Here is a 57,090-nt window from a genome sequence, read left to right on the forward strand (position 1 = left end):
ATGGATGCTTGGCCCCGTTGCCTGGAACGTCTGGAAGCTGAATTTCCAGCCGAGGACGTTCACACCTGGTTGAAACCGCTGCAAGCCGAACAGCGCCATGACAACAGCATGGTCCTGTACGCCCCGAACGCCTTCATCGTCGAACAGGTACGCGAGCGCTACCTGGCGCGGATCCGCGAGCTGCTGACCTATTTCGCCGGCAGCGGCGAGGTGGTCCTGCAGGTCGGCTCGCGTCCGCGCGCACCGGAGCCGGTGGCGCCGGTGGCCAGCGACGCGGCCGCCGCGCGCACGCCGCCAGCGCCGTTGCTGGAACCGTTCGCCGGCAACCTCGACTCGCACTACACCTTCGCCAACTTCGTCGAAGGCCGCAGCAACCAGCTCGGCCTGGCCGCGGCCACGCAGGCGGCGCAGAAGCCCGGCGACCGCGCGCACAACCCGTTGCTGCTGTACGGCAGCACCGGCCTGGGCAAGACCCACCTGATGTTCGCCGCCGGCAACGCGATGCGCGAGCAGAATCCCAACGCGCGGGTCATGTACCTGCGCTCGGAACAGTTCTTCAGCGCGATGATCCGCGCGCTGCAGGACAAGACCATGGACCAGTTCAAGCGCCAGTTCCAGCAGGTGGACGCGCTGCTGATCGACGACATCCAGTTCTTCGCCGGCAAGGACCGCACCCAGGAAGAGTTCTTCCATACCTTCAACGCGCTGTTCGACGGCCGCCAGCAGATCATCCTGACCTGCGACCGCTACCCGCGCGAGGTCGAAGGCCTGGAGCCGCGGCTGAAGTCGCGCCTGGCCTGGGGCCTGTCGGTGGCGATCGACCCGCCCGATTTCGAGACCCGCGCGGCGATCGTGCTGGCCAAGGCGCGCGAGCGCGGAGCGGAGATCCCCGACGACGTGGCGTTCCTGATCGCCAAGAAGATGCGCTCCAACGTGCGCGACCTGGAAGGCGCGCTCAACACGCTGGCCGCCCGCGCCAACTTCACCGGCCGCGCGATCACCACCGAGTTCGCCCAGGAGACGCTGCGCGACCTGCTGCGCGCGCAGCAGCAGGCGATCGGCATCCCCAACATCCAGAAGACCGTGGCCGACTACTACGGCCTGCAGATCAAGGACCTGCTATCCAAGCGCCGCACCCGCTCGCTGGCGCGGCCGCGGCAGGTGGCGATGGCGCTGACCAAGGAACTGACCGAACACAGCCTGCCGGAGATCGGCGATGCGTTCGCCGGGCGCGACCACACCACCGTGCTGCACGCCTGCCGCCAGATCAAGCACCTGATGGAAACCGACGGCAAGCTGCGCGAGGACTGGGACAAGCTGATTCGCAAGCTCAGCGAGTAGCGGCCGGCGCTGCGCCGGAAGGGCGCGAACCGGCGCCTCGCCGGCGCTGCGGCGCGGGATGCCGGAAGCGCCGTATAAATCGGTGCATGACTTCGCGACAAATCCGGTAGAAACTGTGGATAAAGTGCAGCGCGGCGGCGCCGGCAAAACTATCCACAGGTTTCCCCACCCTTACAGGGGCAGTAATACCCGGGATTCAGGGAGCGAAAAACCCTTGTATTCCAGATAGTTAAGCTACCTTTGCACCGAAAATCGCTCTACCATCACCACCAAGCTTTGATTTATTCCATATCTTTTTAAAGCATAGGGGCACGGAACCACATGCGTTTCACACTGCAGCGCGAAGCCTTCCTCAAGCCATTGGCGCAAGTCGTCAATGTGGTCGAACGCCGCCAGACCTTGCCGGTTCTGGCCAACTTCCTGGTGCAGGTGCACGACGGACAACTGTCGCTGACCGGTACCGACCTGGAAGTGGAAATGGTGTCGCGTATCGCGGTCGACGACGCGCAGGACGGCGAAACCACGATTCCGGCACGCAAGCTGTTCGAGATCATTCGGGCGCTGCCCGACGGCAGCAAGATCACCGTCTCGCAGACCGGCGACAAGATCACCGTTCAGGCCGGGCGTAGTCGCTTCACCCTGGCCACGCTGCCGGCCAACGATTTCCCGTCGGTCGACGAAGTGGAAGCCACCGAGCGGGTGCTGGTGCCGGAAGCGGCGCTGAAGGAACTGATCGAGCGCACCGCGTTCGCGATGGCGCAGCAGGACGTGCGCTATTACCTCAACGGCCTGCTGTTCGACCTGCGCGATCAGACCCTGCGCTGCGTGGCCACCGATGGTCACCGCCTGGCGCTGTGCGAGACCGAGCTGGAGAACGCTGGCGGCGCCAAGCGCCAGATCATCGTGCCGCGCAAGGGCGTCACCGAGCTGCAGCGCCTGCTGGAAGGCGGCGATCGCGAGGTCGAGCTGGAAGTGGGCCGTAGCCACGTGCGGGTCAAGCGCGACGATGTCACCTTCACCTCGAAGCTGATCGACGGCCGTTTCCCCGATTACGAAGCGGTGATCCCGATCGGTGCCGACCGCGAGGTCAAGCTGGATCGCGAAGCCCTGCGCGCCGCGCTGCAGCGTGCGGCGATCCTGTCCAACGAGAAGTACCGCGGCGTGCGCGTGGAAGTTTCGCCGGGCCAGCTGAAGATCAGCGCGCACAACCCCGAGCAGGAAGAGGCGCAGGAAGAGATCGAGGCAGACACCAAGGTCAGCGACCTGGCGATCGGCTTCAACGTGAACTACCTGCTCGATGCGCTGTCGGCGCTGCGCGAGGAGTTCATCGTGATCCAGCTGCGCGATGCCAACTCCTCAGCCCTGGTGCGCGAGGCCAGCAGCGCCCGCTCCCGCCACGTGGTGATGCCGCTGCGTCTGTAACCGGCACACCACCTCGTGTTCCACGTGGAACACGCCGAGAAACCCGGCCTCGTGCCGGGTTTTCTTTTGCCTGTGGTTTATCAGGCCGCTTTCATCCCAAACACGCCCATGTGGGAGCGACTTCAGTCGCGACGGGCCTTACCACCAATGCATCAGCGCAACGCACAGGAACCCCTGGCTCTCCTCGTAGCGACCCGCTGCGGCCAACGCATCGAAACCGACCGGCCGGCAAGCCGCACCCGCAACAGGACGTTCGCACCCGCTTTGGGTATGCTGCCGCCCTACCCTGATGAGCCGACCCGCGTGCGCCCGGTGCGAGCGCCTCGCCCCGATTCCGCATGCACGTCTCCCGCCTCGATCTTCACCACCTGCGCCGCTTCGCCGCGTTGGAGCTGGCGCCCGCGCCCGGCTTGAACCTGATCACCGGCGACAACGGGGCCGGCAAGACCACCATCCTCGAGGCCATGCACCTGATGGCTTACGGCCGCAGCTTTCGCGGGCGGGTGCGCGATGGCCTGGTCAGCCAGGGCCAGGACGCGTTGGACGTGTTCGTCGAATGGCAGGAACGCGGCACGGAGCCGCAACAACCGCGCCGCCGCCGCGCCGGGCTGCGCCACAGCGGCCAGGATTGGCGTGGCCGGCTCGACGGCGAGGACGTGGCCTACCTCGGCACGCTCTGCGCTGCGCTGGCGGTGGTCACCTTCGAACCGGGCAGCCATGTGCTGGTCAGCGGCGGCGGCGAACCGCGCCGGCGTTTCGTCGATTGGGGCTTGTTCCACGTGGAACCTGATTTCCTGGCGCTATGGCGCCGCTACGCGCGGGCGCTCAAACAGCGCAACGCCCTGCTGAAGAGCGGTGGCGGCGGCGCGGCGCTGGACGCCTGGGACCACGAACTGGCCGAGGCTGGCGAACCGCTCACCTTCCGCCGCGAGCAGTACCTGGAACGCCTGCTGCAGCGCCTGTTGGCGCTGGGTCCCGAGTTGGCGCCGGCGCTGGGCATCCAGCACCTGCAGTTCGCCCCAGGCTGGCGGCGCCACGAGGTGCCGCTGGCCGACGCGTTGTTGCTCAACCGCGAGCGCGACCGCCAGTACGGCTACACCTCGGTCGGGCCGCACCGCGCCGACTGGAGCCTGGAGTTCGCGTCCATTCCCGGCCGCGACGCGCTGTCGCGCGGTCAGGCCAAGCTCACCGCGCTGGCCTGCCTGCTTGCCCAGGCCGAAGACTATGCCGAGCAACGTGGCGAGTGGCCGGTGATCGCGCTGGACGACTTGGCCTCGGAACTGGATCAGCAGCACCAGCACCGTGTGCTGCAACGGCTGCAGGCCGGCCCGGCGCAGGTCTTCGTCACTGCCACCGAAACTCCGCGCGCGCTGGCCGATACCGACTTGCCGATCGTGCGGTTCCACGTGGAACATGGGAGTGTTCTGGTCCAGCCCTAGGCCCACACGGGCCATGTGCCCGTGGCTGCTATAATTCCTGTCATTCCCTTATCAAGCGGCGCGAACCGGCCCCGGCCTGTCTTCGCCGCCTTGTGGAGCCCACGGCACGCGCATGACCGACGAACAGAACACCCCTCCTCCGAGCACCGGCAACTACGACGCGAACAGCATCACCGCCCTTGAAGGCCTCGAGGCGGTTCGCAAGCGGCCTGGCATGTACATCGGCGACGTCCATGACGGCACCGGTCTGCATCACATGGTGTTCGAGGTCGTCGACAACTCGATCGACGAGGCGCTGGCCGGCCACGCCGACCACGTCGCGGTGACGATCCACGCCGACGGCTCGGTGTCGGTGTCGGACAACGGGCGCGGCATCCCGGTCGGCAAGCACGAGCAGATGAGCAAGAAGCTCGGCCGCGAGGTGTCGGCAGCCGAGGTGGTGATGACCGTGCTGCACGCCGGCGGCAAGTTCGACGACAACAGCTACAAGGTCTCCGGCGGCCTGCACGGCGTCGGCGTCAGCGTGGTCAATGCGCTGTCGGAGAAGCTGCTGCTGGACGTGTTCCAGGGCGGCGCCCATTACCAGCAGGAATTCAGCAACGGCGCCGCTGTCGCCCCGCTCAAGAAACTGGGCGACACCAGCAAGCGCGGTACCACCGTGCGCTTCTGGCCCTCGGTCGTGGCCTTCCACAACAACGTGGAATACCACTACGACATCCTGGCCCGGCGCCTGCGCGAGCTGTCCTTCCTCAACTCCGGGGTCAAGATCGTGCTCGTCGACGAGCGCGGCGAAGGCCGCCGCGACGACTTCCACTACGAAGGCGGCATCCGCAGCTTCGTCGAGCACCTGGCGCAGCTGAAGACCCCGCTGCACCCGCACGTGATCGCGGTCAGCGGCGAGCACAACGGCATCACCGTGGAAGTGGCGCTGCAGTGGACCGACTCCTACCAGGAGACGATGTACTGCTTCACCAACAACATCCCGCAGAAGGACGGCGGCACGCACTTGGCCGGCTTCCGCGGCGCGCTGACCCGCGTGCTTAATACGTACATCGAGCAGAACGGCATCGCCAAGCAGGCCAAGATCAACCTGACCGGCGACGACATGCGCGAAGGCATGATCGCGGTGCTGTCGGTGAAGGTGCCCGATCCCAGCTTCTCCAGCCAGACCAAGGAAAAGCTGGTCAGTTCCGACGTGCGTCCGGCGGTGGAGACCGCATTCGGCGCGCGCCTGGAAGAATTCCTGCAGGAAAACCCCAACGAGGCCAAGGCCATCGCCGGCAAGATCGTCGATGCCGCACGCGCGCGCGAGGCCGCGCGCAAGGCACGCGACCTGACCCGCCGCAAGGGCGCGCTGGACATCGCCGGCCTGCCGGGCAAGCTGGCCGACTGCCAGGAGAAGGATCCGGCGCTGTCGGAACTGTTCATCGTCGAGGGCGACTCGGCCGGCGGCTCGGCCAAGCAGGGCCGCAACCGCAAGAACCAGGCGGTGCTGCCGCTGCGCGGCAAGATCCTCAACGTGGAACGCGCGCGCTTCGACCGCATGCTGGCCTCCGACCAGGTCGGTACGCTGATCACCGCGCTGGGGACCGGCATCGGCCGCGACGAGTACAACCCGGACAAGCTGCGCTACCACCGCATCATCATCATGACCGACGCCGACGTCGACGGCGCGCACATCCGCACCCTGCTGCTGACCTTCTTCTACCGGCAGATGCCGGAGCTGATCGAGCGCGGTTACATCTACATCGGCCTGCCGCCGCTTTACCGGCTCAAGCAGGGCAAGCAGGAGCTGTACCTGAAGGACGACAACGCGCTCAACGCCTACCTGGCCAACAGCGCGGTCGAAGGTGCGGCACTGATTCCGGCGAGCAACGAGCCGCCGATCACCGGTGCCGCGCTGGAGAAACTGCTGCTGCTGTTCGCCAGCGCCAACGACGCCGTGGCGCGCAACGCGCACCGCTACGATCCGGCGCTGCTGACCGCGCTGATCGATCTGCCGCCGCTGGATGTGGCGCAGCTGGAGGCCGAGGGCGACCATCACCCGAGCCTGGAGGCCCTGCAGGCCGTGCTCAACCGCGGCAGCTTGGGCACCGCGCGCTACGAGCTGCGCTTCGAGCCGGGAAATGAGCACAAATCGGCGACGTTGACCGTCGTTCGCCGCCATATGGGCGAAGAACTGACCAATTGGCTGCCCATGGCGGCGTTCGAAAGCGGCGAACTGCGCCCGCTGCGCGACGTCGCGCTGGCGTTGAGCGGGCTGGTCCGCGAAGGCGCGCAGATCGTGCGCGGCAACAAGACCCAAGCGGTCGCCAGCTTCGCCCAGGCGCATGCCTGGTTGTTCGAGGAGGCCAAGAAGGGCCGGCAGATCCAGCGCTTCAAGGGCCTGGGCGAAATGAACGCCGAGCAGCTGTGGGAAACCACGGTGAACCCGGATACGCGCCGCCTGTTGCAGGTGCGCATCGAGGACGCGGTGGCCGCCGACCAGATCTTCAGCACCCTGATGGGCGACGTGGTCGAACCGCGCCGCGATTTCATCGAGGAAAACGCGCTGAAGGTCGCCAACCTCGACATCTGACGCGGCGTCGCCGCCCCCGGCTCGCGCCGGGGGCTGGCCTCGCTCCGCTCCCATCGCCTGCTTTCGCCCAGGATCGCGATGACCTCGCTGCCGTCGCCCATGCCCGCCCCGCCCCCGCTGACCAATGCCGCGCCACCGCCGTCCGGCTGGGGCAAGCCGGTGCTCGGTTTCGTTCTCGACGTGCTGCTTGCCGCGGTCGTGCTGTTGGCCGTCAGCGTGCTGTCCGGCCTGGTCTGGGGCGTGGTGCGCGGCGTCCAGGTCACCATGGAGCTGCGGGCGCAGGGCGTTCCCGCCGATCGGCTGACCGCCGCCGTCGCCTCCCTGCTCGGCCAGCCCGGGGCGCTGGCGCAGTTGTTGATCGCCCTGGTGAGCACCCTGTCCGCGGCCTTGCTGCTGTACTTCCTGCGGCGCCCGGCCACCGCGGCCGAGCGCCGCGCCTCCTGGCAGGCCGCGCGCGTGCCTGCGACCTGGGGCTGGGTGGTGCTGGTGGCGGTGGCGGTATTCGTGGGCAGCAGCGTGCTGTCCAACCTCGGCGCGCAGCTGGGGGTCAAGCCGGTGCCGACCAACCTGCCGCTGATGCGCGAAGCGATGACGCAGATGCCGCTGTTCCTGGTCGTGTTCGCGGTGCTGATCGCCCCGGCCTACGAGGAACTGCTGTTTCGCCGCGTGCTGTTCGGGCGCCTGTGGGATGCCGGCTGGCCGCGGCTGGGCATGGCGCTCAGCGGCGCCGCGTTCGCGCTGGTGCACGAACTGCCCGGCACCACCGGCAATGGCGTGGCCGAGACCCTGCAGCTGTGGTTGGTCTACGGCAGCATGGGCGCGGCGTTCGCATGGCTGTACAAGCGCACCGGCACGTTGTGGGCGCCGATCGCCGCGCACGGGCTGAACAACGCCGTCGCTGTAGCGGCTTTGTATTGGTTTGGCACAACTTGAAGATTTGTTTGACGAAAAGTTAAGACGTGTGCCACCACACTGCGATGCGTGTCATAGGGGGACCCGTATGAAGAGTGTTGTACTGGGGGCATCCATCGCGGTGCTGCTGGCAGCGTGCGCGACCACCACTTCGCCGACCGGGCGTACCCAGGTCGTGGGTGGCGTCTCGCAGCAGGAACTCGATCAACTCGGCTTGAAAGCGTTCGCCGAGACCAAGGCCAAGGAGCCGATCGATACCGATCCCAAGCGCAACGCCTACGTGCGCTGCGTGGTCAACGCCCTGGTCGCGCAGTTGCCGCCGCAGTGGCGCAGCACGGCGTGGGAAACCGCCCTGTTCGACGACAAGGAACCCAACGCGTTCGCGCTGCCCGGCGGCAAGGTCGGGGTCAACAGCGGCATCTTCACCGTGGCCAAGAATCAGGATCAGCTGGCGGCGGTGCTCGGCCACGAGATCGGCCATGTGATCTCGCGCCATCACGAAGAACGCATCACCCGCCAGATGGGCACCCAGACCGGCCTCAGCCTGCTCGGTGCGCTGGCCGGCGCGCGCTATGGCAGCGCCGCGGCCGACACGGTGGGCCAGGTCGGCGGCATGACCGCGCAGGCCGCGTTTCTGCTGCCGGGCTCGCGCACCCAGGAGAGCGAGGCCGACGTGGTCGGCCAGCGGCTGATGGCACAGGCCGGTTTCGACCCGGCGCAGGCCGTGGATCTGTGGAAGAACATGATGGCCGCCGGCGGCCAACGCCCGCCGCAGTGGCTGTCCACCCACCCCGACCCCAGCGCCCGCATCGGCGAACTGCAACGCGATGTCGCTACGCTCGAGCCGGTCTATGCGCAGGCGCGCAGTGCCGGGCGGGTGCCGAAGTGCAATTGAGCGCATCGGCCGCAGCGCTCGACGCCTGCGCCGCAATGCCAATGCGTCCTAAAACGTTTTCACCACGTACAGGTTTCTGTTAGTTTTGCTGGCTCGGCCCAGGATGGCCGCTCCGTCTTCCGTGCCGCTCAGGGCGGTTCCACCGAGGTGATCCATGAAATTCAGTATTCGCAAGCAAGCGCTGTTGTCCCTGCTGATCACTGCTGCCCTCGGCGGCGCGGTGGTGACCGACGCTGTCGCGCAGTCTGATCGCTCCGAGCAGCGCTCCTCGCGCAAGTCCAAGAACGAAAAGGCCGCGGTGATGTTCCCCAACGCCACCCGCCAGGAGCCGACCGGCAAGCCGTCGTCCAAGCTCGGCAGCAAGCTGCAGAAGCTGATCGACACCTACAACAAGGGCGAGGACTACGCCGCCGTGCGTACCCAGGCCGACGAGATCCTGGCCAATAGCGCGGCCAACGAATACGACAAGTCCATCGCCGCGCAGCTCGCCGCGCAGGCCGCCTACAACCTGGACGACAGCAAGGCCGCCAAGCAGTACCTGCAGCAGGCGATCCAGTTCAACGGCCTGGACAACAACGGCCACTTCCAGTCGATGCTGATGCTGGCGCAGCTGCAGCTGCAGGACGACGAGACCGCCGCCGGCCTGGCGACGCTGGACAAGTTCCTCGCCGAATCCAAGTCGAACCGCCCGGAAGACCTGATCCTCAAGGGCCAGGCGCTGTACCAGACCGAGCGCTACCAAGAGGCGATCCCGGTGCTGCAGCAAGCCATCGCCGCGTCGCCAGAGCCCAAGGACAGCTGGAACCAGCTGCTGATGGCGTCCTATGCCGAAGCCGGCCAGACCGGCGAAGCGGTCAAGGCGGCCGAAGCGCTGGCGGCGAAGACGCCGAACGACAAGAAGGCCCAGCTCAACCTGGCCAGCATGTACATGCAGGCCGACCAGATGGACAAGGCCGCGGCGGTGATGGACAAGCTGCGTGCGGCCGGGCAGTTGACCGACGAGAAGGAGTACAAGCAGCTGTACTCGATCTACGCCAACACCGACAAGAAGGAAAAGGACGTCATCGCGGTCATCAACGAAGGCATGCAGAAGGGCATCCTCAAGCCTGACTACCAGACCTATCTGGCGCTGGCGCAGTCCTACTACTACACCGACCAGGTGCCGCAGGCGATCGAGAACTGGCAGAAGGCCGCGCCGTTGTCCAAGGACGGCGAGACCTATCTGAACCTGGCCAAGGTGCTGCACCAGGAAGGCCGCATCCCGGAAGCCAAGCAGGCCGCGCAGCAGGCGCTCGCCAAGGGCGTCAAGAAGCCGGAAGACGCCAAGAAGATCATCAATCTGAAGTAAAGAGCAAAAAAAGCCCCCGAAAACCAGTGCTTAAAGTAGTGCAGGTCACAGGGATTGGTATAAGCTTGGAGGTTCCTGCGGTGTCAAGCCGCCTGAACTGGGATTCAGATTCGTCGCGAATCCCGGCCCCCCTAAATCGAGTCATTGGCGCATGACGGAACAATTGGTCATCAATCGGCATTACGACAGAGATGAAGCCTCCGGCCTCAGCTGGCCGCGCATCATCGGTATTGCCTTCGTAATCGCGCTGCATCTGGCAGCGTTGATGTTGTTGCTGATTCCAGCCGTTGCGCCGAAGGCGGCAGCGGAGAAGGAGCGCAACATCGTCGTCACCCTAGTCGACGCCCCGCCACCCCCGCCACCCCCGCCGCCGCCGCCGCCGAAGCCGCCGGAGACGCCGCCGCCGCCGGTCAAGAACCTGGCCCCGCCGAAGCCGACCCCGTTGCCGCCGCCGCCGGAAGCCCCGGTGATCGACGTGCCGGAGCCGCGCCCGAGCGACATCGCCACGCCGCCGTCGCCGCCGTCGCCGCCTGCCGCCGCGACCGACATCGGTGCCAGCGTCGATATCTCGTCGAAGAACATGAACCCGCCGAAGTACCCGCCGTCCGCATTCCGGTCGGGCGCGGAAGGCGAGGTGATCCTGATCATCGATGTCGATGCAAACGGTAACGTCACCAACGTCGCCGTCGAGAAATCCAGCCGCAATCGCGATCTGGACCGCGCCGCCATGGAAGCAGCGCGCAAGTGGCGGTTCAATTCCGCTGTCGTCAATGGACAGAAGACCGCCGGCCGCGTCCGCGTACCGGTCAACTTCGCGCTGAACTGATACAAAGGCAGCAGGCCGGCGCACCCGCCGGTCTGCAGGCCCTGTCTACTCTTTGCACCACCCTCATCACCACACACAACAAAGGTAAGCGTCATGCTGCAGGAAATTTTCATCGCCGCTGCTGCGGGGGGCAACAACGCATCGAACGCCCTGTCGCAGATGGGCTTCGAGCACCTGATCACCGAGATGACCTCCAAGCCGGGTGACTTCGCCGTCTCCTGGGTGGTGCTCATCACCCTTATCATCATGTCGGCGTCGTCCTGGTACTGGACCGTCATCAACATCTTCCGCGCCACCCGTCTGAAGGGCCAGGCCGACCGCGTCACCAGCCTGTTCTGGGATACGCCGAACGCGCAGGACGCCATCCGTGCGATGGAAGAGCAGCCGGCCAGCGAGCCGTTCTCGAAGATCGCGCTCGACGCCGCGCAGGCCGCTGCGCACCACCAGCGCGCCGAAGCCGGTGCCGGCACCGGCCTGGGCGAGACCCTGAGCCGTTCGGAGTTCGTCGACCGTGCCCTGCGCCAGGCCGTGACCCGCGAAAGCACCAAGCTGCAGTCGGGCATGACCCTGCTGGCCACCGTCGGTGCGACCGCGCCGTTCGTCGGTCTGCTCGGTACGGTGTGGGGCATCTACGGCGCGCTGATCAAGATCGGTGCCACCGGCTCCGCCTCGATCGACGCCGTTGCCGGCCCGGTGGGTGAAGCGCTGATCATGACCGCGATCGGTCTGTTCGTCGCGATCCCGGCCGTGTTCGCGTTCAACTTCTTCAGCAAGGTCAACAGCTCGACGATCGCCAAGTTCGATACGTTCGCCCACGACCTGCACGACTTCTTCGCCACTGGTTCGCGCGTTCGCTGATCCGCGGTCGAGTAGTCCACGCAACGATTAACGGAGCCCGTTATGGCTTTCAGTAGTGGTAACAGCGGCGGCCCCATGGCCGACATCAATGTCACGCCCCTCGTGGACGTGATGCTGGTGCTGCTGATCATCTTCATCATCACGGCACCGCTGATGTCCCACAAGGTCAAGGTGGAGCTGCCCCAGGCCAACCTGAAGCAGGATCCGGACAAGGACGAAAAACGTTCCAATCCGATCACGCTGGCGGTCAAGGAAGACGGGTCGCTGTACTGGAACGACGAGCCGATTTCCAAGGAAGCCCTGGAATCGCGCTTCTCCACCGCTGCCCAGCAGACCCCGCAGCCGCCGCTCAACCTGCGTGGCGACCGCACGACCAAGATGCGTACGATCAACGAGATCACCAAGATCGCGCAGGGTCAGGGCATGCTGGACGTCGGCTTCGTTGCGACCAAAGAGAAGGGGAACTGAGCCATGGCATTCAGCTCAGGAGGCGGCCGTGGTCCCATGGCCGACATCAACGTCACGCCGCTGGTCGACGTGATGCTGGTGCTGTTGATCATCTTCATCGTGACCGCGCCGATCATGACGTATCCGATCGACGTGGACCTGCCGCAGCGAGTGATCAACCCGCCGCCGCAGTTGCGCGATCCGCCGCCGCCGATCGATCTGCGGATCGATGCGTCGAACCAGCTTTTCTGGAACAACAGCCCGGTGGCTGTGACGGCGCTTCCGCAAATGATGGAAAACGAAGTACAGCGCGATCCGACCAACCAGCCGGAGCTGCGCATCGATGCCAATCCGGATTCCGAATACGAAGTGATGGCCAAGGTGCTGGCCGCCGCCAAGAATTCGGACATGAAAAAGATCGGCTTCGTGCAGCAATAAGCTTTACCGCAACACCTCAGTCATGACGCGACTGCAACGCCACCGGCAACGGTGGCGTTTTTTTTGGGGCGTCGGGCAGACCGGCAGATATCGACGCCGGCGTAAACTGCTCTTGGTCCGGCAACACGCCGTCGGCTCCCTTGTGGGAGCGACTCCGGGTGGCCTCGGGCCATCAGTCGCGGCGAGCTGCACTCTCGAGGCGATGCCCATAGGCGACCGACAACGCTTTGCGCCGAAGCCGCTGCTCCTTGCCTTTAGGCTGTAAGCAAAAAGGCATCGGCTGATGGCTGCGCGATGCGCGGCGGCGCCGCACCCCCCATCCCGCCCCACGGCATCTCCCGCTCCATGCGCCCGGCCCCTCGCGCGACGCCATGTTCCGGGTGTAGGCTGGATCCGCGACACCGCCACCACAGGACAGGAGGCAGGCCATGGCTTTCAGTACCGCTGGGAACCGGGGACCGTTGTCGGACATCAATGTCACACCGCTGGTCGATGTCATGTTGGTGCTGTTGATCATCTTCATCGTGACCGCACTGCTGGTGACGCGGCCGATCACGATGAACTTGCCGCAGCTTGTCGATACGCCGCAGCGGCCGCTCGAGCCGCCGCCGCCGATCCAGTTGCGCCTGGACGCCAGCGGCCAGCTGTTCTGGAACGCCAGTCCCCTGCCCTTGGCCGACCTGCAGCCGCGACTGCAAGAGGCGATGGCGCAAGCCGCCGGCAACACGCCGGAACTGCGCATCGAAGCCAACCCCGATGCCGAGTACGAGGTGATGGCCAAGGTGCTGGCCGCGGCCAAGAACGCGCAGGTGGACCGCATCGGCTTCGTGCAGTAATGCGTTTTTAGCGCAACCGCTGCGTCATCGCGGACTGCGAACGCCACCGGCAACGGTGGCGTTTTTGCTTCGGCGCCGGCGCGAAAGCAACGGAGCCGACGCCGATGTCGGGAACCTCAAATATCTCAGTGCGAAGCTGCACGCTGCTCGTTTTGACGGCGTGTCGTTTTCCTGTCGCGGCTGAAGCCGCTCCTACAAGAGCACGGCATACACGTTGTAGGAGCGGCTTCAGCCGCGACAGGAGAACGAAGTAGCCGCGATGCCAGGCATCCATGGGAATCCCGCCCGCAAAGCTGCCTGAAACTGGCCGACCCAATGTGATCGGTCTCGACTGCATTGCGTTCGGCAAATTCGGAGGTTGTCGATTGCCGATCCTCCTCAGAGAATTCCCCAACAAGTCAACATCTCTGCTCGAAATGCAGACGGCTACCGCGCGGCAGCCACGATCTCCAGATACGCCTTCACCGTGGCATCCAGCCCTGCGTACAGCGCCTCGCCGATCAGCGCATGTCCGATCGACACCTCCAGCACCTGCGGCACCGCGGCCAGGAACGCGCCGAGGTTGTCCTGGGACAGGTCGTGGCCGGCATTGACGCCGAGTCCGGCGGCCTGGGCCCGGCGGGCGGCTGCGGCGAAGGCGGCCGGCGCCGCGGCGTCGCCCCGCTCGAACGCGTCCGCATACGGTCCGGTGTAGAGTTCCACGCGGTCTGCGCCGAGTTCGGCGGCACGTGCCAGGTCGGGGTTGTCCGCATCGACGAACAGGCTGACCCGGCAGCCCAGCGCTTTCAGTTCGGCGATCAGCGGGCGCAGCCGCTCGCTGTCGCGACCGAAGTCGAAGCCGTGGTCGGAGGTCAGTTGCCCGTCGCCGTCCGGGACCAGGGTGGCCTGCGCCGGGCGCGCTTGCGCGCACAGCGGTATCAGGCCGGGATAACCGGGCCGCGGTGGGGCGAACGGGTTGCCTTCGATGTTGAATTCGACGCCGCGCGCGCGGGTCAGTTCGGCCAGCGCCAGGACGTCCTCGGCGTGGATGTGGCGCCGGTCCGGGCGCGGATGCACGGTGATGCCGTGCGCGCCGGCGTCCAGGCAGGCGCGCGCCGCCTCGAGTACGCTCGGCAGTTCGCCGCCGCGCGAGTTACGCAGCACGGCGATCTTGTTGACGTTGACGCTTAGCTGGGTCATCGGCGGGCAGCGCTTACGAGGAAATCGCGTCATCGCTGGCTGCCGCCGCCGCGGCGCGGCGCGCCTCGGCCTGCTCGCGCAGCCGGCGCAGTTCGGCCGGATCGATCATCGGCAGGGCATCGCGTTGGCTGGCATCGCCGATCTTGGCCACGTACCAGCCGCGCGCCCAGGCCAGCAGGAACCCCAGCGCCGCCAGCAAGGCCAGCACCAGCAACGACATGTGCGGCGTGGAGAACGCCAGGACGAAGGCAGCGAGCGCGAGCAGCAGAAAAAGCCAGTACATGACGATCTCCCCAAGGATGGGCGCAGTGTAGCGCCGCCCGGGCGGCCGGTTCCACGACGCACCGCCGGAACGGGCGCCGCGTTGCCGCCCAAGCCCGCCCCGCGGGTCACGCTCGCCTTACGTCCGAGGCCGCTTGGCCGCCCGGCGTGTGCGTACCCTTGCGTGGCACGCAAGCAGCGCGATCGTCCGGGATCGACGCCGCGCCTACAGCAACGGCGAAGTCAGCCGCGCCAGCGCTTCGGGCAGCCGGTAGCGCCACAGCGAGCGCTTGCGGTCGTCGCGCACCTGCACCGCATCGGCGATCTCGCGGCCGACCAGCGTGGCCAGTTCCTGGGTCAGCTTGCGGTCGCGGAACATCGCCGCCACCTCGAAGTTGAGCCGGAAACTGCGGTTGTCGAAGTTGGCGCTGCCGACGATGCAAAGCGCGTCGTCGACGATCAGCGCCTTGCTGTGCAGCATGCGCGGGCCGTATTCGTAGATCTTGACCCCGGCCTGCAGCAACTCGTCGAAATACGAGCGCGCGGCCAGCGTCACCAGCCGCGAATCGCTGCGCTTGGGCACCAGCAGGCGCACGTCGAGCCCGCCCAGCGCGGCCGAGGTCAGCGCCATGCGCGCGGCTTCGCCGGGAACGAAATACGGCGTCACCAGCCACACCCGCCGCTGCGCCTCGTAGATCGCCGCCACCTGCATGCGGTGGATGCTTTCCCACGACGAATCCGGCCCGGACACCAGCACCTGCGCCTGGATCGCGCCTTCGTCGCGGCCGGGCATGTCGTGCGGCCAGATCTGCGCCATGTCGAACGTGTCGCGGCCCTGGCGGGTGGCGTACAGCCAGTCCTCGACGAACACCAGCTGCAGGCTGCGCACCACGTGGCCCTCGCAACGCACGTGCAGATCGCGATAGGCGTCGGTGCGCAGCGCCTCGTTTTCTTCGTCGGTGACGTTGATGCCGCCGGTGAAGCCGATGCGCCCGTCGATCACCACGATCTTGCGGTGCGTGCGCAGGTTCACCCACGGCCGCTTGAACTTGAACGGGCGCAGCAGCTGGGTGGGGTGGAACCAGACCGCTTCGCCGCCGGCGTCGAGCAGCGGTTGCAGGAAGCGCTTGCGCACCTGCGAGGAACCCACCGCGTCCAGCAGCAGGCGCACCTTCACCCCGGCGCGGGCGCGTTCGACCAGCGCGTCGCGGATACGCGTGCCGCTGCGGTCGGGGTTGAAGATGTAATACTCCAGGTGCACGTGGTGCTGCGCGGCGGCGATGTCGCGCACGATCGCGTCGTAGGTGGCGGCGCCGTCCACCAGCCATTGCGCGGTGGTCGCCGAACTCGGCGCCAGGCCGGTGGTGGCCTGGGCGATCTTGGCCAGCTCGGTGCAATCGGCGTCGGGCGGGCACACGCTGCTGTAGTGCTCCATGCCCGAGCGCGAACGGCCGCGGCGCAAGCGCTGCCGCTTCACCTTCTGCGGCCCGAGCAGGTAATAGATGACGAAGCCCAGATAGGGCAGCGCGGCCAGCGAGAGCACCCAGCTCAGCGTGGCCGCCGGTTCGCGTTTCTGCAGCACGATCCAGCCGCTCAGCCACAGGATGTACAGCAGGTAGGCGGCGGTGAGGTAGGCGCCGAAATGGGGGATGCCGGTCAGCCAGTCCCAGGTGTTCTGCAGGGTCGCGAATACGAACATCGGCGGATTCTACGGGGCCGGCGCGGCTCCTGCGCGTGGCGCTGAAAGATTCAGTCCCACTGCGTGGCCGTCGCAGCGGCCGAGACGGCAGCGGCGTAGCCTGTGCGCATGAGCACGGCCATCAAGGGACGCGGCGCCGGCAGCCACCTGCCCGGCCGCTTCGAACGCACCATCAGCCAGGCCGAGGACGACGGCTGGCACCCCGACGACAGCGAGGAATTCGCCGCGCCGCGGCTGCGCACCGAGGTGCGCGAGGAGACCGCGCGCAGCATCATCAGCCGCAACCAGTCGCCGGACGTGGGCTTCTCGCAGTCGGTCAATCCGTACCGCGGTTGCGAACACGGCTGCAGCTACTGCTTCGCCCGCCCCAGCCACGCCTACCTGAACCTGTCGCCCGGGCTGGACTTCGAGACCCGCCTGTTCGCCAAGACCAATGCGCCGGAGCTGCTGCGCCGCGAACTGGCCAAGCCCGGCTACGTGCCCAGTCCGATCGCGCTGGGCATCAACACCGACGCCTACCAGCCGATCGAGCGCAAGCTGCAGCTGACCCGCCGGCTGATCGAAGTGCTGTGGGAAACCCGCCATCCGTTCTCGCTGATCACCAAGAACGCGCTGGTCGAGCGCGACCTGGACCTGCTGGTGCCGCTGGCGCGCGAAAACCTGGTCAGCGTGCATTTCTCGGTGACCTCGCTGGACCCGCGCCTGTCGGCACGGCTGGAGCCGCGCGCCTCGGCGCCGCATGCGCGGCTGCGCGCGATGCGCACTTTGCACGAGGCCGGGGTGCCGGTGGGGGTGATGGTGGCGCCGGTGATCCCGTGGATCAACGACCACGAACTGGAAGCGGTGCTGGAGGCGGCGCATGCCGCCGGCGCCGGCTCGGCCGGCTACGTGCTGCTGCGCCTGCCGCACGAGGTCGCGCCGCTGTTCCGAGACTGGCTGCAGGCGCATCATCCCGACCGCGCCGCGCACGTGATGAGCACGGTGCAGCAGCTGCGCGGCGGCAAGGACTACGACGCCACCTTCGGCAAGCGCATGCGCGGCGAAGGCGTCTATGCCGACCTGCTCACGCGGCGCTTCGCGCTGGCGCACAAGCGCCTGGGCTACGCCGAACGCGCGCGCCCGGCACTGGACTGCAGCCGCTTCGTCAAACCGTTGCCGCCGCGTGCGCCATCGCCGCAGGGTGTGTTGTTTTGAGGCGGGGATTTGGGATTCGGGATTGGGGATTCGTAAGAGCGCGCGGCGGCTGCTTTAGCTAGCTACCGGTCAACCGACACCCTATTTTCGGGCGCAACCGTCTGCGCTGGCCGGAAGATCAGCCGCCAGCGAGACCTTGCACCAGTCGGCAGGCAAACGGAGGCCGTTGGCAAAGAGCAGCCGCATCCCGCTCTTGCGAATCCCCAATCCCGACTCCCTACTCCCGGCCATAAAGCGCCTGCGCCGACTGGAACAGGATCCAGCTGGTGGCGATGAACTTGTCGCCGCCCTGCGGGCGGTTGCCGCGGTGGGTGTGGGTGAACGCGGTCGGCGCGATCAGCAGGCTGCCGGCGCGCGGCGCGATCTTGCGCTGCTGGAACAGGAACTCGGTTTCGCCGTCCTGGAAATCGTCGTTGAGGTACAGCGTCCACAGCAGGTGCCGGTGCAGGGTCTCAGCGCTGGGATCGCGCGGGTACAGCTCGCAGTGCCAGTACGGATAGCCGCCCTCGCCCGCGGCATACCATTGCAGGTTGATCGCGCCCGGACGCAGGCAGGTGCGGGCCAGGTTGGACAGCGCCGCGTCGTCGAGCAGCGCGAAGTCGTCGGCGCCGAGCCGGTGCGGCTGGCCGTCGGCGCCGGGCACCTGCAGCATCAGCGGCGAGATCAGCGCCTGCGGATACTTGCGCAGATAGCCGAGCAGGCCGGCGAACACCGCTTGCTGCAGCCGCTGTTCCACGTCGCGCCACGGCTCCAGGCCGCTGATGCGCAGGTCGCGGCTGTGCTTGAGTTCGGGGAACACGCCGCTGCCGACCTCGCCCGGCCGCAGCTGCGCACTGCCGCGCAGGCGGCGCATGATCGCGGCGCAGTCCTCGCGGGTCATGGCGTCGTCGAAGACTTCGATGAAATCGGGAGTGGGATCGGACATCGCGCGACCTTACCAGCGATCCCGCGCTATCGCAGCTGCGCCGTTGGCATTCGTCCATGCGCGCGCCGACAATGATCGCCCACCGACCACCCTGCCCTCGCCGATGATCCGCACGCTGTACCTCGCCGGCCCCGACGTGTTCCGCCCCGATGCCGCCGCCCGTGGCGAGGCATTGAAGGCGCTGTGCCACGACTTCGGATTCGAGGGACTGTTTCCGCTGGATCAGGCGGTGCCGGCGCAGATCGCCGACCCTGCCGCGCAGGCGCGCTGGATCTACGAGGCCAACATCGGCCTGATCGCGCAGGCCGATGCGGTGCTGGCCAACCTGGATTTCTTCCGCGGCCCGGAGCCGGACAGCGGCACCTGCTTCGAGGTCGGCTACGCCGTCGCCCTGGGCAAGCCGGTGTACGGCTACATCCCCGACGACGGCAGCTTCGCCCAGCGCATCCGCGTCCGCCATCCCGGCGCGATCGGCGCCGACGGCCGCGTCGACACCCACGGCTGGCACTTCGAGGAATTCGGCCTGCCGCTCAACCTGATGCTGGCGGTGCCGGCGCCGCTGGTGGTCGGCGACGCGCGGCGCGCGCTGGCGCGGTTGCGGGAGGATCTGCGCTTGGACACGCAGACGCAGGCACGCTGAAGACCGCAGCTCACGGTTGGGAAGCGAGGAACGCGTCCATTTGCGCCCACTGCATCTGGGCATAGACCGGATCCTTGAAGCGGATATCCGCATCCGCCAGAAAGTGCCAGACCAGCTCGGGAGTTAGGTTGGAAAGCTCGCTGTGCGCGGCAAGGTGCTGCGACAAGGTTTCGCAACGCTGCTGAAGGTTCCGCAGCCCGGAAACGTCAACGGGGCGCATGGCCGCAAGCTCCCCAAGCGTTTCCAGGATCTCGCCCCATGTCATCGGTAAATCCATCATCTGTGACGCTCGATCATTCGAACCAGCAGCGACCGGTATCGGCACCGGCGTCGAAATAGTATCGAACTCATCGCGACTGGTTTTCTTCGAAGAACTGCCACGAATCGAATAGCCGAGCAGCACCAGCCACGCGATCAGGGCCAGCAGCGTCGGCAGCTGAAACTTGCTCGACGTGCCGAGCGTGAAACTCCTCGCCGCAAAGAAGATGAGCACCCACAGCGCCAGGTTGGCGATCACGATCGGCCGCCGCGAACGGTGCCGGGTCAGCCAGGAAATGACGCTCGGCATCAGCGCGACCGGCGCCGTGGCGAAGAAGAACATGAGGAAGACGGTCTGGTTCATCGCGATCTGTTCTCTACTGCCCTCTCTGGGAGGACGGTTTCAAATTGCATGCTGCCTTCCTGGGCAGGCGCAGGCGCCGTGGCCTTGTCCGCTACTGCGGCCGGAAGCGCAATAGCACGATGCCGAACCCGATGAAGATGGTGCCAACCACGCGGTCGAACAGCCGACGCAGGCCGGGCCGGGACAGGTAGCGGCGGATGCCGTGCCCGCCGAGGCCGTAGACCGCGTACCAGAACAGTTCGCACGCGGCGAAGGTGGCCACCAGGATCGCGAATTGCGGCCACTGCGGCTGGGCCTTGTCGACGAACTGGGGCAGGAACGCGGCGGCGAACAGCAGCAGCTTGGGATTGCTCACGCCGATCGCCAGCCCGCCACGGAACAGCTGCAGCGGCGACAGCGACGCCGCCAGGGACGGCGCGCCTTGCGGATCCAACGGCGCCTCCCCGCTGCGCCAGGCGGCGATTCCCAGCCACAGCAGATAGCCGACGCCGGCGTAGCGCAGCACCTCGAACAGGCGCGGCGACGCGTCCAGCACCGCCCCCAGGCCCGCCGCCGACGCCAGCAGCACCAGCACCACCGCCAGCAGGCAACCGGCCATCGCCAGCAGGCTGCGGCGGACGCCGAAACGCACGCTGCGCGTCATCACGTGCAGCATGTTCGGCCCCGGCGTGCCCGACAACACGAACACCGTCAGCAGGAACATCCACCAGACATGCAGGCTCATGGCACAGCGGCTCGCGGGAAGTGGCATCGCATCGTAGCAACGGCGCGGACCGCCCGCCATGCGGGGAGTGCCGCGGTACGGCTACTGGCGTGGTGCGGCACGAGTCCTCGGCGGTGGATGCCGCTGATCGATTTGTGCACGGCGACAGCGAAGCCGACACCGGCGGCGTTCGGTGGTGGCGCCGCATGGCGGCGCGGCTTTCGTCTCAGGCTAGTTGGTTGGCGCTTCGGCGCTCGGCTGCGGCGCGAAGTCCGTCTCCTGCCATCGGATCGCCGCTGCTTCGTCGTCTGGCTTCGTTCCTGCACTGCGCTTGTTGCCTCCAGCCCCGGTCATAGCCCGTGGCCAGCACCCCGGGCAAGCTCCAAGACCGCGATCTGTGGCATGCTCGGCGCTCGGCGGCAGTGCTGGGGAGCACGGCCGATGCTTCTCATTACCTCCTGGCGCTATCACCTAACCATTCATCCAAGCCGACGTCGCTTCTCGGCGCGACTTAATTCAGGCGTTAGCTCCTTCCATGCCTCGACACCTTCTCATTTCTTGTGCCGTCCTGATCATTGGCCTTCTCGGACGCACGGTCATCGCGCCGTTCTATGAAGATCGGATCGGGCAGTATCTATCTCCAGCACTGGGCGTCGGTCTTGTGTCACTCGTTGTTTTGTTTATGCGCCGCAAGCAATGGACATGGCGTTATGCATTCTGGATTGCTTTCTCCAGTGCAATCATCAACGTTGCATTCTTTCCAACAAGAGAGTTCTATGGCGCACTCACGCCCTATGCGGCTGTCTTTTCTGCCATCGAAATCGCTGGCGGTTCCGCGTTATTTCTTTCCATGACCCTCTCCCCAGCTACTAAGGCTTGGTTCCGCGTCCAGCCTGGAGCTAACAATGCATTTAAGCAGAGCCCACATCAGGGCGGCGTGTAAGTGCGCCCTTCGGCTATATTCGCACTCGGGCGCGGCCCTGGATGCGAGCCAGCATAACTCGGACCTTCTCAAAGACGGTCATCTCTGGCGAGTCGCGCTCCGCAGTTTTGAGGGGCGCTGATCTTTCCAAGGCCACCCAAGTCTGGACAGAGACCTACGCCACTCTAAGAAGTTATACGGCCCGCTAGAAACGCTGACCTCTCTGGTGAAACGCTGGAAGCACTCGCCAATTCTGCCAAGGCAATAGCTGCTGATGGTGGCAAGGCTCAAATGGCGCCACCGTCGTAACCGGAAGGCGGATTCGTGTTTAATTCGCTTAACTCTTTCACTCATGAGGGGTGTGACCTACTACATGGTCACGGTCAACTATGACGAGCCTGCCCCCTAACAATTCATTCAAGCCGACGCCGCTCCGCGGCGCGGCTTAATTCTGCTGCTAGGACGTGATGCTAGAAGTAACCGCCCTCGGCATCGCGCCAGACCTCGTAGCCGTCCAGCTCTTCCGCGGCGACCTGGACGGCTGGACGAAGCGTGCTTGCCAACCGGAAAAGGAGGCGATGGAGATCGGCAGATGGCCCATGCCCATCGGGACATCGTTCGGCCGTTCCATGCCGGCCATGTACAGGGTGGATTCGTCGATGTGCGCGGGAGGTTGCGGGTACACATTGCTGTAGACGCGGACGTGGACGCCCTGCGCGTCCAGCTTGAGGATCTTGAGCGGTACGAACCGGCCGTGTTCCTGTTCCGTCACGTACAGGCCGCCCTCTTGCCACTGGTTGGCATTGGCTGATGAAGCGGCACTTGCCCGTCCAAACAGGAGCGCACGCAATCTTTCGAGCATGTGGTTCTCCTTGATACCGGTGTTGGCGCGCTGGCGCCCTTCCAATGCGCGCTCCCCGGCGCATACCCGCGCAAGTCTAGCGGCGAAGGGATTCTGGCACGAGTGACTCCCTAGGCATCCGCTTGCTGCCTGGCGAACCGCAGCAGGTTGGCGCCAAGTGCGCTACCGGCCAGGAGCGCGCAGACAAGCACGAGCCATTCCAAAGCCAGCAGAAGTGGTGACGGCATGCCCAGCCATCGTTTGAGCGTCAGCGCGAACAGCATCGCCAGTGCCACTTGAAGGAACAGTACGGCCCAGGCATGGGTGAGCGGCTTTACCGGCTGGCGGACGGAAAGATGAGCAAATAGCGCCGTGCATACGAGGAATGAAACTGCCGCGTCGAGGAGCAGAAACGCAATGTCCGTCGTGGATTCAGGGAAGAAAAACCCCTCGGCCAATCCAAGAGCGAATTGCACGCCCAACAGCGTGCAGGCGTACTTGAAAACCTTGCTCCAGTTCATGGCGCTCGTCCCGTTCGCATAGCGCATTATGCCGAATGCGAAGTGGCGCCAACTGTTCCAGCAAACGCATCATCACGTGCAGCGCGCCGGCGCATTGCCTGGGATGCAATAGTTGCATCCCAGGCAATGCGCAGCGAAGACTCAGCCCTGCGCCCCGCCATGCTCCACGTGGTACCGCACCGCCTCGGCCACCTCGTTCTTCGAGCCCAGGAACACCGGCACGCGCTGGTGCAACTGCTCGGGTTGCAGGCCCAGGATGCGCTCGCGGCCGGTGCTGGCGGCGCCGCCGGCCTGTTCCACCAGCAGGCCCATCGGATTGGCTTCGTACATCAGGCGCAGTTTGCCGGCCTTGCCCGGGTCCTTCTTGTCCCACGGGTAGATGAAAATGCCGCCGCGGGTCAGGATGCGGTGCACGTCGGCGACCATGCTGGCGATCCAGCGCATGTTGAAGTTCTTGCCGCGCGCGCCTTCGCTGCCGGCCAGCAGGTCGGCGACGTAGCGCTGCATCGGCGCTTCCCAGTGGCGCTGGTTGGACATGTTGATCGCGAATTCGGCGGTGTCTTCGGGGATGCGCATGTCGGCCTGGGTCAGCAGGAAGCTGCCTTCCTCGCGTTCCAGGGTGAAGGCGTGGGTGCCGTGGCCCAGGGTCAGCACCAGCATGGTGCTGGGGCCGTAGATGCAGTAGCCGGCGGCGACCTGGGCGGTGCCGGGCTGCAGGAAGTGTTCGTCGCCGGGCTTGTCGGTGCCGGGCGGCGCGCGCAGCACCGAGAAGATGGTGCCGACGGAGACGTTGACGTCGATGTTGGAGCTGCCGTCCAGCGGATCGAACAGCAGCAGGAAGTCGCCGCTGGGATACTTGTCGGGCACCGGCTGGCTGTGGTCCATCTCCTCCGACGCGCAGGCAGCCAAATGCCCGCCCCAGGCGTTGGCTTCGAGCAGGATGTCGTTGCTGAGCACGTCCAGCTTCTTCTGCGCTTCGCCCTGCACGTTGCCGGTGCCGGCGTCGCCGAGCACGCCGCCCAGGGCGCCCTTGCTGACCGCGATGGAGATGCGCTTGCAGGCGCGCGAGACGATGGTGATGAGCTGGCGCAGCTCCGGGCCGATGCGGCCGGCGTGCTGTTCTTCGATCAGGAAGCGGGTCAGCGAGGTTCGCGACATGGGCGCAGGCAGCCTTTCATGGGGGGAGGCGCCTATTGTCGCGGCTGTTGCATGAGATTTCGATTAGCGGGCGAGCGATGGCGTGTAGCGGCGCTGCATCGCAATGGAGCTTGGCGCGTTCGGAGGAGGTCATGCGTCGGGGCTGAAGCCCCTCCCACAACAGGCGGGGTGATGGCGCACAAAAAAAGCCGGAAGCGCAGGCGCTTCCGGCTTCGTTTTGCGGTACCGCGCGCGCTCAGCCCTTGTGCACGGTGGCCACGGCCTGGGTCACGTAATCCAGGTTCTTCTGGCTCAGCGCGGCCACGCAGATGCGGCCGGTGCCCACCGCGTAGATGCCGAACTCTTCGCGCAGCCGGTCCACCTGCGCCTTGCTCAGGCCCGAGTAGGAGAACATGCCGGCCTGCTGCTGGATGAAGCCGAACTCCGGCGCGCCGAGGGCGGCCAGCTTCTGCACCATGCCGGCGCGCAGCGCGTGGATGCGCTCGCGCATCTCGGTCAGCTCCTGCTCCCACAGCGCGCGCAGCTCGGGGCTGGTGAGCACGCCGGCCACCAGCGCCGCGCCGTGCGTGGACGGGCTGGAGTAGATGGTGCGGATGATGCGCTTGACCTGCGACTGCACCGCCTTGCTCTCGGCCGCGCTGGCCGAGACCACCGACAGCGCGCCGACGCGCTCGCCGTACAGCGAGAACGACTTGGAGTACGAGCTGGCGACCACGTAGCTGTCGATGCCGGCTTCGGCCAGCAGGCGCACCGCATAGGCATCCTCGTCGATGCCCTTGTCGAAGCCCTGGTAGGCGATGTCGACGAACGGGAACAGGTTGCGTTCCTTCAGCAACGCGGCGACCGTGCGCCACTGCTCCTGGGTCAGGTCGGCGCCGGTCGGGTTGTGGCAGCAGGCATGCAGCAGCACCACGGTGCCCGGCGCGAGCTTGTTCAGGTCGGCGAGCATGCCGTCGAAGTTCAGGCCGTGCGTGGCCGCATCGAAATAGGTGTAATCGACCACGTCGAAGCCGGCGGCCGAGAACACCGCGCGGTGGTTCTCCCAGCTCGGGTTGCTGATGGCGATGGTCGATGTGGACAGCAGCTTCTTCAGCAGGTCCGCGCCCACGCGCAGCGCGCCGCTGCCGCCGATGGTCTGCGAGGTGGCGACGCGGCCGGCGGCCAGCAGCGGCGACTCGGCGCCGAACAGCAGCTTCTGCGTGGCCAGGTCGTACGCCGGCAGGCCGTCGATCGGCAGGTAGCCGCGCGGTTTGGCGTCCTGCGCCAGCTGTCGCTCGATCTGCTCGACGGCGCGCAGCAGCGGGATGCGGCCGCTCTCGTCGTAATAGATGCCCACGCCCAGGTTGACCTTGGTCGGGCGGGGATCGGCGTTGTAGGCCTCGGTCAGGCCCAGGATCGGGTCGCCTGGGACCTGTTCCACGTTTGCAAAGAAGGACACGGCGGTACTCGTTTGGTGGCGAAAGGTGGGGGCCGGGAGGGACCGGAGCCGGCGCGGTCAAACGCCCCATCCTAACAAACGCAGGCCTTGCGTGGCGGGGCTTTGCGCCAGGGCGCGTCATCAATCCCCAAGCAGATCGCGCCGCTCGTGTGCGTGCACGAGGCAAGCACTAGAAGGCGTGGAGAATGGTTCCATCCGGGCGATGACGTAGCGCCGAGGGCGCACAGGAGCGGCCCTGCGGGCCGGGCCTGTCAGGCCCCAGCCGGCGCCGCGCGGCTTGACCCGACCACCAGTCAGGCGCTGCGCCACGCAGCACCGGCTGGCGATCTGACAGACCCAACGCGATCTACTCGGGAATCGATGACAGGCCCTAGGCCGCGTGCGGCCGGGCGGCGCATGCGCGATGATGCGTGCATGCCCAATCGCCATCCTCTTGCCTTGCTCTGCGGCCTGTGTGCCGCGGGGCTGCCGCCCGTCGTCTGCGCCGCCGATGCCGATCCCGCCACCCTGCCGGTCGTGCAGGTGCAGGCCGCACGGGTCAGCGGGGTGGACGATTTCGACCTGCCGGCGTCGTTGACCGCGATCAGCGTCGGCGACAGCAACCGCACCGGCGTGCAGGTCGCCGAGGCCTTGGCCGGCGTGCCCGGGTTGCTGGCCCGCGACCGCCAGAACTATGCGCAGGACACGCAACTGTCGATCCGCGGCTTCGGCGCGCGCTCGGCGTTCGGCGTACGCGGCGTGCGCCTGCTGCTGGACGGCATCCCGGCGACGATGCCGGACGGCCAGGGCCAGCTGTCGCACTTCAACATGCTCGGCGCCGAGCGCATCGAGGTGCTGCGCGGCCCGTTCTCGGCGCTGTACGGCAACTCCTCCGGCGGCGTGGTGCAACTGTGGAGCGCCGACGGCGCGCCCGACGACCCGTGGCGGCTGCGCAGCACCGTCGGCAGCAATGGCACGTATAGCGCCGGGGCGCAGCTGCAGGGCCAGCAAGGCGATGTCCACTATAACGTGGCCGCCACCCACTTCCGCACCGACGGCTACCGCGACCACAGCCAGGCGCGGCGCGAATCGGTCAACGCCAAGTTCGGTTTCGACCTGGCCCCCGGCCGGCGCCTGGACCTGGTGCTGAACTACCTCAATGCGCCGTGGGCGCAGGATCCGCTGGGCCTGACCCGCGCCCAGTTCCATGCCGATCCGCAGCAGGCCACCGCGGTGGCGACCCAGTTCGATACGCGCAAGTCCACGCGCCAGGCGCAGGCCGGGGCGATCTTCACCCAGCAGGTGGACCAGCAGACCTGGCGGCTGATGGGCTACGCCGGGCGCCGCGACGTGCAGCAGTACCTGGCGGTGCCGGTGGCGGTGCAGGCCAATCCGCTGCATGCCGGCGGGCTGATCGACCTGGACGGCGACTACGGCGGCGTGGACGCGCGCTGGGCGTGGCAGGGCGAGCTCGCCGGGCGCCCGTTCCAGTTCACCGTCGGCGCCAACGCCGACCGCCAGAAGCAGCACCGCACCGGCTACGAAAACTTCGTCGGCAGCACGCTGGGGGTGAAGGGCCGGCTACGCCGCGATCAGGAGGACCAGGTACAGAACGTGGACCAGTTCGCCCAGGCCTGGTGGCAGTTCAGCGAGCGCTGGTCGCTGCTGGCCGGCCTGCGCCACAGCCAGGTGCGCTTCCGTTCCGACGATGCCTACATCGTCGGCCGCAATCCGGACGACAGCGGCAGCACCGACTATGCGGCGACCACGCCGGTGGCCGGGGTGGTGTTCCGCGCCAGCGACGACCTGCGCTTCTACGCCTCGGCCGGGCGCGGCTTCGAGACGCCGACCTTCAACGAGCTGGGCTATCGCAACGACGGTGGCGCCGGCCTGGCGCTGGACCTGTCCGCGGCCAAGAGCGAGAACCTGGAGCTGGGCGCGAAATGGCGCGACCAGGCCGGCGCGGCGTGGGAAGCGGCGCTGTTCCGCGCCACGACCGACGACGAACTGGCGGTGGCCAGCAACACCAATGGCCGCAGCACCTACCGCAACATCGGCCGCACCCGCCGCCAGGGCGCCGAAGCCAGCTACCTGCTGCCGCTGGGCGACGCCGCGCAGCTGCAGCTGTCCTACACCTGGTTGCAGGCCACCGTGCGCCAGGCCTACCTGACCTGCGCCAGCAGCGGCTGCGCCACGCCCACCGCGCAGGTGGCGGCCGGTTCGCGCCTGCCCGGGGTGCCGCGCCAGCAGTTCTTCGCGCGCTGGCAGTGGCAGCCGCGCGCGTGGCAGTTCGCGGTCGAAGCGGTGGCCGCCGGCGACACCGTGGCCAACGACCTGGCCACCGAAACCGCACCCGGCTATGCGCTGCTGAACCTGGAGGCCTCGCGCCGCTGGAGCACCGCGCATGGCGCGCTGCGCACCTTCGCGCGCATCGACAACGCGCTCGATCACGCTTACATCGGCTCGGTCATCGTCAACGACAGCAACGGCCGCTACTACGAGCCGGGACCGGATCGCGGCTATACGGTCGGGGTGCAGTGGGATTTCGCGCATTGAGGGGATGATGACTGGGCTCATCCGCATTGCATCGGTTCACCGCGACTAGGGGGCTGTCGTGTATCAGCTTCATCCAAGCGCTGCGCTGCGCGAGCACTTCGGCGACCGCCCCTACCAAGGTGCGGCGCCGTGGGATGCGGAATTCCTGTTCGTTGGTCTGGATGCGAACTATGCGCCGGACATCGAGTCCAGTCCGGTGTTCGCGGAGGTGCTGCGCTATCACCAGGATGGCGCCGATTTCTGGCAGCGCCATGGCGTCCACCATCCGTTTCTGCTGCCGGCGTATCGCGGCGATGGGCGCCGCTATCACCGCAGTTTCGCGCGCTTGGGCTTCCTTCCACAGGAAGCGGCGCAGGTTTCCTTCGTAGAGTTGCTGCATGTCCCCACGGTCGGGCGCAGCAAGTTGGTGGCGGCGGATCTGGACAGCGCGCATCTGCGCATGATCGATGCGGCGATGCGCAATGGGCGCGCGCGTCATGTGTTCGTGTCGGCAGGCGTGGCGCGGCTGATGCGTGCCACGCGGCTGTTTGCCTGGTTGCCAGCGCAGCCGGCGGCAGGCGCGGTGTTGCCGCTGCTGTTCGCCGATTCGCAGCGACAGATCTACCAGCATCTGCATCTTTCCAACTACGGCAAGTTCCAGGCGCAGCTCGATCGCGAGGCCGGTGCAGTGGCAGACATGCTGCAGCAGCGGCGAGCGCGCTCCGCTTGAGCTCGGACACAGGGTGCCGCACCTTGGCCGGCGTGCGTTTTTCACAAACAGCCGCTAGCCCCGCTTAGAAAGGAGCACCGATCGAACGGCGGTCCACATGCGGGCAAGCCCGCTTCCGCGGCCGGCATGCCGCGTGGAATGCCGTCGCGACGGGTGCCGCTGCATGGATGGCCCATGCAGGCGCCGACTTCGCCGAGACCTTGCCGTGGAAGACAAACTCGATCGGTTGCTGGCCGATATCGCTCGCCTCAAGCAGATGCTCAAGGCAGACAGGACCCCGGCCGAGCGCTTCTTCTGGATCATGGAAAAGACGCTGGCGCCGCTGGCGATCGCGGTCCTGGGGTTCTACGGCAATGCCGCCGCCGACAAGATTTCCGCAGGGCAACTGGCGCTGGCCAGACTCAGCGTCGAAGACAAGCAGGAGGAATTCGCGCGCACGCTGCAGAGCAAGTATGTCGAACTGTTCTATGCCGACATCACCTCGGGCGATCCCGTGCGGCAAGGCAATGCGCTGGGCCTGCTGCGGCTGATGGACCCGGAGCTGGCGTTGCAGCTGGCGACGTTCGCCACGTCCAATCCCGCCGCGTCGTCGGCGATCAAGGCGCAGGCCGAAGCCACCCGGAGGCAGATTCGGAGCGACGTTCGTCGCGCTGCGCAAGCGCATGGCGCCGCACCTGCGGCATCCGCGCCGCCGTAGCGGCCGTGCTACGGATGGCCGCTGCCACGCATCCGGAGAGCCGGCTGCCGTCGCTTGGAATGCAAGCGCGCGGAGCGCCAGTCCGATGCCCGAAAAACGCCGCCGCGCCGCGTGCCGCAAGCGTCTACGAAACGCGCTGCAGCTGTCTACGAATGCCGCCAGCCGCGCTGGCGACGGCATCCGCGCAAGCGCTACGGTATGAAAACCCCCACATCCGGCAAGTCCACCCATGTCCTGACAGCAGGAGCTTCACCATGGACGAAAACAGCACCGCCACCAGCACGGCCAGCGAAAAGGCCAACAAACCCGCCTTGGCCGAAGGCGTCAGCGCCACCCTGTACCAAGGCACGTTCGCCGTCGTCAACGGAACCGGCCAGACCATCACCAATGTCAGCGTGAAACACACCTGCGGAAATTTCGTCAACACCGCGGTGGCCACGTCGCTGGCGCCCGGCGCGTCGATCGCACCGGTGAAGCTGGAGGCGCAGACCGGTTCCAACGACAATTGGAGCCTGTCGTTCCAGATGGGCAACGTGTCGCGCAGCCGCAACAGCAAGCAGTGCAACTACCTGCAGAGCGACGCACCGGCGACTTGCGTCATCGCCCTGTACGCGGACAACTTCAGCGTGCTGACGCCGCAGAGTTCGCCCTGCCTGAACAACGGCTACGACTGACGGCCGCCGCCATGCCGATGCGCGTGCGCCGGCGAGGCGAGCGGGTCGGCGCGGTCGCTGTGATGGCGCGTGTGGCGGGGAGCGATGCGAATCGCTCCCCGCCAGCGCCCGCACGGAGCCGAACCCGCGGCGACATGCGGATGCAGCGGAGCGGACGCTACACCGGAGGCAAGACGTTGCCGTTCGCGATCCTGCCTGCACCGCCGCTGGCGGCTGCGCAATCGCTCAACGCGTTCCGAGTCCGAGCCTGCGGTACAGCGTGCTACGGCTGACGCCAAGCTGGCGCGCGGCGCGGGCGATGTTGCCGCCGCAGGCATCCAGCGCCTCGCGCATCGCCGCCAGGGCGAGGCTGTCCAGGTCGGTCGCGTGCGACGCGGTGCTCGCCGGCATCGCCGGCCGTTGGCCGTGCGATCCGCCCTGCCCCGGCACCGCGTCGCCGCCGGCCGCGCGCATGCCGCGCGCCGCGCCGGGCAGATAGGCCGGCAATGCATCGACGTCCACCACCGCGCCGGCGTCGCTCAGTGCGACCAGGGTGCGCAGGCAGGCCACCAGCTGGCGCAGGTTGCCCGGCCACGGATAGGCGCTGAGCGTGGCCAGCGCCGCGTCGGTCAGGCGCCGACCCTGCCCTACCCGCGCCCACAGTTCCTGCACCAGGGCGCGCCGGTCCGGATGCGCGCTCAACGCCGGAATCTGCACGCTGTGATGGGCGATGCGGTAGTACAGGTCGGGGCGGAAACGGCGCTCGGCCATCGCCTCGTCCAGGTCGCGATGGGTGGCGCAGATCAGCGCGAAATCCAGCTTCACCGGCTTTCCGCCGCCCAGCGGCAGCAGCTCGCGTTCCTGCAGTACGCGCAGCAGCCGCGGCTGCAGGGCCAGCGGCATGTCGCCGATTTCGTCCAGGAACAGCACGCCGCCGTCGGCCTGGCGCAGCAGGCCGGGGCTGCCGTGCTTGCGCGCGCCGGTGAAGGCGCCGTCCTCGTAGCCGAACAGTTCGGCTTCGATCAGGCCTTCCGGCAGCGCCGCGCAGTTGACCGCGACGAACGGCTTGCCGGCGCGCGCGCTGCGCCGATGCAGTTCGCGCGCGAACACTTCCTTGCCGGTGCCGGTCTCGCCCTGCACCAGCACCGGCAACTGCGCATCGAGCACGCGCCGCGCGCGTTCCAGCGCCAGCTCCTGCGCGGCATCGAACAGCGGCGCATCGGCGCCGTGCTGCGCGCGCGTGGCCGCGGACACGGTGATCGGCGGCTGCTGCGAACGCCGCCGCGGCCGTGCGTCGCCGATGCTGTCGACGCGCCCGTGCAGGGCGCGGCCCTGCAGGTCAAACACGCTGCCCTGCTGGCGCAGCCGCGACAGCGGCTCTTCGAACAAGGCCGCGTAGGGCGCGCGGCCCAGGTCGTGCCGCTCCAGCCCGAACAGGCGCAAGCCGGCCTGGTTGGCCGCGACCAGCTTGCCGTTGCGGAACGCGAGCAGGCCTTCGCGCGCCGTGCCGAGCAGCGCCGCATCGTGGTGCACGCGCAGCAGTTCGCAATCGGCGATGCCGTCGTCGAAATAGCGGTGTTCGATGCTGGCCACCGCCATCCGCGCCAGTCCCAGCGCGTGCATGTGCTGCACGCTGGCGTCGCCGGAAATGTCCAGCACGCCGGCCAGCTGGCCGTAGGGATCGAAGATCGGCACCGCGGCGCAGCTGAGGATCTGGTGCGGCGCGAAGTAATGCTCGCCGCCGCGCACTTCCACCGAGCGGCTCTCGACGATGGCGGTGCCGATCGCGTTGGTGCCGACCTGGGTCTCGCTCCAGCACGCGCCCGGCATCAGCGCCACGCGCCCGGCCTTGTCGAGGAAGCGCGGGCTGCCTTCGGCGTCGAGGATCCAGCCGGCCTCGTCGGTCAGCAGCACGATGCTGCCGGTGGCGGCGGCATCGCCGGCCAGGCCTTCCAGTTCGGCGCGGGCCAGCCGCCACAGGCGTTCGTGCGCCTCGCGCAATTCGCGCAGGCGCGGCGCGCTGACCGGCTCGATCGGCGGCGTGCCCTGCGCCGCCAGGCCCAGGCGCTGGCAGCGCTGCCACGACTGCAGGATGGTGTCCGGCACTTGGCCGACCGGCGCGCCGCCGCGTTCGAAGAAGATCCGGCGCGCGTGGCCGAGTTGCTGCTGCGATGGCTGTTGCGCCATGACGGCTCCGCTGTCGCAAATTGCGACAGGTGTTGGGACAGGTGTTCCGATAAACACCACATCCGTCGCCCGCATGCAATCGGCACGCGTGACGCGCTGCAGCAGGAAAACAGACGCCGCGTCGAGCGGCCGCGGCGCGCGGCCATGACGCGGCGCAACAGCGAAAACCTGGCATCGCTCTTGCGCTTACCGCGTACCTGGATGGGCGTGTCCCATCCCTTTCCCACCGCCGCAGGAGACACCGATGAACGCCGTCACCACCGCCAAGCCGCATGCCACCGATCCGCAGTCCATCTTCAAGTCGCGCTACGGCAATTTCATCGGCGGGCAATGGGTGGAACCCAAGAGTGGCCGCTACTTCGACAACAGCACGCCGATCACCGGCAAGGTGTTCACCTCGGTGGCGCGCTCCGACGCGCAGGACATCGAGGCCGCGCTGGACGCCGCGCACGCGGCCAAGGACGCCTGGGGCAAGACTTCGGCCACCGAGCGCAGCAACGCGCTGCTGAAGATCGCCGACCGCATCGAACAGAACCTCGAGCTGCTGGCCTATGCCGAAACCTGGGACAACGGCAAGCCGCTGCGCGAGACGCTCAACGCCGACGTGCCGCTGTGCGCCGACCACTTCCGCTACTTCGCCGGCGCCATCCGCGCGCAGGAAGGCGGCATCTCCGAGATCGACAGCGACACCATCGCCTACCACTTCCACGAACCGCTGGGCGTGGTCGGGCAGATCATCCCGTGGAACTTCCCGCTGCTGATGGCGTGCTGGAAACTCGCCCCGGCGTTGGCGGCCGGCAACTGCGTGGTGATGAAGCCGGCCGAGCAGACCCCGGCCTCGATCCTGGTGCTGATGGAAGTGATCGGCGACCTGCTGCCGCCGGGCGTGCTCAACGTGGTCAACGGCTTCGGCCTGGAAGCGGGCAAGCCGCTGGCCAGTAATCCGCGCATCGCCAAGATCGCCTTCACCGGCGAGACCACCACCGGGCGGCTGATCATGCAGTACGCCAGCCAGAACCTGATCCCGGTGACGCTGGAGCTGGGCGGCAAGTCGCCGAACATCTTCTTCGCCGACGTGATGGCCGAGGACGACGATTTCCTCGACAAGGCGATCGAAGGCTTCGTGCTGTTCGCCTTCAACCAGGGCGAGGTATGCACCTGCCCGTCGCGCGCGCTGATCCAGGAATCGATCTACGACAAATTCATGGAGAAGGTGCTCAAGCGCGTGGCCGCGATCAAGCAGGGCAATCCGCTGGATCCCAACACCATGGTCGGCGCGCAGGCCTCCAGCGAGCAGCTGGAGAAGATCCTGTCCTACATCGACATCGGCAAGCAGGAAGGCGCCGAAGTGCTGATCGGCGGCGAACGCAACGCGCTGGACGGCGAGCTGGCCGGCGGCTTCTACGTCAAGCCGACGGTGTTCAAGGGCCACAACAAGATGCGCGTGTTCCAGGAAGAGATCTTCGGGCCGGTGGTCTCGGTGACCACGTTCAGGGACGAGGCCGACGCCTTGGCGATCGCCAACGACACCTTGTACGGGTTGGGTGCCGGCGTGTGGAGCCGCGATGCGTCGCGGCTGTACCGCATGGGCCGCGCGATCCAGGCCGGACGGGTGTGGACCAACTGCTACCACGCCTATCCGGCGCATGCCGCGTTCGGTGGCTACAAGCAGTCGGGCATCGGCCGCGAGAACCACAAGATGATGCTCGACCACTACCAGCAGACCAAGAACCTGCTGGTCAGCTACTCGCCGAAGGCGCTGGGCTTCTTCTGAGCGCGGCGCGGGGCAGGGCGGCGGCGTACTTGCCGCCGCCGTTCCTGTTCCCCGCGTCCAACTGATCTGGATCAAGGCACCCCGTCGCCGGACGCGCGATGGTGACGTCACCGTTTTCCACAGGAGCGTTTCGATGGACAAGACAATGAAGGCCGCCGTGGTGCGCGAATTCGGCAAGCCGCTGACGATCGAGGAAGTGGAGGTGCCGCGGCCGCAGGCCGGCGACATCCTGGTCAAGATCGAAGCCTGCGGCGTTTGCCATACCGACCTGCACGCGGCCGAGGGCGACTGGCCGGTGAAGCCGAACCCGCCGTTCATTCCCGGCCACGAGGGCGTGGGCCACGTGGTCGCGGTCGGTGCCGGCGTCGACCACGTCAAGGAAGGCGACCGGGTCGGCATTCCGTGGCTGTATTCGGCCTGCGGGCATTGCGAGCACTGCCTGGGCGGCTGGGAGACGCTGTGCGAGGCGCAGCAGAATTCAGGCTATTCGGTCAACGGCGGTTTCGCCGAGTACGCGCTGGCCAACGCCAACTACGTCGGCCATTTGCCGAAAAACATCGGCTTCGTCGAGATCGCGCCGATCCTGTGCGCCGGCGTCACCGTGTACAAGGGCCTGAAGGTCACCGACACCAAGCCCGGCAACTGGGTGGTGATCTCCGGCATCGGCGGGCTCGGCCACATGGCGGTGCAATACGCCAAGGCGATGGGCCTGAACGTGGCCGCGGTGGACGTGGACGACGCCAAGCTGGCGCTGGCCCGGCGCCTGGGCGCCACGGTGACGGTGAATGCGCTGAGCACCGATCCCGTGGCCTACCTGAAGAAGGAGATCGGCGGCGCGCACGGCGCCCTGGTCACCGCGGTGTCGCCGAAGGCGTTCGAGCAGGCGATCGGCATGGTCCGCCGCGGCGGCACGGTGTCGTTGAACGGCTTGCCGCCGGGCCAGTTCCCGCTGGACATCTTCGGCATGGTGCTCAACGGCGTGACCGTGCGCGGCTCCATCGTCGGTACCCGCCTGGACCTGCAGGAATCGCTGGACTTCGCCGAGCAGGGCAAGGTCGCCGCGACCGTGGCCACCGACACGCTGGACAACATCAACGACGTGTTCGCGCGCATGCACGCGGGCAAGATCGAAGGCCGCATCGTGCTGGACATGGCGGCCTGATGGACGCCGCCGCGCCGGCCTCCGGTGTACCGCTGCAGGTGCTGGCGACGTTGCCGGCGCTGCAGCTGATCGACACGCTGCGCGCGCGGCATGGGCCGTTGCTGTTCCATCAGTCGGGCGGCTGTTGCGACGGTTCCTCGCCGATGTGCTATCCGCAGGACGACTTCATCGTCGGCGACCGCGACGTGCAACTGGGGGAGATCGGCGGCGCGCCGTTCTACATCAGCGCCTCGCAGTTCGATTACTGGAAGCACACCCAGCTGATCATCGACGTGGTGCCCGGGCGCGGCGGCATGTTTTCGCTGGAGAACGGCGAGGGCGTACGCTTCCTGGTGCGCTCGCGGCTGTTCGGCGACGAGGAATACGCCGCGCTGCAGGCAGCGGGGAAGGTGTAACGGGGCGAACGGCTCTCTGTAGGAGCGGCTTCAGCCGCGACAGGATCCATCGATCCATGCACCCGGTCGCGGCTGAAGCCGCTCCTACAAGGGCAGCAGGGCAGCCGTGGCCTACGGCGCCTTGGACGGCACGAACGGCGACACCGGGTCGCTGGCCGGGAAGGTCTCTTCCAGCGCTTCGTCCTGATTGGCGTCGGCATGGTGCTTGTGCGCGTGCTCGGCGCTGGCCGGCTCCGGCGCCGTGTCGGGCGCCGCCCGGTCCTCGCCGGTGCGAGGTTCGTGTTCGACGATGGTCTGCGGGCGATCGCCGGCGCCGCGATCCTCGCGGTCCTGGGCATCGCGCTTGCCGCGTTGTTCGCCGGGAACCGGTTCGTTGCGACGCAGCGGGTCGGTGGGTGTGGCCATGGCCGATTCCTCCTGTAGGGGGTGGGGAACGTGCGGACAGTGCAGCGCGTTGCCGGTGAAGCCACTGCGAATCGCAATGCGTCCACACGATTGTCACGAACGGCTAACGGCACCGGCGCTACTGCTGCCCATCCCCATGCCGCCGATGCCTTCCGGAGCTTTCGCCATGTGCCCCAGCGCCCGCCCCGATCCGCTGCTGTTCAATGCCCACCTGGATCCGTTGCCGGCCGCGCCGCTGCACGGTCCCGACCCGGCAAGTCCGCGCCCGCACGACGCAGCGGACTACCGCCAGTACAGCCTGGCCGACTATCGCCAGCGCCGCGATCGCCACGGCACCCCATGGCGCGACCTGTGCCCGGCCTATGCGTTCGCGCTGCGCACCCACGCCGGCGGCTGGCCGCGCGCGCCCATGGCCGACACCGACGGCGAACTGGCCGCGCACTGGGAACAGGTCCGCGGCGAATCGCAGCTGGATTGGCGCCAGGCTCGGCCGGTGATCGAGGATGCGTGGCAGGCGCTGGACCATCTGCCGGCGTCGGCACTACGCATGGAGGCGCACTGATGGCGCGCCCGATCTGGACCGGCACCCTGTCCTTCGGCCTGCTCAACGTGCCGGTCTCGCTGATGTCCGGCGAACGCCGGGTCGACCTGCACTTCCGCATGCTCGATGCGCGCGACAAGCGCCCGATCCGCTTCGAGCGGGTCAACGCCGACACCGGCGAAGAGGTGCCGTGGAAGGACATCGTCAAGGCCTTCGAGTACAGCAAGGGCAACTATGTGGTGGTCGAGCAGAAGGACATCGCCTCGGCCGCACCGGAAAGCCACGAGACGGTGGAGGTGGAAGCCTTCGTCGACGCCGCCGACATCGACCTGCGTTATTTCGAGAAGCCCTACGTGCTGGTGCCGGGCAAGAAGGCGGAGAAGGGCTATGTGCTGCTGCGCGAGACGCTGCGCGCCACCGGCAAGGTCGGCATTGCGCGGGTGGTGATCCGCACCCGCGAATACCTGTCGGCGGTGATGCCGCAGGAAGATGCGCTGGTGCTGATCCTGCTGCGCTATCCGCAGGAACTGGTCGCGCTGGACGACTACACGCTGCCCAGCGGCAAGGCCGCCGACTACCGGATCAGCGCCAAGGAAACCGAGATGGCCGCGCAACTGATCGACTCGATGTCCGGCACGTGGGATCCGGCGTCCTACCACGACGAATTCCGCGAGCGCCTGCAGGCGGTGATCCAGAAGCGGATCAAGGCGCAGGAGGGCACCGCGCAGGTGGACGACGAGGCCGACGCGCCGCACCGCGAGGACGCCACGACCAACGTGGTCGATTTCATGTCGCTGCTGCAGAAGAGCCTGGACGCCAAGCGCCGCACCCCGGCGAAAAAAGCGGAGGAGGCGGTGCCGGTGAGCAAGACCGCGAAGAAGCCGGCCAAGAAAGCGGCGAAAAAGGCGGCCAAGCCCGCGGCGAAATCCGCCGCGAAATCCGCGGCCAAGGCCAAGCCGGCGAAAGCGGCCGCGCGCAAGGCGCCGGCGCGGCGCAAGGCGGGGTAGGCTGCGATGACGCTGCGCGAGTACGCCCGCAAACGCCGCTTCGGCGCGACCCCGGAACCGGCCGACGACGGCGCCGCGGCGCCGTCGCAGCGGCCGATCTTCGTCGTGCAGCTGCACCACGCCAGCTCGCGCCACTACGATTTCCGCCTGGAAGCCGACGGCGTGCTGAAGAGCTGGGCGGTGCCGAAGGGCCCGTCGCTGCGCGTCGGCGAAAAGCGCCTGGCGGTGCAGGTGGAGGATCATCCGCTGTCCTACGCCGGCTTCGCCGGCGATATTCCCGAAGGCCATTACGGCGCCGGCCATGTCGATGTATTCGACCACGGCACCTGGTCGTGCGACGGCGAGCCGCTGGCCGCGATCGCCGCCGGCAAGCTGGATTTCGTGTTGCACGGCGAGCGCCTCAACGGCAACTGGAAACTGGTGCGCACCGCGTTGCGCGGCAAGCAGCCGCAGTGGCTGCTGATCAAGCGCGACGACGCGTTCGCTGCCGATCGCGATGCCGATGCCCTGCTGGCGGAGCCGGTCCCCGCGCCTGCGCCGAAGCGCGTGGCCAAGACCGCCAAGCCAACGAAGGCCAGCAAGGTCGGCAAGGCTTCCAGGCCGGCACGCGAGGCAGCCCCAGCAACGTCTGCCCGCGCTGTCGCCCCGTCGGCCGCGCGGCCGCGGCGCAGCGATGCGGCCTGGCGCAAGCGCGCGCTGGCATTGGACGGTGCGCGCGATCGCCCGTGTCCGCCAGGCGAGCGTGCACAGCTGACCCTGCTGCGCGATCGCGCCCCCGATGGCGCGCAATGGCTGCACGAGATCAAGTGGGACGGCTACCGCCTGCTCGCCGATCTCGACGCCGGCCGGGCGACGCTGCGCTCGCGCAACGACCAGGCCTGGACCGGCACCTTTCCCGAGGTCGCGCACGCGGTGCAGGCCTTGCCGGTGAGCGAGGCGCGGCTGGACGGCGAGCTGGTGGTACTCGATGCCGATGGCCGCAGCGATTTCTCCGCCTTGCAACGGGTCATCGAGGGCAGCTCCAAGCAGCCGCTGCGCTACTTGGTATTCGATCTGCTCGGCGTGGCCGGCGTGGACCTGCGCGAGGTTCCGCTGCTGCAGCGCAAGCACTTGTTGCGGCAGCTGCTCGGCGACACGCCGGGTGTACTGGCCTACAGCGACCACGTGCTCGGCCGTGGCCCGGAGGTGTTCGCCGCGGCGGCGGCGAAGGGCTACGAGGGCGTGGTCAGCAAGCGAGCGGACGCGCGCTATCACGGCGGCCGCGGCGGCGATTGGGTCAAGACCAAGCACGAGAACAGCGACGATTTCGTCATCGTCGGCTATACCGATCCCAAGGGCGCGCGCAGCGGCTTCGGCTCGCTGCTGCTGGCGCAGCGCAGCGATGGCGGGCTGCGCTATGTCGGCCGCGTCGGCACCGGCTTCGACGCATCCGGCCTGCGGCGCCTGCTTGCGCAGCTGCAGGCGTTGCACAGCGAGCAGGAGGTGGTGGACATTCCCGCGCATGCGCCATTCCCGCGGCGCAGCGTGCATTGGGTGCGGCCGCAGTTGGTGGCAGAAGTCGCCTTCCGCGGCTGGGCCAAGGAAGGTTTGTTGCGCCAGGCCGCGTTCAAGCGCCTGCGCGAGGACAAGCCGCTGCAGGATCTGGGCGGCGATCGTGCGCCACCGCCGGCGGCAGCCCAGGGCAGCCGTGCCGTGGCGGCGCGCACGGCGGCATCGGCGAAGAAGACCGCGCCGGCCGCGCGTGGATCGGCCAAGCCGACGAAACGCAGCGCCACTTCGAAAGACGATGCTGCGAAAAGCGGCGCCGCCAAGCGCAAACCGGCGAGCGCCAAGCCGGCGCCACGCGCAAGCGCTGCAACGCAGAACGCAGCTTCCTCGGCGAAGAAGGCCGCGCCTGCCGCGCGTGAATCGGCCAAGCCGACGAAACGCAGCACCACTTCGAAAGACGATGCTGCGAAAAGCGACGCCGCCAAGCGCAAACCGACGAGCGCCATGCCGGCGCCACGCGCAAGCGCTGCGGCGCAGAAGGCCGCTTCCTCCGCCAGCAACGACGCCGCGGCTGCCGCGGTCGTCATCACCCATCCAGAGCGCGTGGTGTATCCGTCCGCCGGCATCAGCAAGGGCGAGGTCGCCGACTACTACCGCGCCATTGCGCCGTGGGTACTGCAGGAAGTCGCCGGGCGTCCGCTGTCGTTGCTGCGCTGCCCCGATGGCGCCGGTGGCGAATGCTTCTTCCAGAAGCACAACAACCGCGCGCTGGGCCAGCACGTGCATGCGATCGCGCTGAAGCAGAAGAGCGGCACCGAGGACTACCTGTACATCGACGATCTGGCCGGCCTGCTGGAATTGGTGCAGATGAACACCCTGGAGCTGCATCCCTGGGGTTCGACCGTGGACGATCCCGAGCACCCGGACCGGCTGGTATTCGACCTGGACCCGGGCGAGGGCGTGAGCTGGACGCAGATCAAGGCCGCCGCGCGCGAGATCCGTACGCGCCTGCGCGAGACCGGGCTGGAGAGCTTCGTGCGCCTGTCCGGCGGCAAGGGCCTGCACGTGGTGGTGCCGATCGTGCCCGGCGCGGACTGGGAGCAGGCGCGCGATTTCTGCGAAGCCTTCGCCCAGGCGCTGGCGTCCTCCGCGCCCGAGCGCTATGTGGCCACGATGAGCAAGGCCAAGCGCAACGGGGTGATCTTCATCGATTGGCTGCGCAACGGCCGCGGCAACACCAGCGTCTGCTCGTGGTCGCTGCGCGCGCGTGAGCACGCCACCGTGGCGGTGCCGCTGCGCTGGGAGGAACTGGCGCGGATCGCCTCGCCGCAGGTATTCCCGCTGGCCAAGGCACTGCAACGCGCCGCGCGCCTGCGCGAGCATCCATGGAAGGAGATGGACGCGCTGCGGCAGCGTTTGCCGGGGACGTGATGCGGCCACTGAGCGGATCTGTGCTGCTGCCGTCGCATCGCAAGCGCGCACGGGGGCAGGGACCTGCGGCGCGTTCGCTGGGTGCACTGTGGGAGGGACTTCAGTCCCGACGCGGTCCGTCGCGGCACCTCCACCGCTTCGCTCGTCGCGACTGAAGTCGCTCCCACAAGAAGCTTGCGGCTTGCGTGCAGAGTGCAGAGTGCAGAGTGCAGAGTGCATTGTAGGAGCGGCTTCAGAGCGACAGACAAACAAAACCGCCAAGATGCCGGCTTCGTTCGTCGCGGCTGAAGCCGCTCCTACAGGAGCAGGAACTTGTGGCGTGTTCGCTGGGCGCACTGTGGGAGGGACTTCAGTCCCGACGCGGTCAGGTCGCAGTACCTCCATCGCTCCGCTCGTCGCGACTGAAGTCGCTCCCACAAGAAGCTTGCGGCTTGCGTGCAGAGTGCATTTTAGGAGCGGCTTCAGCGCGACAGACAAACAAAACCGCCAAGATGCCGGCTTCGTTCGTCGCGGCTGAAGCCGCTCCTACAGGAGCAGGAACTTGTGGCGTGTTCGCTGGGCGCACTGTGGGAGGGACTTCAGTCCCGACGCGGTCCGGTCGCAGTACCTCCATCGCTTCGCGCGTCGCGGCTGAAGTCGCTCCCACGAGGAACTTGCCGCTCGCGCGTAGGATGTACTGTAGGAGCGGCTTCAGCCGCGACAGGAAGATGAAGTGGCTATGGCGCTAAGACATCCATGGGAAACGCGGTCGCAACACAACCGAGTCCCATCGCCAATGCGCCGCGCATGACGCATGCCTAACGTGCCGCCGGCTCCTCATGCGCGCCACCGCAGGCCCGCCAATGCTTGCCCTTCGGCGTCTGGCCGATCCCCGGGTTGAAGCTGTTGGTCGGGTCCAGCGCGCGGTAGAACGCCGCCAGCGCCGGCTTGGCGCGGTACAGGTGGCCGACGTTGTGCTCGGCCGGGTATTCGGCGCCGCGCTGGTCCAGCAGCGTCCACATCGCATGCTCGATCGCCAGCGGATCGTGGCCCTTGCGCACCAGATAGTCCCGGTGGAACACGTGGCAGAAGAAGTGGCCGTAGTAGAGCTTGCCCAGCAACGCATTCTCCAGTTCCGGCGGTAGCGTTTCCTGCCACTGGCGATCGTTGCGGCGCAGCGCCACGTCCAGTGCGACGATGTCGGCGACCGTGTCGCGATGCACCTGGCGGTAGCGCACCGCCGCGCCGGCCACGGCGAAGCGGTGCAGGAAGGCCTTGCGGCCCTCGTCGGCATCGCAGCGAAAGTAGGCGCCACTGTCGCGATCGGCGAAGTGGGCGGCGAGGAACGCATCGGTCGCGGCCGCGTCGGTCGCGGACACGCGCAGCAGCAGGTGATGCGCGAAGCGATCGCGGTAGGCGCGCAGCCGCGGCGGCAGGTGGTCCGGCAAGCGATCGGTCAGCGCCTGCAGTGCGCGGTCGGCCAAGCCGGGCAGGCCCAGTGCCTCGCACCAGCCGTCCACGCGGCTCTTCAGCGCGAACGCCCTGGGCACCGCGCCGGTGCCGAAGCGGTCGATCAGCAGGAAGGTATCCTTGCCATAGCGCGCGCCGATGTCGAACGCGTCGCGGTGCAGGTACTCGCCGCTGATCGGCGGCTGCGCGAAGGCGGTGAGCAGGCCGCGGCGCAGCGCGGTCAGGTCGTCGGTGGCGTTGCTGCCGATGTAGAAGACCGTGCTGTCCTCGCGCGGGAACGTGTCCAGCCGCACCGCGAACACGCACAGCCGCCCGGCCGAGCCGGAGGCCTCGTAGTGCCGTGCCGGGTCGGCGTTGAAGCGCGCCGGCGTGTCCGCGTCCACGTCGCGCACGTGCGCGGCGTAGTCCGGGTCGGAAGCGGCGCGGGCAGGGTCGTCGACGACGTCGGCCGCGGCGTAGTCGCCGGCCTGCAGCCGGGTCAGGATCTGCTCGGGCGTTTCGCCCAGCGCGATGCCGAGATGGTTCACCAGCCGCAACTGGCCGTCGGCGCCGAGCTGCGCGAACAGCGCCAGCTGGGTGTAGGTCGGGCCGCGCCGCACCAGTGCGCCGCCGGAGTTGTTGCACACCCCGCCCAGCACCGAGGCGCCGATGCACGAGGAACCGATCACCGAATGCGGCTCGCGCTGCAGCGGCTGCAGCCGCCGTTCCAGCGCATCCAGGGTGGCCCCCGGCAGGCACACCACCTGGCGGCCGTCGTGCAGCAACTGCACGCCGCGCAGGCGCAGCGTGCTGACCAGCACGATCTGCCGGTCGTAGTCGTCGCCGTCCGGGGTCGAGCCGCCGGTGAGGCCGGTGTTGGCGGCCTGCACGATGACGATGCGGTCCGCGGCCACCACGGCCTGCAGCACGCGCCACAGTTCCAGCAGCGTGCCCGGGCGCGCCACTGCCAGCACCCGGCCCTCGCCGAAGCGATAGCCCTTGCGGAAGCGCCGCGTCGCCCGGTCGCCGACCAGGACGTGGCGCCGGCCTACCGCATCGCGCAGCTGGCGCAGCAGGCGTGCTTCGGTGTCCATAGCGTTCATGCCGCGCGCTGCCCTACGGCGACACCGTGTTTTCGCGGGTCACCCGCGCCAGCGAATCGCGCGAGATCGCCGCGATCGATTTGGCGCCGGTCAGCGTCATCGCCACCCGCATCTCCTTCTCCACCAGGGTCAGCAGGTTCTCCACTCCGGCCTGGCCGGCCGCGGCCAGCGCATAGACGAAGGCGCGGCCGAGCAGCACCGCGTCGGCGCCGAGCGCGAGCATGCGCACCACGTCCAGGCCGCTGCGGATGCCGGAATCGGCCAGGATCTTCAGCTCGCCCTTCACCGCGTCGGCGATCGCCGGCAGCGCGCGCGCACTGGACAGTACGCCGTCGAGCTGGCGTCCGCCATGGTTGGAGACCACGATGCCGTCGGCGCCGAAGCGCACCGCATCGCGCGCATCGTCCGGGTCCAGGATGCCCTTGATGACCATCGGCCCGGTCCAGAACTCGCGGATCCACTCCAGGTCCTTCCACGAGATCGACGGGTCGAAGTTCGCGCTGAGCCAGCCGATGTAGTCGGCCAGCCCGGTCGGATTGCCGCGGTAGGCGGAGATGTTGCCCAGGTCGTGCGGCCGCCCCAGCAGGCCCACGTCCCAGGCCCAGCGCGGATGGGTCACCGCTTGCAGCATGCGCCGCAGCGGCGCGTTCGGCCCGCTCATGCCCGAGTGCGCGTCGCGGTAGCGCGCGCCGGGCGTGGGCATGTCCACGGTGAACACCAGCGTGGTCACGCCGGCGGCCTTGGCCCGCTCCAGCGCGTTGCGCATGAAGCCGCGGTCCTTGAGCACGTACAGCTGGAACCACATCGGCCGCTCGATCGCCGGCGCCACTTCCTCGATCGGGCACACCGACACCGTGGACAGGGTGAACGGCACGTCCTTGGCCGCCGCCGCGCGCGCGGCCTGCACCTCGCCGCGGCGCGCGTACATGCCGGTCAGCCCGACCGGGGCCAGCGCCAGCGGCAACGCCAGGCGCTCGCCGAACAGCTCGGTTTCCAGGTTCAGCGCGGCCATGTCGCGCAACACCCGCTGGCGCAGCGCGATGTCGGCCAGGTCGGCGACGTTGCGCCGCAGCGTGTGCTCGGCATAGGCGCCGCCGTCGATGTAGTGGAACAGGAACGGCGGCAGCCGCGCCTGGGCGGCGGCGCGGTAGTCGGAAGCGGCGGAAATAATCATCGGCGCGGGGTGTCGGGAGGGGAGGGGAGGCGGGAGGCGCGCGCGCGACGCGCTTCGTCTTCGTCGAGGCTGCGCAGCGCGGTGTGCACGAAGGCCAGATGCGCGTGCGCGGCGTCGCGCGCGCGTTCCGGCTCGCCGGCCAGGATCGCGTCGTGCAGCGCGCGGTGCTGCGCCAGCAGCGGGGCGAAGGTGCGCGGCGACTGGAACAGCTTGTGCCGGCTCTGCGAGATGTTGGTCTGCAGCAGGTCGAACAGCCCGCGCATCACCTGCAGCAGCACGCGGTTGTGCGCGGCCTCGGCGATGGCCAGGTGGAAATCGGCGTCGGCGCGCGCTTCGGCGGCCGCATCGCCCTGCGCATGCGCCTGCAGCATCGCCTCGAACGCCGCGGCGATGCGCGCGCGGTCGGCGTCGGTGGCGCGCAGCGCGGCATGCCAGGCGGTGGCGCCTTCCAGCGCGTGGCGGGTTTCCAGCACGTCGAAGCGGTATTCGGGATCGCCCTGCAGCAGCGGCAGGAACGGTTGCAGCGGCGCGATCACCTGGTCCTCGGGCGTGTGCGGGCGCTGCACGTAGGTGCCGCCGCCGACGCGGGCGCGCAGCAATCCCTGGCTGGCGAGCTGGGCGATCGCCTCGCGCAAGGCGGTGCGCGATACGCCCAGTTCCAGCGCCAGCGCGCGTTCGGCCGGCAGGCGCTGCCCGGGCTGCAACCCGCGTTCTGCGATCAGCGCGCGCAGTTGCGCGGCGACGCGATCGCTGACGCGGCCGCCGTCAGGCCCCGACGTGGCAGTCGCTGGCGGCGCATCGCGCTGGCCGCAGCGCGCCACCGGTACGGCGGCCGCGCTTGACGTCGACGTTACTCGATTGGTCATACCAATAATGAATGGCGAACTTCTTGAGCGGCCATTAGATCGCCGTAGATCCCGCCACGTCAACCGCAAGCGAGACTCGGGCCGCCCATTTGGTCATACCAATCACACCATGGCGTACCGCGCCATCGTCGCCGCCAGCACGAACAGCAGTGCTAGCAGGACCAGTTCGACGCTGACGAGGCGGTGCAGCGCGGCCACCTGCCGCGGTGGTGGCACGAACCCCGGCTGCAGGCGGGCCATGCGGCGCCAGCGCAGCAGGCGCAGCGTGGGCAGCAGCGACAGCAGCCCGATCGCCGCGAACACGCCCAACTTGGCCCAGAACCACGGGTTGTGCAGGTAATAGTCCGGGCCCTTGAGCCCGTAGTGCACGCGCAGGCCGCCGGCGACCAGGATCAGCAGTGCCGCCACCCCGTACGCGGCATCTGCGCGCAGCAGCCGCGCCAGCCGCTGCGCGTGCGGCGGTTCACGCAGCAGCGTCCACTCGACCACCAAGGCCATGGTCAGCAACAGGAAGGCGAGGTGGTGGAGGATGGCGAGCAGCAGGTCGCGCGCGAGCATCGGTCGTGCCTCTTCACCAGACGAATGGCAGCAGCCGCCAGCTGTGCGCGGCGTAGTCGGGGTAGTCGCGCGGGAAGGCCTGGGTCAGCGCCGCTTCCTCCACGCGGATGCGGCGCAGGAACGCCCAGGTCACCGGCAGCACGATCACCAGCAGCGACAGCACGTTGCCCAGGCCGATCGCCAGCCCGTAGAACGCCAGCAGCGCGCCGGTATACGACGGGTGGCGCAGATGGCGGTACGGCCCATGGCGGATCAGCCGGTGGTCGTCCTGGATGGTCACGTCCACGGTGAACCAGCGCGCCAGCACGCGGATCGCCCACAGCCGCAGCGCCAGGCCGCCGGCCAGCAGCGTGCAGCCCAGCCAGCGCGCCGGCTCCTGCAACGCCGGCGCATAGCGCCATATGCCGACGAAGGCCAGCGCCACGCCCACCGCCACCGCCGCGTACAGCACGCGCCACAGCAGCTGCAGCGTGCCCTGGTCGCGCGCGCCGCCATCGGCCGCGCGGCGGCGGTGGCTCAGCAGCATCTCGTAGAGGCCCCAGCACACGCCAAGCAGCATGAACCACAGATCGGGATGTCGCAGGGTCAGGTGCATCGTCGTGTCCTCGTGAGTACGCCAGTGTCGGTTTACGCCATTGCGCTTGCGACCGGGTGAACGCCTTGCCGCCGCGCTGATCGCATGGCGCCAGTGTGGCCGCGGCGGCGCGCGCGGACAGGGGCCGCTGGTCATCGATCCGACCTGCCGGAAGTCACTTTCTGCGCCGGCCCCATTGCCGGCGCCGCGCCGCGCGGTCAGCATCCGCCGCATGAATCGTTTCCTGCGCGAGTTGATCGAACCCAAGCGCCTGGCCGGGCTGCTCACCGTGGCCACCGTGCTGTGGTCGTTCCAGCTGGAGCCGCAGGCGCCGGCCGCCTGGCGCTGGCCCGTGGCCGGCCTGTTCGCGCTGCTGTTGCTGGGCCACCGGTACCTGCCCGCGCCGCGCCTGCGCGATGCCGCGCTATGGCTGCAAGCCGCCGCGGCGCTGGCCCTGGTATGGCTGGAACCGCGCATCGGCACCGCACCAGTGCTGCTGGTGGTGGTGGTGACGCAGGTGGCCTTGCTGTGGGAGCCGCGCCGGGTGCTGCTGCTGGCGCTTCTGGCCAACCTGGGCACGTTCCTGCTGCTGGCGCCAGCCGGTTTCAAGCGCGCGCTGCTGACCACGCTGATCTACGCGGGCTTCCACGCCTTCGCCGCGCTGTCGGCGCACTACGCGCGGACCACCGAGATCGCGCGGCAGGCGCTGGCCCGGGTCAACGCCGACCTGCTGGCCACCCGCGCGCTGCTGGCCGACAGCGCGCGCGATGCCGAACGCCTGCGCCTGGCGCGCGAACTGCACGACGTGGCCGGGCACAAGCTGACCGCGATGCGGATCAACCTGCGCCTGCTGCTGACCGATCCGGCGCTGGCGCAGCGCGAGGAACTCGGCGTGGTCGAGCGCCTGTCCGGCGAGCTGCTGGCCGATATCCGCAACGTGGTGCAGTCGCTGCGCGACGACCGCGGCCTGGACCTGGAGACCGCGCTGCGCGCGCTGGCCGCGCCGTTCCCGCGGCCGCAGCTGCAGCTGCAGATCGCGCCGGGCGTGCGCATCACCGATCCGCAGCTGGCCGAAACCCTGCTGCGCCTGGTGCAGGAAGCGCTGACCAATGCCGCGCGGCACGCCGATGCCGACGCGGTCCATGTGCGTCTGAATCACGAGGAGGGACACTTGCGCGTGGACATCGCCGACGACGGCCGCCGCGCCGAGCGTATCCGCGAAGGCAACGGCATCGCCGGCATGCGCGAGCGCCTGGCCGCGCTGCGCGGCCGGCTCGAGCTGGGCCGCACGCCGCTGGGCGGCATGCAACTGACCGCAAGGCTGCCGCTGTGAGCGGCCTGCGCATCGCCCTGGCCGACGACCAGATCCTGGTGCGCGCCGGCTTGCGCGCCTTGCTGCAGACCCAGGGCATTGCCGTGGCCTGCGAGGCCGACGACGGCGAGGCGCTGCTGGCCGCGCTGGCGGCCATGCCGGTGGACGTGGTGCTCAGCGACATCCGCATGCCCGGCATGGACGGCATCCAGGCGCTGCAACAGTTGCGCGCGCGCGGCGACGCCACCCCGGTGCTGCTGCTGACCACCTTCGACGACGCCGACCTGCTGCTGCGCGCCACCGATGCCGGCGCGCAGGGCTTCCTGCTCAAGGACGCCGCACCGGAAGACCTGCGCGATGCGATCGTGCGCGTGGCGGCGGGCGACACCCTGCTGCAGCCGGTCAGCACCGACCCGGTGCGTGCGCGCTACCGCTACCGCGACGAGGACGCGCCGCGCGACACCTTCAACGAACGCGAAGTGGCGATCCTGCGCCTGCTCGCCGGCGGCTATTCGAACAAGGAAATCGCGCGCAGCCTGTTCCTGGCCGAAGGCACGGTGAAGAACTACGTCTCCACGATCCTGGACAAGCTCGGCACCCGCGACCGCACCCGCGCGGTGCTCAAGGCGATCACGCTGCGGGTCATCTGAGCGGCCGGGATGTCTGTCGCGGCTGAAGCCGCTCCTACAGGGAGATGCGCGCTTCTGTAGGAGCGGCTTCAGCCGCGTCAGGCACCCAGGAACAGCGCCGTCGAACAGGAACGCGGCGCAACCACCTCGGCAACACGCCAGCCAGCTATGCGCCTCGTGCATGGCCGGTCCCTGCATCGCCGCGGCACAACGCCTCCATACCATGCCGTCTGCTGCACGCAGCCCTTCTGCGCGCGCGCCGCAGACATTAAGATGCCGCGGGGCATCTTGCCGAGAGGACACCACGTTGATCATCCACCCGAAAGTTCGCGGTTTCATCTGCACCACCACGCATCCGCTCGGCTGCGAGCGCAACGTGCTCGAACAGATCGAGGCCACGCGTGCGCGCGGCGTGCGCAGCGATGGACCGAAGAAGGTGCTGGTGATCGGCGCCTCCAGCGGCTACGGCCTGGCCTCGCGCATCACCGCCGCGTTCGGCTTCGGCGCCGACACGCTGGGCGTGTTCTTCGAAAAGCCAGGCAGCGACAAGAAGGCCGGCACCGCCGGCTGGTACAACTCTGCCGCCTTCGACACCTTCGCCAAGGCGCAGGGCCTGTACAGCAAGTCGATCAACGGCGACGCCTTCTCCGACGAAGCGCGCGCAAAGGTGATCGAGCTGATCAAGACCGAGATGGGCGGCCAGGTCGACCTGGTGGTGTATTCGCTGGCCTCGCCGGTGCGCAAGCTGCCCGGCACGGGCGAAGTGAAACGCTCGGCGCTCAAGCCGATCGGCCAGACCTACACCGCCACCGCGATCGACACCAACAAGGACGCGATCATCGAAGCCTCGATCGAACCGGCCACCGAGCAGGAGATCGAAGACACCGTCACCGTGATGGGCGGCCAGGACTGGGAACTGTGGATCGACGCGCTGGCCGCCGCCGGCGTGCTCGCGCCGGGCGCGCGCAGCGTGGCCTTCAGCTACATCGGCACCGAGATCACCTGGCCGATCTACTGGCACGGCGCGCTGGGCAAGGCCAAGGTGGATCTGGACCAGACCGCGCAGCGCCTGCACGCGCGCCTGCAGCAAAGCGGCGGCAGCGCCAACGTGGCGGTGCTCAAGTCGGTGGTGACCCAGGCCAGTGCGGCGATCCCGGTGATGCCGCTGTACATCTCCATGGTCTACAAGATCATGAAGGAAAAGGGCTTGCACGAGGGCACCATCGACCAGCTCGACCGCCTGTTCCGCGAACGCATGTACCGCGAAGACGGCCAGGCGCCGGCCACCGACGAGCAGAACCGCTTGCGCCTGGACGACTGGGAACTGCGCGACGACGTGCAGGACGCCTGCAAGGCGCTATGGCCGCAGGTCACCACCGAGAACCTGTTCCAGCTCACCGACTACGCCGGCTACAAGCACGAATTCCTCAAGCTGTTCGGCTTCGAGCGCAAGGACGTGGACTACGACGCCGACGTGAATCCGGACGTGCAGTTCGATTGCATCGAGCTGTAGAGAGCCGGGATTCGGGAGTGGGGAGTAGGGAGTGGAAATGCGGCCGGCAGCGATGCCGGCCGTTTGCGTTTGGGTTTCTGTCGCGGCTGAAGCCGCTCCTACAGAAGCGGGCGGCTCCCTTGTAGGAGCGGCTTCAGCCGCGACAGACCAATGAAACCGCCGCAGCGCGAATCGAAAGTGGAGACCCGGCCGAGCCCGGAACCATGCGCATCCGGTAGTACCCTGCGTCGCGACTGAAGTCGCTCCCACAAGGAAGCGCCGCCGGCGGCCGCGAGGATTGCGCAGGTCGCGCCACTGTGGGAGCGACTTCAGTCGCGACGCAGGACGCCAACACCACCCTTGCGGTGGGAATTGCGCGAAGGCCTGTGCCCAATTCCGTCATGGTGGGAACTGCTTGGCATCTGAGGCATGCCGCAGCTCGCGGCTGAAGCTGCGTCTGCAAAAGGCGGAATTGGGATTTGGAATTGGGGATGCGTGGTGACGTCGTCGCGTGTTTTTCATGGACACGGTGGCATCGCGGTCGTTTCAGCTTCCTGTCGCGGCTGAAGCCGCTCCTACAAAAGCGCGCGGGCTGCCCCTGTAGGAGCGGCTTCAGCCGCGACAGAAAAAACGAAACGCCAGCAACGCCTAACCAAGCGAAAAAACTGCCGCCACCACCGCTCTTACGAATCCCCAATCCCCAATCCCGACTCCCCGCCCTTCACCGCTTCACATCGAACCGCGACGTCCCCACACACGCCTGCACATCAGCCGCGCCCAGCGGATGAAAATCACCCGGCACCGAATGCTTCAGGCAACCCGCCGCCAGGCCGAAACGGATCGTGGCGGTGTCGTCCCAGCCCTGGCTCAGGCCGTGCAGCACGCCCGCGGCAAAGGCATCGCCGCCGCCGATGCGGTCGACGATGCCGGTCAATTCCTCGCTCGGCGCCCGCGCCACGCTGCCATCGCGGCGCAGCAGCATCGCGCCCAGGCTGTGGTGGTCCACGCTGTGCGCCACGCGCTGGGTGCAGGCCATCGCCTGCAGCTGCGGGAACGCGGCGAAGGCGTCGCGCGCGCCGGCTTCCACCCGCGCCTGGGCGCTGTCTTGCGGATACATGTGGCCCAGCACCACGCCCAGGTCGCGGTAGTCGGCGAACAGCACGTCGGCCTGCGCCAGCAGCTGGCGCAGGATGCCCGGCGCGTCGCCGTTCCAGGCCTCCCACAGCTTGGGCCGGTAGTTGCCGTCGAACGACACGCGCACGCCAAGTTCGCGCGCGCTGCGCGCCGCCGCCAGCGCCGCCGCGGCGCCGCGTTCGCCCAGCGCCGGGGTCACCCCGGACAGGTGCAGCCACTGCGCCCCCTGCAGCAGCGCCGGCCAGTCGTAGGCGTCCGCCTCCGCCAGTGCGAACGCCGAGCCGGCGCGATCGTAGGTGACTTCGCTGGGGCGGTGCCCGGCACCGGTGGTCAGGAAATACAGGCCCATGCGTCCTGGCACGAAGCGCACGCCGCGGGTGTCCACGCCGTGCCGGCGCAATTCGCCGGCGGCTGCTTCGCCCAAGGGATTGTCCGGCAGCACGCTGACCATCGCCACGTCGTGGCCGAAATGCGCCAGCGATACGCCGACGTTGGCCTCGGCACCGCCCACGTGCACGTCCAGCCGTGGCGACTGCAGCAGGCGTTCGTGGCCGGGGGCGCCCAGGCGCAGCAACAGTTCGCCGAAGCAGACGATGCGGGAGGCGGTCATGGCAGGGAGATCCTGGTCGGTCGAAGAGGGCGCCCAGCATGCCGGGAACCGCGGCCCCGGCCAAGTCCATTGGCTATCGGTGTCATTTTTCATCGCGTCCAATGTGCGATCGCCGCAGCGGCCGCGCCAGTCCAGGCAAGGCTTTGTACGGAAAGCCTGCAAATCAGAGGGTTTTTCTGTTGCGCTGCAAGATGCCGCAATGTTGCGCAACTGTTAACGTCGGTTTTGACCAGCGGTGTCATCCGCGGCAACAGCCCGAAATATCACGCAGTTCATGTAACCCTTGGGAGGGGAGGACATGCAATCTCGTACCGAACGCCGGAAGACACCGGTTACCTTGCTCGCGCTCTCGATCAGCCTGGCCCTGCAGGCCGGCGGCCTCCATGCCCAGGAGGCCCCCGCGCAGACCCCGCCGGCGGCCGGTAGCGCCGACGCCACCACCCAGCTGGATACCGTCGTCGTCACCGGTTACCGCGCCAGCGTGGAGAAGGCACTGGACATCAAGCGTGCCGAGAAGGGCATGGTCGATGCCATCGTCGCCGAGGACGTGGGCAAGTTCCCCGACAACAACCTGGCCGAATCGCTGCAGCGCATCCCGGGCGTGGTGATCACCCGCGACGCCGGCGAAGGCCGCAACATCTCGGTGCGCGGTCTCGGCCCGGACTTCACCCGCGTGCGCATCAACGGCATGGAAGCGTTGACCACCGTCGGCGCCAGCGACCAGAGCGGCGGCACCAACCGCGGCCGCGGCTTCGACTTCAACGTGTTCGCCTCGGATCTGTTCAATCAGATGGTGGTGCGCAAGACCGCCTCGGCCGATGTCGAAGAAGGCTCGCTCGGCGCGACCGTGGATCTGCGCACCGCGCGGCCGTTCGACTACGACGGCTTCACCTTCGCCGCCAACGGCCAGGCCACCTACAACGGCATGTCGCAGAAGGCCGATCCGCGCATCGCCGCGCTGATCGCCGACACCTGGGCCGATGGCACCTTCGGTGCGCTGATGTCGGTGGCCTATTCCGAGCGCCAGGTGCTGGAAGAAGGCAGCGGCACCACGCGCTGGGCCAACGGCCCCAGCAACAACGGCTACAGCGCCACCTCGCCGTTCGCCGCGGCCAACAGCGCCAATGTGTTCAGCCCGCGCATCCCGCGCTACACGCAGATGGAACACGAGCAGAAGCGCCTAGGCGTGACCGGCTCGCTGCAGTGGAGGCCCAGCGACAGCACCGAGTTCTCGCTGGACGGGCTGTATTCCAAGATCGACGCCAAGCGCTACGAGCACTACATCGAAGCGATCAGCTTCAGCCGCGGCCGCTCGCAGGGCGGCAAGCCGGAGATGGTGGTCAACGACGGCTACGTTGATCCCGCGTCCGGCGCGCTGCTCTACGGCCAGTTCGACAACGTCGACGTGCGTTCGGAGAACCGCTACGACGAGTGGAACACGGTCTTCAAGCAGGTCAACTTGAACGGCGAACACCGCTTCAGCGACACCTTCAAGATCAGCGGCCAGGTCGGCACGTCCAGTTCCAAGCATCGGAACCCGATCCAGACCACGGTCATCATGGACAAGCTCAACGTCGACGGCTACAGCTACGACTACCGCAACAGCCTGACCTCGCCGGTGTTCGACTACGGCATCGACCCGACCGATGCCAGCGGCTGGACCCTGGCCGAAGTGCGCATGCGCCCGCAGCAGGCCAACAACGACTTCGACACCGGCTCGCTGGATTTCGAGTGGAACCTGGGCCCGAACTTCACCCTGAAGGGCGGCGTGCTGGCCAAGAACTACAGCTTCGACACCAAGGAATTCCGCCGCGCCAACGAGACCACGGTGCCGACCTTCGCCAGCGGCACCCGCATCGTGCCCACCGACCTGGTCGCCCTGGCCGGGCTGAAGGGCATCAGCGGTTCGCCGTCCAACTGGGCGGTACCGGACCTCAACGGCATCGCCGACGCGCTGGACATCTACAGCGGCACCGGCACCTGGACCCTGGCCGAGCGCGCGGTCAACACCCGCAGCGTGGAGGAGAAGGATCGCGGCGCCTGGTTGATGGGCGATTTCGGCTTCGACATCGGCTCCATTCCGTTCTCCGGCAACATCGGCGTGCGTTACGTGAAGACCAGCCAGTCCTCGACCGGCTACGCCACCGTCGGCTCCACCCTGGTCAACACCACGGTCGAGCGCGAGTACAGCGACACCCTGCCGTCGTTGAACCTGGTCGCCGAAATCACCCCGGATTTCCTGATCCGCTTCGGCGCCGCCAAGGTGATGACGCGGCCCGGCCTGGGTAGCCTGACCCCGGGCGTGACGGTCAGCGTCGCCGGCGGCGCGCGCACCGTCAGCGGCGGCAATCCCAACCTCGATCCGATCCGCGCCAAGACCGCCGACCTCGGCTTCGAGTGGTACCTGCAGGAAGGCGCGATGCTGGGCCTGGCGGTGTTCTACAAGGACATCGACAGCTTCATCCAGACCACGCGCACCGTCGCCTCCTACGAGAGCAGCGGCCTGCCGGTGAGCCTGCTCGAGGGCACCGGCGCGGCGGCCAGCGACGACTTCGTCTTCAGCGTGCCGCTCAACACCCCGGGCGGCAAGCTGAAGGGCGCCGAGTTCAACTACATCCAGCCCTTCACCTTCCTGCCGGGCAAGTGGGCCAACTTCGGCACGCAGCTGAACTACACCTACGTGCAGTCGAAGATCCAGTACGTCACCAGCACCGGCGCGCTGTCGTTCAACACCGACCTCACCGGCCTGTCGAAGAATTCGTACAACGCCACGCTGTTCTACGAAGGCGAGCGCTTCAGCGGACGCGTGTCGCTGACCCACCGCGACGGCTACCTGACCCAGGTGCCGGCGACGGAAACCGGCTTCGACATGCACGGCATGCGCGGCAGCAACATCGTCGATGCCAAGCTCACCTACAAGATCGACGAGAAGGTGGACATCAGCGTGGAAGGGTCCAACCTGACCAACGTGCCGTACTACGAGTGGGTGCAGACCAGCGCGAACGGCGCGCAGCTGCCGTTGACCTACAGCGAGACCGGCCGCCAGTATTCGATCGGCCTGCGCTACAAGTTCTGAGGTTTGGCGTACGCGGTAGGCCGTTGCGGCGCTGGAGGGCGCCGCAACGGTGCAGGACGAACATAGGCGCCGGCCGAATGCCGGCCGGCGCTGCAAAAAGGGAGATGCGGGTGAAGCGTCGGTCGATCGGGATCTGGGGGCTGCTGTGCGCAGCGATCGCAGCGGGCAGTGCCGGCACCGCGGCCGCAGAGGCGCCCGACCTGCTGTTCCGCGTCTCCGCCGACCGCGGCTTCGACGCCGACATCGCCCAAGGCGACGCCAAGCCCAACTTCCGCGACAAGGTCGCCCTCGTGCCCACCGGCGTGAAGGGCAACGCCATCGAATGGGCCGACGACGGCGTCCTCGCCTGGAACGCGCCCGGCAACCTCTACACCCAACGCGGCACGCTGTCCTTCTTCTGGCGTTCGCGTTATCCCGTGGGCGAAGCCCCGTTCGTGATCTTCCGCGTCGGCTATGCCGACCACAGCAGCTGGGACATGGCCTGGCTGCGCATCGACTGGAACGGCCACGGCTTCGATGCCTTCGTCACCGATGCCAACCTGGCGCGCACCCGCGTGTCGTTCACCCTCGACAAGAATCCTACCGCCAGCCAATGGACCCACCTCGCCTTCGCCTGGGACGAAACCCGCGGCGTGCGCCTGTACGTGGACGGCAAGGAAGCCGCGCGCGCCGAGTGCGCGCAGGCCTGCGCCGACGGCGGCTCGCTCGACTTCGACGCCGCGCTCGACCAACTCGGCCTGGCCGGGCGGGTGATGGCCCCGCACCAGGTGCAGAGTCGCTACAACTTCCTGCGCGGCAGCGATTTCGACGAGATCCGCGTCTACGACCGCATGCTCGACGCCGCCGGCGCCGCGGCCCTTGCCCGCCAGCAGGAACCGCGTACGGCCGAACCTCTGCCCGCCGACGCGGCGCGCAACGCCTGGCTGCACCGCTACGGCTGGGACCACGGCCGTGCACCGCCGGTGCTGGACGCGCCGTCCACGCGCATCCGCAAGGTCGAGTTCGCCGACGCCAAGGACCTCAAGCAGTGGATGTGGAAGGCCACCGACGGCATCGCCGAGACCACCTGGCCCGGCGTCTACAACCGCTCGCGCCTGCCCGGCCGCAACGACTACTTCCAGCTGCCGGACTGGAACGTCTACGTCGAAGGCGGCAAGGCGCTGGACCTGGCGCTGCCGGACGAACCGTTCAACCGCATCGAACTGCGCGGCGCCGCCTACGGCCAGGCCAGCTACGCCGCCGCCGGCGCAACGCCCGCGCCGCTGTTCCAGCGCAGCCAGGGCACCGTGCGCAGCGTCGACCAGTTCGAGCGCCGCCGTGGCGGCCACCTGCGCTTCGTCAACACCGCGCAGGAAACCCCGATCCAGGAAATCTGGGCCTACGACGTCAGCGCCGGTGCGGCCCCATCGAATCCCAGCGCCACCCTCAGCTACACCGTGCGCAGCGACATCACGCCGGACTACGCCAACCTCGCCACGCTGCGCGACTACATCGCCGGCCGCTACCCGCCGGCCGAACGCAGCACCGTGGTCGCGCTGCCGAGCAAGGCGCCGGCGCGCAAGCGCGGCGACGAAAAACCCGCCGCGCCGCCGCTGCCCATCGTGCACGTGTTGATCCCCTCCAGCCTCGGCGACGCCCCGCCGGACCAGCCGCTGATGCGCAGCTGGTCCTACGGCTGGGAGAACATGCACGACGGCCTGGACGGCATCGCCATCGAGCTGCCGGCGCTGAACCTGCCGGCCACCCACAACGGCCTGATCCCGCTCAACCTCCGCATCAAGGATCCGATCTGGCCGGCGCGCGACATGCTCGACGTGTCGGTGTCGGTGAAGCCTGGCCAGGCGCGCACGCTGTGGCTGGACCTGCGCGACCGCATCCTCACCAACGATAGCCTGATGCTCAGCGTCGCCTCCGCCGCGCCCGGTTTCGATGCGCGCGCGCTGGACGGCGCGCAGATCCGCCTGCTGTTCAAGCCACGCGACCAGGCCAAGGCCGAACACATCGCCGACCGCTTCAACCAGGTCAAGGACAACTGGGGCTTCCTGGTCGAGGAGCACACCACCTCCAAGCGCCAGTTGCTGTACGCGCGCCTGGATGCCGACATCCACGACCTGCTGCGCGTGGACCCGGACAACGCGCTCGGCCGCCAATACTGGAACGACATCAGCTACGGCAACCAGGGCGCGCTGCCGGTGGAGCTGCCCACCCCGCCCAAGGGCGTGCCGGCCTGGGCGTTCTGGCAACTGGAAGACCTCAAGGCCACGCGCCGCTACATCAACTGGTGGATCGACCAGCGCCAAGTGGCCTACGGCGATTTCGGCGGCGGCATCTCCGACGATTCCGACCTCACCCAGCAATGGCCCGGCGTCGCCCTGATGGGCGTGGACCCGGACAAGCTCAACGCCTCGCTCACCGCCCTGTCCGACGCCAACTACCGCAACGGCATGTTCACCGACGGCCTCTCCACCATCGAGACCGACGAACTGCATTCCTACGAAGAAGGCATCAACATCAACAGCGCCATGCTCTACCTCAACTGGGGCGACCCGCTGACGGTGGAGCGGCTGATGCGCACGGTGAAGGCCTTCGACCGCATCATCCAGGTCAACCCGCAAGGCCACCTGCTGTTCGCCAGCAACTGGTTCGGCGGGCGCAAGGTCTACCGCGAACCGAACTGGCAGTGGCAGAAACCCTATTCGTTCCCCAT

48 protein-coding genes (1 of these 48 only partly in view) are annotated in these 57,090 nt (G+C 67.9%); 30 read left to right on the forward strand and 18 right to left on the reverse strand.

What is annotated here, in order from left to right; translation table 11 throughout:
* The 12 genes from dnaA to AB3X08_RS00060 all read left to right on the forward strand — a co-directional run bounded on the left by dnaA (window position 1) and on the right by AB3X08_RS00060 (window position 13,340).
* Window positions 1-1,341, forward strand: coding sequence for a chromosomal replication initiator protein DnaA (dnaA, locus tag AB3X08_RS00005; protein WP_369935332.1), 1,341 nt, complete (start codon window positions 1-3; stop codon window positions 1,339-1,341).
* A 321-nt stretch (window positions 1,342-1,662) separates the two neighbouring features.
* Window positions 1,663-2,763, forward strand: coding sequence for a DNA polymerase III subunit beta (gene dnaN, locus AB3X08_RS00010; RefSeq protein ID WP_179570245.1), 1,101 nt, complete (start codon window positions 1,663-1,665; stop codon window positions 2,761-2,763).
* A 338-nt stretch (window positions 2,764-3,101) separates the two neighbouring features.
* Window positions 3,102-4,202 carry a DNA replication/repair protein RecF gene (gene recF / locus AB3X08_RS00015; RefSeq protein ID WP_369935334.1) on the forward strand — a complete coding sequence of 367 codons (1,101 nt, stop codon included), beginning with the start codon at window positions 3,102-3,104 and terminating at the stop codon, window positions 4,200-4,202.
* Window positions 4,203-4,314: 112 nt separating this feature from the next.
* Window positions 4,315-6,780 carry a DNA topoisomerase (ATP-hydrolyzing) subunit B gene (gyrB, locus tag AB3X08_RS00020; RefSeq protein ID WP_369935336.1) on the forward strand — a complete coding sequence of 822 codons (2,466 nt, stop codon included), beginning with the start codon at window positions 4,315-4,317 and terminating at the stop codon, window positions 6,778-6,780.
* 78 nt (window positions 6,781-6,858) lie between these two features.
* A complete protein-coding gene (locus tag AB3X08_RS00025; protein WP_369935337.1) occupies window positions 6,859-7,713 on the forward strand; it encodes a lysostaphin resistance A-like protein in 855 nt (284 codons plus the stop codon).
* A 67-nt stretch (window positions 7,714-7,780) separates the two neighbouring features.
* Window positions 7,781-8,587 carry a M48 family metallopeptidase gene (locus AB3X08_RS00030; RefSeq protein WP_184414455.1) on the forward strand — a complete coding sequence of 269 codons (807 nt, stop codon included), beginning with the start codon at window positions 7,781-7,783 and terminating at the stop codon, window positions 8,585-8,587.
* A gap of 154 nt (window positions 8,588-8,741) precedes the next feature.
* Window positions 8,742-9,935, forward strand: coding sequence for a tetratricopeptide repeat protein (locus tag AB3X08_RS00035; RefSeq protein ID WP_369935339.1), 1,194 nt, complete (start codon window positions 8,742-8,744; stop codon window positions 9,933-9,935).
* Between the two features lie 151 nt (window positions 9,936-10,086).
* Entirely contained in the window at window positions 10,087-10,761 is a 675-nt protein-coding gene (locus tag AB3X08_RS00040; protein ID WP_184414453.1) for an energy transducer TonB, read from the forward strand.
* A gap of 93 nt (window positions 10,762-10,854) precedes the next feature.
* Window positions 10,855-11,619 carry a TonB-system energizer ExbB gene (gene exbB / locus AB3X08_RS00045; protein ID WP_179570259.1) on the forward strand — a complete coding sequence of 255 codons (765 nt, stop codon included), beginning with the start codon at window positions 10,855-10,857 and terminating at the stop codon, window positions 11,617-11,619.
* Between the two features lie 42 nt (window positions 11,620-11,661).
* The gene (locus AB3X08_RS00050) at window positions 11,662-12,087 is read left to right on the forward strand and encodes an ExbD/TolR family protein (RefSeq protein WP_184414452.1); all 426 of its coding nucleotides are present in this window, start codon (window positions 11,662-11,664) and stop codon (window positions 12,085-12,087) included.
* 3 nt (window positions 12,088-12,090) lie between these two features.
* Window positions 12,091-12,504 (forward strand): ExbD/TolR family protein, encoded by a 414-nt coding sequence (locus AB3X08_RS00055; protein ID WP_003470010.1) that lies wholly within the window; start codon window positions 12,091-12,093, stop codon window positions 12,502-12,504.
* A gap of 428 nt (window positions 12,505-12,932) precedes the next feature.
* The gene (locus tag AB3X08_RS00060) at window positions 12,933-13,340 is read left to right on the forward strand and encodes an ExbD/TolR family protein (RefSeq protein WP_369935342.1); all 408 of its coding nucleotides are present in this window, start codon (window positions 12,933-12,935) and stop codon (window positions 13,338-13,340) included.
* Between the two features lie 426 nt (window positions 13,341-13,766).
* Here AB3X08_RS00060 and AB3X08_RS00065 read toward each other — a convergent pair whose 3' ends face one another.
* The 3 genes from AB3X08_RS00065 to cls form a co-directional block, all read right to left on the reverse strand.
* Window positions 13,767-14,519, reverse strand: a complete 753-nt coding sequence (locus AB3X08_RS00065) for a pyridoxine 5'-phosphate synthase (protein ID WP_369935344.1) — start codon at window positions 14,517-14,519, stop codon at window positions 13,767-13,769.
* Between the two features lie 13 nt (window positions 14,520-14,532).
* Window positions 14,533-14,802 (reverse strand): hypothetical protein, encoded by a 270-nt coding sequence (locus AB3X08_RS00070; RefSeq protein WP_184414449.1) that lies wholly within the window; start codon window positions 14,800-14,802, stop codon window positions 14,533-14,535.
* Between the two features lie 204 nt (window positions 14,803-15,006).
* On the reverse strand, window positions 15,007-16,479 hold the full coding sequence (gene cls / locus AB3X08_RS00075; protein WP_369935346.1) for a cardiolipin synthase: 1,473 nt from the start codon (window positions 16,477-16,479) through the stop codon (window positions 15,007-15,009).
* 108 nt (window positions 16,480-16,587) lie between these two features.
* Between cls and AB3X08_RS00080 the strand changes: the two genes are divergently transcribed.
* Window positions 16,588-17,673: a PA0069 family radical SAM protein gene (locus AB3X08_RS00080; protein WP_369935348.1), complete on the forward strand. Its 1,086-nt coding sequence runs from the start codon at window positions 16,588-16,590 to the stop codon at window positions 17,671-17,673.
* A gap of 217 nt (window positions 17,674-17,890) precedes the next feature.
* On the opposite strand, the gene AB3X08_RS00085 is transcribed toward AB3X08_RS00080, so the two are convergent.
* On the reverse strand, window positions 17,891-18,598 hold the full coding sequence (locus AB3X08_RS00085) for a 2OG-Fe(II) oxygenase (RefSeq protein ID WP_369935350.1): 708 nt from the start codon (window positions 18,596-18,598) through the stop codon (window positions 17,891-17,893).
* Window positions 18,599-18,641: 43 nt separating this feature from the next.
* Here AB3X08_RS00085 and AB3X08_RS00090 point away from each other — a divergent pair, with 43 nt between their 5' ends.
* A complete protein-coding gene (locus AB3X08_RS00090) occupies window positions 18,642-19,238 on the forward strand; it encodes a nucleoside 2-deoxyribosyltransferase (protein WP_369935351.1) in 597 nt (198 codons plus the stop codon).
* A 10-nt stretch (window positions 19,239-19,248) separates the two neighbouring features.
* Here the strand turns inward: AB3X08_RS00090 and AB3X08_RS00095 are convergent, their stop codons facing one another.
* Both AB3X08_RS00095 and AB3X08_RS00100 read right to left on the reverse strand, forming a co-directional pair.
* Window positions 19,249-19,860, reverse strand: a complete 612-nt coding sequence (locus AB3X08_RS00095) for a hypothetical protein (protein WP_369935353.1) — start codon at window positions 19,858-19,860, stop codon at window positions 19,249-19,251.
* A 91-nt stretch (window positions 19,861-19,951) separates the two neighbouring features.
* Window positions 19,952-20,584 carry a LysE family translocator gene (locus tag AB3X08_RS00100; protein ID WP_369935354.1) on the reverse strand — a complete coding sequence of 211 codons (633 nt, stop codon included), beginning with the start codon at window positions 20,582-20,584 and terminating at the stop codon, window positions 19,952-19,954.
* Between the two features lie 514 nt (window positions 20,585-21,098).
* Here AB3X08_RS00100 and AB3X08_RS00105 point away from each other — a divergent pair.
* Entirely contained in the window at window positions 21,099-21,506 is a 408-nt protein-coding gene (locus AB3X08_RS00105; RefSeq protein ID WP_369935356.1) for a hypothetical protein, read from the forward strand.
* A gap of 436 nt (window positions 21,507-21,942) precedes the next feature.
* Here AB3X08_RS00105 and AB3X08_RS00110 read toward each other — a convergent pair whose 3' ends face one another.
* The 4 genes from AB3X08_RS00110 to AB3X08_RS00125 all read right to left on the reverse strand — a co-directional run bounded on the left by AB3X08_RS00110 (window position 21,943) and on the right by AB3X08_RS00125 (window position 25,443).
* Complete coding sequence (locus AB3X08_RS00110; protein WP_369935357.1) at window positions 21,943-22,347, reverse strand: hypothetical protein; 405 nt, start codon at window positions 22,345-22,347, stop codon at window positions 21,943-21,945.
* Between the two features lie 110 nt (window positions 22,348-22,457).
* Complete coding sequence (locus tag AB3X08_RS00115) at window positions 22,458-22,847, reverse strand: hypothetical protein (RefSeq protein WP_369935358.1); 390 nt, start codon at window positions 22,845-22,847, stop codon at window positions 22,458-22,460.
* A gap of 141 nt (window positions 22,848-22,988) precedes the next feature.
* On the reverse strand, window positions 22,989-24,005 hold the full coding sequence (locus tag AB3X08_RS00120) for a class 1 fructose-bisphosphatase (protein WP_369935360.1): 1,017 nt from the start codon (window positions 24,003-24,005) through the stop codon (window positions 22,989-22,991).
* A gap of 235 nt (window positions 24,006-24,240) precedes the next feature.
* Window positions 24,241-25,443, reverse strand: a complete 1,203-nt coding sequence (locus AB3X08_RS00125; protein ID WP_369935361.1) for an aromatic amino acid transaminase — start codon at window positions 25,441-25,443, stop codon at window positions 24,241-24,243.
* A 414-nt stretch (window positions 25,444-25,857) separates the two neighbouring features.
* On the opposite strand from AB3X08_RS00125, the gene AB3X08_RS00130 reads away from it, so the two are divergent.
* The 4 genes from AB3X08_RS00130 (at window position 25,858) to AB3X08_RS00145 (ending at window position 30,058) form a co-directional block, all read left to right on the forward strand.
* Window positions 25,858-27,978 carry a TonB-dependent receptor family protein gene (locus AB3X08_RS00130; protein ID WP_369935362.1) on the forward strand — a complete coding sequence of 707 codons (2,121 nt, stop codon included), beginning with the start codon at window positions 25,858-25,860 and terminating at the stop codon, window positions 27,976-27,978.
* Window positions 27,979-28,036: 58 nt separating this feature from the next.
* Window positions 28,037-28,687 carry a hypothetical protein gene (locus AB3X08_RS00135; protein WP_369935363.1) on the forward strand — a complete coding sequence of 217 codons (651 nt, stop codon included), beginning with the start codon at window positions 28,037-28,039 and terminating at the stop codon, window positions 28,685-28,687.
* A 205-nt stretch (window positions 28,688-28,892) separates the two neighbouring features.
* Window positions 28,893-29,384, forward strand: a complete 492-nt coding sequence (locus AB3X08_RS00140; protein WP_369935366.1) for a hypothetical protein — start codon at window positions 28,893-28,895, stop codon at window positions 29,382-29,384.
* A gap of 254 nt (window positions 29,385-29,638) precedes the next feature.
* The gene (locus AB3X08_RS00145) at window positions 29,639-30,058 is read left to right on the forward strand and encodes a hypothetical protein (RefSeq protein ID WP_369935367.1); all 420 of its coding nucleotides are present in this window, start codon (window positions 29,639-29,641) and stop codon (window positions 30,056-30,058) included.
* Window positions 30,059-30,283: 225 nt separating this feature from the next.
* On the opposite strand, the gene AB3X08_RS00150 is transcribed toward AB3X08_RS00145, so the two are convergent.
* Window positions 30,284-32,224 (reverse strand): sigma-54-dependent Fis family transcriptional regulator, encoded by a 1,941-nt coding sequence (locus AB3X08_RS00150; protein WP_369935368.1) that lies wholly within the window; start codon window positions 32,222-32,224, stop codon window positions 30,284-30,286.
* A gap of 244 nt (window positions 32,225-32,468) precedes the next feature.
* Between AB3X08_RS00150 and adh the strand changes: the two genes are divergently transcribed.
* The 3 genes from adh to AB3X08_RS00165 all read left to right on the forward strand — a co-directional run bounded on the left by adh (window position 32,469) and on the right by AB3X08_RS00165 (window position 35,555).
* Window positions 32,469-33,998: an aldehyde dehydrogenase gene (gene adh / locus AB3X08_RS00155; RefSeq protein WP_369935370.1), complete on the forward strand. Its 1,530-nt coding sequence runs from the start codon at window positions 32,469-32,471 to the stop codon at window positions 33,996-33,998.
* Window positions 33,999-34,131: 133 nt separating this feature from the next.
* Complete coding sequence (gene adhP / locus AB3X08_RS00160) at window positions 34,132-35,160, forward strand: alcohol dehydrogenase AdhP (protein ID WP_369935372.1); 1,029 nt, start codon at window positions 34,132-34,134, stop codon at window positions 35,158-35,160.
* Complete coding sequence (locus AB3X08_RS00165; RefSeq protein WP_369935374.1) at window positions 35,160-35,555, forward strand: DUF779 domain-containing protein; 396 nt, start codon at window positions 35,160-35,162, stop codon at window positions 35,553-35,555. Before adhP ends, AB3X08_RS00165 begins: the two co-directional genes overlap by 1 nt.
* 111 nt (window positions 35,556-35,666) lie before the next feature.
* Here the strand turns inward: AB3X08_RS00165 and AB3X08_RS00170 are convergent, their stop codons facing one another.
* Entirely contained in the window at window positions 35,667-35,960 is a 294-nt protein-coding gene (locus tag AB3X08_RS00170; RefSeq protein ID WP_369935376.1) for a hypothetical protein, read from the reverse strand.
* A 166-nt stretch (window positions 35,961-36,126) separates the two neighbouring features.
* Here AB3X08_RS00170 and AB3X08_RS00175 point away from each other — a divergent pair, with 166 nt between their 5' ends.
* The 3 genes from AB3X08_RS00175 to ligD are packed head-to-tail and all read left to right on the forward strand — an operon-like array spanning window position 36,127 to window position 40,427.
* Complete coding sequence (locus AB3X08_RS00175; protein ID WP_369935377.1) at window positions 36,127-36,522, forward strand: hypothetical protein; 396 nt, start codon at window positions 36,127-36,129, stop codon at window positions 36,520-36,522.
* Window positions 36,522-37,508 carry a Ku protein gene (locus AB3X08_RS00180; RefSeq protein WP_369935379.1) on the forward strand — a complete coding sequence of 329 codons (987 nt, stop codon included), beginning with the start codon at window positions 36,522-36,524 and terminating at the stop codon, window positions 37,506-37,508. Before AB3X08_RS00175 ends, AB3X08_RS00180 begins: the two co-directional genes overlap by 1 nt.
* Before the next feature lie 6 nt (window positions 37,509-37,514).
* Window positions 37,515-40,427: a non-homologous end-joining DNA ligase gene (ligD, locus tag AB3X08_RS00185; RefSeq protein WP_369935381.1), complete on the forward strand. Its 2,913-nt coding sequence runs from the start codon at window positions 37,515-37,517 to the stop codon at window positions 40,425-40,427.
* A gap of 797 nt (window positions 40,428-41,224) precedes the next feature.
* Here the strand turns inward: ligD and dld are convergent.
* The 5 genes from dld to AB3X08_RS00210 form a co-directional block, all read right to left on the reverse strand.
* Window positions 41,225-42,949 carry a D-lactate dehydrogenase gene (gene dld / locus AB3X08_RS00190; RefSeq protein ID WP_369938621.1) on the reverse strand — a complete coding sequence of 575 codons (1,725 nt, stop codon included), beginning with the start codon at window positions 42,947-42,949 and terminating at the stop codon, window positions 41,225-41,227.
* 22 nt (window positions 42,950-42,971) lie between these two features.
* Entirely contained in the window at window positions 42,972-44,132 is a 1,161-nt protein-coding gene (gene lldD, locus AB3X08_RS00195; protein WP_369935382.1) for an FMN-dependent L-lactate dehydrogenase LldD, read from the reverse strand.
* Window positions 44,129-44,998, reverse strand: coding sequence for a transcriptional regulator LldR (gene lldR / locus AB3X08_RS00200; protein ID WP_369935384.1), 870 nt, complete (start codon window positions 44,996-44,998; stop codon window positions 44,129-44,131). The genes lldD and lldR overlap by 4 nt, the downstream gene beginning before the upstream one ends.
* Window positions 44,999-45,100: 102 nt before the next feature.
* Window positions 45,101-45,556 carry a DUF2214 family protein gene (locus AB3X08_RS00205; RefSeq protein ID WP_369935386.1) on the reverse strand — a complete coding sequence of 152 codons (456 nt, stop codon included), beginning with the start codon at window positions 45,554-45,556 and terminating at the stop codon, window positions 45,101-45,103.
* 13 nt (window positions 45,557-45,569) lie between these two features.
* On the reverse strand, window positions 45,570-46,151 hold the full coding sequence (locus tag AB3X08_RS00210; RefSeq protein WP_369935387.1) for a methyltransferase family protein: 582 nt from the start codon (window positions 46,149-46,151) through the stop codon (window positions 45,570-45,572).
* Window positions 46,152-46,362: 211 nt separating this feature from the next.
* On the opposite strand from AB3X08_RS00210, the gene AB3X08_RS00215 reads away from it, so the two are divergent.
* From AB3X08_RS00215 to fabV, 3 genes are all read left to right on the forward strand, one after another.
* Window positions 46,363-47,463 (forward strand): sensor histidine kinase, encoded by a 1,101-nt coding sequence (locus AB3X08_RS00215; protein WP_369935388.1) that lies wholly within the window; start codon window positions 46,363-46,365, stop codon window positions 47,461-47,463.
* Window positions 47,460-48,092 carry a response regulator gene (locus AB3X08_RS00220; RefSeq protein WP_369935389.1) on the forward strand — a complete coding sequence of 211 codons (633 nt, stop codon included), beginning with the start codon at window positions 47,460-47,462 and terminating at the stop codon, window positions 48,090-48,092. The genes AB3X08_RS00215 and AB3X08_RS00220 overlap by 4 nt, the downstream gene beginning before the upstream one ends.
* 286 nt (window positions 48,093-48,378) lie before the next feature.
* Window positions 48,379-49,584 carry an enoyl-ACP reductase FabV gene (fabV, locus tag AB3X08_RS00225; protein WP_369935390.1) on the forward strand — a complete coding sequence of 402 codons (1,206 nt, stop codon included), beginning with the start codon at window positions 48,379-48,381 and terminating at the stop codon, window positions 49,582-49,584.
* A 700-nt stretch (window positions 49,585-50,284) separates the two neighbouring features.
* On the opposite strand, the gene AB3X08_RS00230 is transcribed toward fabV, so the two are convergent.
* Window positions 50,285-51,307, reverse strand: a complete 1,023-nt coding sequence (locus AB3X08_RS00230) for a PfkB family carbohydrate kinase (RefSeq protein ID WP_369935391.1) — start codon at window positions 51,305-51,307, stop codon at window positions 50,285-50,287.
* 298 nt (window positions 51,308-51,605) lie between these two features.
* Here AB3X08_RS00230 and AB3X08_RS00235 point away from each other — a divergent pair, with 298 nt between their 5' ends.
* Together AB3X08_RS00235 and AB3X08_RS00240 are read left to right on the forward strand one after the other, a co-directional pair.
* Entirely contained in the window at window positions 51,606-54,383 is a 2,778-nt protein-coding gene (locus AB3X08_RS00235) for a TonB-dependent receptor (RefSeq protein WP_369935393.1), read from the forward strand.
* A 104-nt stretch (window positions 54,384-54,487) separates the two neighbouring features.
* On the forward strand, window positions 54,488-57,090 hold the 5' portion of the coding sequence (locus AB3X08_RS00240; protein ID WP_369935394.1) for a LamG-like jellyroll fold domain-containing protein. It continues 1,246 nt past the right edge of the window; only the first 2,603 of its 3,849 coding nucleotides appear in the window; the start codon lies at window positions 54,488-54,490; its stop codon lies off the right edge, out of view.

Origin of the sequence: Xanthomonas sp. DAR 34887, assembly GCF_041245805.1 — a bacterium.
Classification (GTDB): Bacteria; Pseudomonadota; Gammaproteobacteria; order Xanthomonadales; family Xanthomonadaceae; genus Xanthomonas_A; species Xanthomonas_A tesorieronis.

Bases quoted from the DNA above. Each gene is read 5' to 3' on its own strand.
- recF (WP_369935334.1), top strand. From the start codon at position 3,102: ATGCACGTCTCCCGCCTCGATCTTCACCACCTGCGCCGCTTCGCCGCG.
- gyrB (WP_369935336.1), top strand. From the start codon at position 4,315: ATGACCGACGAACAGAACACCCCTCCTCCGAGCACCGGCAACTACGAC.
- AB3X08_RS00030 (WP_184414455.1), top strand. From the start codon at position 7,781: ATGAAGAGTGTTGTACTGGGGGCATCCATCGCGGTGCTGCTGGCAGCG.
- AB3X08_RS00100 (WP_369935354.1), bottom strand. From the start codon at position 20,584: ATGAGCCTGCATGTCTGGTGGATGTTCCTGCTGACGGTGTTCGTGTTG.
- AB3X08_RS00040 (WP_184414453.1), top strand. From the start codon at position 10,087: ATGACGGAACAATTGGTCATCAATCGGCATTACGACAGAGATGAAGCC.
- adhP (WP_369935372.1), top strand. From the start codon at position 34,132: ATGGACAAGACAATGAAGGCCGCCGTGGTGCGCGAATTCGGCAAGCCG.
- AB3X08_RS00175 (WP_369935377.1), top strand. From the start codon at position 36,127: ATGTGCCCCAGCGCCCGCCCCGATCCGCTGCTGTTCAATGCCCACCTG.
- AB3X08_RS00120 (WP_369935360.1), bottom strand. From the start codon at position 24,005: ATGTCGCGAACCTCGCTGACCCGCTTCCTGATCGAAGAACAGCACGCC.
- AB3X08_RS00230 (WP_369935391.1), bottom strand. From the start codon at position 51,307: ATGACCGCCTCCCGCATCGTCTGCTTCGGCGAACTGTTGCTGCGCCTG.
- AB3X08_RS00165 (WP_369935374.1), top strand. From the start codon at position 35,160: ATGGACGCCGCCGCGCCGGCCTCCGGTGTACCGCTGCAGGTGCTGGCG.
- AB3X08_RS00055 (WP_003470010.1), top strand. From the start codon at position 12,091: ATGGCATTCAGCTCAGGAGGCGGCCGTGGTCCCATGGCCGACATCAAC.
- AB3X08_RS00025 (WP_369935337.1), top strand. From the start codon at position 6,859: ATGACCTCGCTGCCGTCGCCCATGCCCGCCCCGCCCCCGCTGACCAAT.
- AB3X08_RS00145 (WP_369935367.1), top strand. From the start codon at position 29,639: ATGGACGAAAACAGCACCGCCACCAGCACGGCCAGCGAAAAGGCCAAC.
- AB3X08_RS00150 (WP_369935368.1), bottom strand. From the start codon at position 32,224: ATGGCGCAACAGCCATCGCAGCAGCAACTCGGCCACGCGCGCCGGATC.
- AB3X08_RS00210 (WP_369935387.1), bottom strand. From the start codon at position 46,151: ATGCACCTGACCCTGCGACATCCCGATCTGTGGTTCATGCTGCTTGGC.
- AB3X08_RS00060 (WP_369935342.1), top strand. From the start codon at position 12,933: ATGGCTTTCAGTACCGCTGGGAACCGGGGACCGTTGTCGGACATCAAT.
- AB3X08_RS00130 (WP_369935362.1), top strand. From the start codon at position 25,858: ATGCCCAATCGCCATCCTCTTGCCTTGCTCTGCGGCCTGTGTGCCGCG.
- lldR (WP_369935384.1), bottom strand. From the start codon at position 44,998: ATGACCAATCGAGTAACGTCGACGTCAAGCGCGGCCGCCGTACCGGTG.
- AB3X08_RS00065 (WP_369935344.1), bottom strand. From the start codon at position 14,519: ATGACCCAGCTAAGCGTCAACGTCAACAAGATCGCCGTGCTGCGTAAC.
- AB3X08_RS00105 (WP_369935356.1), top strand. From the start codon at position 21,099: ATGCCTCGACACCTTCTCATTTCTTGTGCCGTCCTGATCATTGGCCTT.
- AB3X08_RS00050 (WP_184414452.1), top strand. From the start codon at position 11,662: ATGGCTTTCAGTAGTGGTAACAGCGGCGGCCCCATGGCCGACATCAAT.
- AB3X08_RS00035 (WP_369935339.1), top strand. From the start codon at position 8,742: ATGAAATTCAGTATTCGCAAGCAAGCGCTGTTGTCCCTGCTGATCACT.
- AB3X08_RS00170 (WP_369935376.1), bottom strand. From the start codon at position 35,960: ATGGCCACACCCACCGACCCGCTGCGTCGCAACGAACCGGTTCCCGGC.
- AB3X08_RS00110 (WP_369935357.1), bottom strand. From the start codon at position 22,347: ATGCTCGAAAGATTGCGTGCGCTCCTGTTTGGACGGGCAAGTGCCGCT.
- dnaN (WP_179570245.1), top strand. From the start codon at position 1,663: ATGCGTTTCACACTGCAGCGCGAAGCCTTCCTCAAGCCATTGGCGCAA.
- AB3X08_RS00095 (WP_369935353.1), bottom strand. From the start codon at position 19,860: ATGAACCAGACCGTCTTCCTCATGTTCTTCTTCGCCACGGCGCCGGTC.
- AB3X08_RS00205 (WP_369935386.1), bottom strand. From the start codon at position 45,556: ATGCTCGCGCGCGACCTGCTGCTCGCCATCCTCCACCACCTCGCCTTC.
- AB3X08_RS00115 (WP_369935358.1), bottom strand. From the start codon at position 22,847: ATGAACTGGAGCAAGGTTTTCAAGTACGCCTGCACGCTGTTGGGCGTG.
- exbB (WP_179570259.1), top strand. From the start codon at position 10,855: ATGCTGCAGGAAATTTTCATCGCCGCTGCTGCGGGGGGCAACAACGCA.
- adh (WP_369935370.1), top strand. From the start codon at position 32,469: ATGAACGCCGTCACCACCGCCAAGCCGCATGCCACCGATCCGCAGTCC.
- ligD (WP_369935381.1), top strand. From the start codon at position 37,515: ATGACGCTGCGCGAGTACGCCCGCAAACGCCGCTTCGGCGCGACCCCG.
- dnaA (WP_369935332.1), top strand. From the start codon at position 1: ATGGATGCTTGGCCCCGTTGCCTGGAACGTCTGGAAGCTGAATTTCCA.
- AB3X08_RS00235 (WP_369935393.1), top strand. From the start codon at position 51,606: ATGCAATCTCGTACCGAACGCCGGAAGACACCGGTTACCTTGCTCGCG.
- cls (WP_369935346.1), bottom strand. From the start codon at position 16,479: ATGTTCGTATTCGCGACCCTGCAGAACACCTGGGACTGGCTGACCGGC.
- AB3X08_RS00070 (WP_184414449.1), bottom strand. From the start codon at position 14,802: ATGTACTGGCTTTTTCTGCTGCTCGCGCTCGCTGCCTTCGTCCTGGCG.
- AB3X08_RS00080 (WP_369935348.1), top strand. From the start codon at position 16,588: ATGAGCACGGCCATCAAGGGACGCGGCGCCGGCAGCCACCTGCCCGGC.
- dld (WP_369938621.1), bottom strand. From the start codon at position 42,949: ATGGACACCGAAGCACGCCTGCTGCGCCAGCTGCGCGATGCGGTAGGC.
- AB3X08_RS00180 (WP_369935379.1), top strand. From the start codon at position 36,522: ATGGCGCGCCCGATCTGGACCGGCACCCTGTCCTTCGGCCTGCTCAAC.
- AB3X08_RS00085 (WP_369935350.1), bottom strand. From the start codon at position 18,598: ATGTCCGATCCCACTCCCGATTTCATCGAAGTCTTCGACGACGCCATG.
- AB3X08_RS00215 (WP_369935388.1), top strand. From the start codon at position 46,363: ATGAATCGTTTCCTGCGCGAGTTGATCGAACCCAAGCGCCTGGCCGGG.
- lldD (WP_369935382.1), bottom strand. From the start codon at position 44,132: ATGATTATTTCCGCCGCTTCCGACTACCGCGCCGCCGCCCAGGCGCGG.